The sequence below is a fragment of the Streptomyces sp. NPDC002055 genome, assembly GCF_040296705.1.
GTDB lineage: Bacteria > Actinomycetota > Actinomycetes > Streptomycetales > Streptomycetaceae > Streptomyces.
On sequence record NZ_JBEOXS010000043.1, the window covers coordinates 1 to 56,437 of the forward strand.

The 56,437-nt window shown below is 70.0% G+C and carries 55 protein-coding genes and 2 pseudogenes (1 of these 57 cut by a window edge); 38 read left to right on the top strand and 19 right to left on the bottom strand.

What is annotated here, in order from left to right:
• Positions 1-139: 139 nt before the first annotated feature.
• Positions 140-598, bottom strand: coding sequence for an ATP-binding protein (locus tag ABT112_RS24280; RefSeq protein WP_351512882.1), 459 nt, complete (start codon positions 596-598; stop codon positions 140-142).
• 159 nt (positions 599-757) lie between these two features.
• Between ABT112_RS24280 and ABT112_RS24285 the strand changes: the two genes are divergently transcribed.
• Together ABT112_RS24285 and ABT112_RS24290 are read left to right on the top strand one after the other, a co-directional pair.
• The gene (locus ABT112_RS24285; protein WP_351512884.1) at positions 758-1,390 is read left to right on the top strand and encodes a TetR/AcrR family transcriptional regulator; all 633 of its coding nucleotides are present in this window, start codon (positions 758-760) and stop codon (positions 1,388-1,390) included.
• Between the two features lie 217 nt (positions 1,391-1,607).
• Positions 1,608-2,444: an SGNH/GDSL hydrolase family protein gene (locus ABT112_RS24290; protein ID WP_351512886.1), complete on the top strand. Its 837-nt coding sequence runs from the start codon at positions 1,608-1,610 to the stop codon at positions 2,442-2,444.
• Between the two features lie 82 nt (positions 2,445-2,526).
• On the opposite strand, the gene ABT112_RS24295 is transcribed toward ABT112_RS24290, so the two are convergent.
• On the bottom strand, positions 2,527-3,249 hold the full coding sequence (locus tag ABT112_RS24295; protein WP_351512888.1) for a recombination directionality factor: 723 nt from the start codon (positions 3,247-3,249) through the stop codon (positions 2,527-2,529).
• A 354-nt stretch (positions 3,250-3,603) separates the two neighbouring features.
• Between ABT112_RS24295 and ABT112_RS24300 the strand changes: the two genes are divergently transcribed.
• The 10 genes from ABT112_RS24300 (at position 3,604) to ABT112_RS24345 (ending at position 11,006) form a co-directional block, all read left to right on the top strand.
• Entirely contained in the window at positions 3,604-3,816 is a 213-nt protein-coding gene (locus ABT112_RS24300; RefSeq protein ID WP_351512890.1) for a hypothetical protein, read from the top strand.
• A 70-nt stretch (positions 3,817-3,886) separates the two neighbouring features.
• Positions 3,887-4,264 (top strand): effector-associated constant component EACC1, encoded by a 378-nt coding sequence (locus ABT112_RS24305; protein WP_351512892.1) that lies wholly within the window; start codon positions 3,887-3,889, stop codon positions 4,262-4,264.
• Positions 4,257-5,801, top strand: coding sequence for a caspase, EACC1-associated type (locus ABT112_RS24310; protein ID WP_351512894.1), 1,545 nt, complete (start codon positions 4,257-4,259; stop codon positions 5,799-5,801). The genes ABT112_RS24305 and ABT112_RS24310 overlap by 8 nt, the downstream gene beginning before the upstream one ends.
• Positions 5,802-5,834: 33 nt before the next feature.
• Positions 5,835-6,122: a hypothetical protein gene (locus ABT112_RS24315; RefSeq protein WP_351512896.1), complete on the top strand. Its 288-nt coding sequence runs from the start codon at positions 5,835-5,837 to the stop codon at positions 6,120-6,122.
• A gap of 11 nt (positions 6,123-6,133) precedes the next feature.
• A complete protein-coding gene (locus ABT112_RS24320) occupies positions 6,134-6,577 on the top strand; it encodes a hypothetical protein (RefSeq protein WP_351512898.1) in 444 nt (147 codons plus the stop codon).
• 440 nt (positions 6,578-7,017) lie between these two features.
• Positions 7,018-7,338, top strand: coding sequence for a helicase associated domain-containing protein (locus tag ABT112_RS24325; RefSeq protein WP_351512900.1), 321 nt, complete (start codon positions 7,018-7,020; stop codon positions 7,336-7,338).
• A gap of 698 nt (positions 7,339-8,036) precedes the next feature.
• Positions 8,037-8,624, top strand: a complete 588-nt coding sequence (locus ABT112_RS24330) for a DUF6262 family protein (protein WP_351512902.1) — start codon at positions 8,037-8,039, stop codon at positions 8,622-8,624.
• A gap of 340 nt (positions 8,625-8,964) precedes the next feature.
• Positions 8,965-9,303 carry a PadR family transcriptional regulator gene (locus ABT112_RS24335; protein ID WP_351512903.1) on the top strand — a complete coding sequence of 113 codons (339 nt, stop codon included), beginning with the start codon at positions 8,965-8,967 and terminating at the stop codon, positions 9,301-9,303.
• A complete protein-coding gene (locus ABT112_RS24340) occupies positions 9,300-10,244 on the top strand; it encodes an HAAS signaling domain-containing protein (protein ID WP_351512905.1) in 945 nt (314 codons plus the stop codon). Before ABT112_RS24335 ends, ABT112_RS24340 begins: the two co-directional genes overlap by 4 nt.
• Before the next feature lie 81 nt (positions 10,245-10,325).
• Complete coding sequence (locus ABT112_RS24345; protein ID WP_351512907.1) at positions 10,326-11,006, top strand: DUF5655 domain-containing protein; 681 nt, start codon at positions 10,326-10,328, stop codon at positions 11,004-11,006.
• Positions 11,007-11,103: 97 nt separating this feature from the next.
• On the opposite strand, the gene ABT112_RS24350 is transcribed toward ABT112_RS24345, so the two are convergent.
• A complete protein-coding gene (locus ABT112_RS24350) occupies positions 11,104-11,850 on the bottom strand; it encodes a DNA-methyltransferase (RefSeq protein WP_351512908.1) in 747 nt (248 codons plus the stop codon).
• A 573-nt stretch (positions 11,851-12,423) separates the two neighbouring features.
• Between ABT112_RS24350 and ABT112_RS24355 the strand changes: the two genes are divergently transcribed.
• The 7 genes from ABT112_RS24355 to ABT112_RS24385 all read left to right on the top strand — a co-directional run bounded on the left by ABT112_RS24355 (position 12,424) and on the right by ABT112_RS24385 (position 19,649).
• Complete coding sequence (locus tag ABT112_RS24355) at positions 12,424-13,575, top strand: C40 family peptidase (protein ID WP_351512910.1); 1,152 nt, start codon at positions 12,424-12,426, stop codon at positions 13,573-13,575.
• A gap of 86 nt (positions 13,576-13,661) precedes the next feature.
• The gene (locus ABT112_RS24360) at positions 13,662-13,970 is read left to right on the top strand and encodes a DUF6112 family protein (protein WP_351512912.1); all 309 of its coding nucleotides are present in this window, start codon (positions 13,662-13,664) and stop codon (positions 13,968-13,970) included.
• Positions 13,970-14,644 (top strand): hypothetical protein, encoded by a 675-nt coding sequence (locus ABT112_RS24365; RefSeq protein WP_351512914.1) that lies wholly within the window; start codon positions 13,970-13,972, stop codon positions 14,642-14,644. Before ABT112_RS24360 ends, ABT112_RS24365 begins: the two co-directional genes overlap by 1 nt.
• Positions 14,645-14,669: 25 nt before the next feature.
• Positions 14,670-15,974, top strand: coding sequence for an SCO6881 family protein (locus ABT112_RS24370; RefSeq protein ID WP_351512916.1), 1,305 nt, complete (start codon positions 14,670-14,672; stop codon positions 15,972-15,974).
• 141 nt (positions 15,975-16,115) lie between these two features.
• Positions 16,116-17,588, top strand: coding sequence for an SCO6880 family protein (locus ABT112_RS24375; protein ID WP_351512918.1), 1,473 nt, complete (start codon positions 16,116-16,118; stop codon positions 17,586-17,588).
• A gap of 34 nt (positions 17,589-17,622) precedes the next feature.
• Complete coding sequence (locus ABT112_RS24380) at positions 17,623-18,075, top strand: DUF6238 family protein (RefSeq protein ID WP_351512920.1); 453 nt, start codon at positions 17,623-17,625, stop codon at positions 18,073-18,075.
• Positions 18,076-18,101: 26 nt separating this feature from the next.
• Entirely contained in the window at positions 18,102-19,649 is a 1,548-nt protein-coding gene (locus ABT112_RS24385) for a putative type IV secretion/conjugal transfer ATPase (protein ID WP_351512922.1), read from the top strand.
• 261 nt (positions 19,650-19,910) lie between these two features.
• On the opposite strand, the gene ABT112_RS24390 is transcribed toward ABT112_RS24385, so the two are convergent.
• Positions 19,911-23,333 (bottom strand): tetratricopeptide repeat protein, encoded by a 3,423-nt coding sequence (locus tag ABT112_RS24390; RefSeq protein WP_351512924.1) that lies wholly within the window; start codon positions 23,331-23,333, stop codon positions 19,911-19,913.
• A gap of 90 nt (positions 23,334-23,423) precedes the next feature.
• Entirely contained in the window at positions 23,424-23,753 is a 330-nt protein-coding gene (locus ABT112_RS24395; protein ID WP_351512926.1) for a trypco2 family protein, read from the bottom strand.
• Between the two features lie 513 nt (positions 23,754-24,266).
• Here ABT112_RS24395 and ABT112_RS24400 point away from each other — a divergent pair.
• The 6 genes from ABT112_RS24400 to ABT112_RS24425 all read left to right on the top strand — a co-directional run bounded on the left by ABT112_RS24400 (position 24,267) and on the right by ABT112_RS24425 (position 29,982).
• A complete protein-coding gene (locus ABT112_RS24400) occupies positions 24,267-25,040 on the top strand; it encodes a hypothetical protein (RefSeq protein ID WP_351512928.1) in 774 nt (257 codons plus the stop codon).
• Between the two features lie 115 nt (positions 25,041-25,155).
• A complete protein-coding gene (locus tag ABT112_RS24405) occupies positions 25,156-26,937 on the top strand; it encodes a type IV secretory system conjugative DNA transfer family protein (RefSeq protein ID WP_351512930.1) in 1,782 nt (593 codons plus the stop codon).
• Positions 26,934-27,170 (top strand): hypothetical protein, encoded by a 237-nt coding sequence (locus ABT112_RS24410; protein ID WP_351512932.1) that lies wholly within the window; start codon positions 26,934-26,936, stop codon positions 27,168-27,170. Before ABT112_RS24405 ends, ABT112_RS24410 begins: the two co-directional genes overlap by 4 nt.
• The gene (locus ABT112_RS24415; protein WP_351512934.1) at positions 27,167-28,954 is read left to right on the top strand and encodes a DnaB-like helicase N-terminal domain-containing protein; all 1,788 of its coding nucleotides are present in this window, start codon (positions 27,167-27,169) and stop codon (positions 28,952-28,954) included. Before ABT112_RS24410 ends, ABT112_RS24415 begins: the two co-directional genes overlap by 4 nt.
• 1 nt (position 28,955) lies before the next feature.
• Positions 28,956-29,078: a hypothetical protein gene (locus tag ABT112_RS24420; protein ID WP_351512936.1), complete on the top strand. Its 123-nt coding sequence runs from the start codon at positions 28,956-28,958 to the stop codon at positions 29,076-29,078.
• Between the two features lie 355 nt (positions 29,079-29,433).
• On the top strand, positions 29,434-29,982 hold the full coding sequence (locus ABT112_RS24425) for a GNAT family N-acetyltransferase (protein WP_351512938.1): 549 nt from the start codon (positions 29,434-29,436) through the stop codon (positions 29,980-29,982).
• Between the two features lie 290 nt (positions 29,983-30,272).
• Here the strand turns inward: ABT112_RS24425 and ABT112_RS24430 are convergent, their stop codons facing one another.
• From ABT112_RS24430 to ABT112_RS24440, 3 genes are all read right to left on the bottom strand, one after another.
• Positions 30,273-31,508, bottom strand: a complete 1,236-nt coding sequence (locus tag ABT112_RS24430) for a serine hydrolase domain-containing protein (RefSeq protein WP_351512940.1) — start codon at positions 31,506-31,508, stop codon at positions 30,273-30,275.
• 148 nt (positions 31,509-31,656) lie between these two features.
• Positions 31,657-32,046 (bottom strand): DUF1048 domain-containing protein, encoded by a 390-nt coding sequence (locus ABT112_RS24435; protein ID WP_351512942.1) that lies wholly within the window; start codon positions 32,044-32,046, stop codon positions 31,657-31,659.
• A 2-nt stretch (positions 32,047-32,048) separates the two neighbouring features.
• Positions 32,049-32,378: a PadR family transcriptional regulator gene (locus ABT112_RS24440; protein ID WP_351512944.1), complete on the bottom strand. Its 330-nt coding sequence runs from the start codon at positions 32,376-32,378 to the stop codon at positions 32,049-32,051.
• Positions 32,379-32,909: 531 nt separating this feature from the next.
• Here ABT112_RS24440 and ABT112_RS24445 point away from each other — a divergent pair.
• Positions 32,910-33,473: pseudogene (locus ABT112_RS24445) on the top strand (arsenic resistance protein); the annotation flags it as partial.
• Positions 33,466-33,878 (top strand): annotated as a pseudogene (locus ABT112_RS24450) (arsenate reductase ArsC). The pseudogenes ABT112_RS24445 and ABT112_RS24450, both read left to right, overlap by 8 nt.
• A 90-nt stretch (positions 33,879-33,968) precedes the next feature.
• Here the strand turns inward: ABT112_RS24450 and ABT112_RS24455 are convergent.
• Positions 33,969-35,231, bottom strand: coding sequence for an MFS transporter (locus ABT112_RS24455; protein WP_351512945.1), 1,263 nt, complete (start codon positions 35,229-35,231; stop codon positions 33,969-33,971).
• Positions 35,228-36,382: a PLP-dependent cysteine synthase family protein gene (locus tag ABT112_RS24460; RefSeq protein WP_351512947.1), complete on the bottom strand. Its 1,155-nt coding sequence runs from the start codon at positions 36,380-36,382 to the stop codon at positions 35,228-35,230. The genes ABT112_RS24455 and ABT112_RS24460 overlap by 4 nt, the downstream gene beginning before the upstream one ends.
• 1,670 nt (positions 36,383-38,052) lie before the next feature.
• Here ABT112_RS24460 and ABT112_RS24465 point away from each other — a divergent pair.
• Positions 38,053-38,496 (top strand): hypothetical protein, encoded by a 444-nt coding sequence (locus ABT112_RS24465; protein WP_351512949.1) that lies wholly within the window; start codon positions 38,053-38,055, stop codon positions 38,494-38,496.
• Between the two features lie 459 nt (positions 38,497-38,955).
• Positions 38,956-39,189, top strand: coding sequence for a hypothetical protein (locus ABT112_RS24470; protein ID WP_351512951.1), 234 nt, complete (start codon positions 38,956-38,958; stop codon positions 39,187-39,189).
• Here the strand turns inward: ABT112_RS24470 and ABT112_RS24475 are convergent.
• Positions 39,173-39,805 carry a LysE family transporter gene (locus ABT112_RS24475; protein WP_351512953.1) on the bottom strand — a complete coding sequence of 211 codons (633 nt, stop codon included), beginning with the start codon at positions 39,803-39,805 and terminating at the stop codon, positions 39,173-39,175. The two genes, ABT112_RS24470 and ABT112_RS24475, sit on opposite strands and share 17 nt — an antisense overlap.
• A 642-nt stretch (positions 39,806-40,447) precedes the next feature.
• On the opposite strand from ABT112_RS24475, the gene ABT112_RS24480 reads away from it, so the two are divergent.
• The 6 genes from ABT112_RS24480 to ABT112_RS24505 all read left to right on the top strand — a co-directional run bounded on the left by ABT112_RS24480 (position 40,448) and on the right by ABT112_RS24505 (position 45,040).
• Positions 40,448-41,059, top strand: coding sequence for a DUF4913 domain-containing protein (locus ABT112_RS24480; RefSeq protein ID WP_351512955.1), 612 nt, complete (start codon positions 40,448-40,450; stop codon positions 41,057-41,059).
• Positions 41,056-41,835 (top strand): glycosyl hydrolase, encoded by a 780-nt coding sequence (locus tag ABT112_RS24485; RefSeq protein WP_351512957.1) that lies wholly within the window; start codon positions 41,056-41,058, stop codon positions 41,833-41,835. Before ABT112_RS24480 ends, ABT112_RS24485 begins: the two co-directional genes overlap by 4 nt.
• Positions 41,832-42,308: a hypothetical protein gene (locus ABT112_RS24490; RefSeq protein WP_351512959.1), complete on the top strand. Its 477-nt coding sequence runs from the start codon at positions 41,832-41,834 to the stop codon at positions 42,306-42,308. The genes ABT112_RS24485 and ABT112_RS24490 overlap by 4 nt, the downstream gene beginning before the upstream one ends.
• The gene (locus ABT112_RS24495; protein WP_351512961.1) at positions 42,305-42,973 is read left to right on the top strand and encodes a hypothetical protein; all 669 of its coding nucleotides are present in this window, start codon (positions 42,305-42,307) and stop codon (positions 42,971-42,973) included. The genes ABT112_RS24490 and ABT112_RS24495 overlap by 4 nt, the downstream gene beginning before the upstream one ends.
• 167 nt (positions 42,974-43,140) lie before the next feature.
• Positions 43,141-43,986, top strand: coding sequence for a winged helix-turn-helix transcriptional regulator (locus ABT112_RS24500; RefSeq protein WP_351512963.1), 846 nt, complete (start codon positions 43,141-43,143; stop codon positions 43,984-43,986).
• Between the two features lie 115 nt (positions 43,987-44,101).
• Positions 44,102-45,040, top strand: coding sequence for an SPDY domain-containing protein (locus ABT112_RS24505; protein ID WP_351512965.1), 939 nt, complete (start codon positions 44,102-44,104; stop codon positions 45,038-45,040).
• Between the two features lie 81 nt (positions 45,041-45,121).
• Here the strand turns inward: ABT112_RS24505 and ABT112_RS24510 are convergent, their stop codons facing one another.
• From ABT112_RS24510 to ABT112_RS24520, 3 genes are all read right to left on the bottom strand, one after another.
• On the bottom strand, positions 45,122-45,874 hold the full coding sequence (locus ABT112_RS24510) for a tyrosine-type recombinase/integrase (RefSeq protein WP_351512967.1): 753 nt from the start codon (positions 45,872-45,874) through the stop codon (positions 45,122-45,124).
• Positions 45,875-46,554: 680 nt separating this feature from the next.
• Positions 46,555-49,635 carry a tetratricopeptide repeat protein gene (locus ABT112_RS24515; protein ID WP_502975431.1) on the bottom strand — a complete coding sequence of 1,027 codons (3,081 nt, stop codon included), beginning with the start codon at positions 49,633-49,635 and terminating at the stop codon, positions 46,555-46,557.
• A 297-nt stretch (positions 49,636-49,932) separates the two neighbouring features.
• On the bottom strand, positions 49,933-50,307 hold the full coding sequence (locus ABT112_RS24520; protein WP_502975430.1) for a hypothetical protein: 375 nt from the start codon (positions 50,305-50,307) through the stop codon (positions 49,933-49,935).
• A gap of 620 nt (positions 50,308-50,927) precedes the next feature.
• On the opposite strand from ABT112_RS24520, the gene ABT112_RS24525 reads away from it, so the two are divergent.
• A complete protein-coding gene (locus tag ABT112_RS24525) occupies positions 50,928-51,467 on the top strand; it encodes a GNAT family N-acetyltransferase (protein WP_351512973.1) in 540 nt (179 codons plus the stop codon).
• Positions 51,468-51,897: 430 nt separating this feature from the next.
• Here the strand turns inward: ABT112_RS24525 and ABT112_RS24530 are convergent, their stop codons facing one another.
• A complete protein-coding gene (locus tag ABT112_RS24530) occupies positions 51,898-52,164 on the bottom strand; it encodes a hypothetical protein (RefSeq protein WP_351512975.1) in 267 nt (88 codons plus the stop codon).
• Between the two features lie 93 nt (positions 52,165-52,257).
• Here ABT112_RS24530 and ABT112_RS24535 point away from each other — a divergent pair.
• A protein-coding gene (locus tag ABT112_RS24535; protein ID WP_351512977.1) for an IS5 family transposase occupies positions 52,258-53,132 on the top strand; the annotation gives its coding sequence in 2 pieces (ribosomal slippage) (positions 52,258-52,648 and positions 52,648-53,132; 876 coding nt in all).
• Between the two features lie 49 nt (positions 53,133-53,181).
• Here the strand turns inward: ABT112_RS24535 and ABT112_RS24540 are convergent.
• A complete protein-coding gene (locus ABT112_RS24540) occupies positions 53,182-53,946 on the bottom strand; it encodes a GNAT family N-acetyltransferase (protein ID WP_351512993.1) in 765 nt (254 codons plus the stop codon).
• Between the two features lie 138 nt (positions 53,947-54,084).
• Positions 54,085-55,068: an IS481 family transposase gene (locus ABT112_RS24545; protein ID WP_351512979.1), complete on the bottom strand. Its 984-nt coding sequence runs from the start codon at positions 55,066-55,068 to the stop codon at positions 54,085-54,087.
• A 351-nt stretch (positions 55,069-55,419) separates the two neighbouring features.
• On the opposite strand from ABT112_RS24545, the gene ABT112_RS24550 reads away from it, so the two are divergent.
• Positions 55,420-55,629 (top strand): hypothetical protein, encoded by a 210-nt coding sequence (locus ABT112_RS24550; RefSeq protein ID WP_351512981.1) that lies wholly within the window; start codon positions 55,420-55,422, stop codon positions 55,627-55,629.
• A 197-nt stretch (positions 55,630-55,826) separates the two neighbouring features.
• Here ABT112_RS24550 and ABT112_RS24560 read toward each other — a convergent pair whose 3' ends face one another.
• Positions 55,827-56,231 (bottom strand): hypothetical protein, encoded by a 405-nt coding sequence (locus ABT112_RS24560; protein ID WP_351512982.1) that lies wholly within the window; start codon positions 56,229-56,231, stop codon positions 55,827-55,829.
• 80 nt (positions 56,232-56,311) lie between these two features.
• Positions 56,312-56,437: the 3' end of a relaxase/mobilization nuclease domain-containing protein gene (locus ABT112_RS24565; protein WP_351512984.1), read on the bottom strand. Its footprint extends 1,638 nt past the window's final position; only the last 126 of its 1,764 coding nucleotides appear in the window; the start codon falls outside the window, past its right edge — the gene reads right to left on this strand; it ends in the stop codon at positions 56,312-56,314.

The following is a 56,437-nucleotide window of genomic DNA, read 5'->3' on the forward strand; positions in this document are numbered from 1 at the left end:
GCCGGGGAGCGCGGAGCGGCGGCCGGGGCGGGTGCCCCGCCGCCGCATCGCGGTGGGCGGGCGGCCGGGGCGGTTGCCGGGGTGGGGCGAACCCTGCGGCCGGGCCGGTGGGACGGGGGCCGTCCGGGAGCGGGCGGGGTCAGCCCAGCTCGAACCAGACGGACTTGCCGCGCGCGGTCTGCTCCACGCCCCAGTTGTGGGAGAGCAGATGGACGAGCTCCAGCCCGCGGCCGTTCTCGTCGTCCGGTGCGGCGGAGCGCAGCAGCGGCGGACGGGTACTGCTGTCCGTCACATGGCAGCGCAGGATGTTCCGGTGTTCGACGCGGAGGTGCAGCGGCCCGCCGGCGTGCAGCAGTGCGTTGCCCACCAATTCGCTGACCAGGAGCTCCGCGGTGTGGGTGTGGTGTTCGAGGTCCCAGTCGGCGAGGATCCCGCGGACCGCGACGCGGGCCCGGCGGCAGGCGGCCGGGCTGGAGGGAAGTTGCCAGGGGCCCGCGGTGCGGCTGTCCGGGCTCGGATTGCCGACCAGCCAGGGCGGACCCTCGGGTATGTGCGGGAGGGCATCCTCCGGGTGCCCGGGGTGTTGCGCGTGGTGCATGGGCTCTCTCCACTACGGCAAGGGGCGGCCGGCTCCCTGAGGTGCCGGCCCGGCGGCGACCGACCGGCCGATCCCCCGTCTCCGGAGAAATCGATCATTTGACGCTCGACTGCCGCGCAAAACCCTAATTCGGCTTTACCGGGAAGTAAAGTGGCATTCATGATCGTTCGCCCCACCGACGAGAGCATGCTCGCCGCGGCTTCCGCGGTATTCGCCGACATCGGGTTCCACACGGCCACGATGGAGGACATCGCCACCCGCGCGGGGACGACCAAGCCCACCCTGTATTCCCATTTCGGCAGCAAGGACGACCTCTACCGGCACTGCGGCGAGCGCGCCGCCGAAACACTCGGCCGGCGGCTCTCCCAGGCCTATACGTCGGCCGAGCCGACGCTGGAGCAGCAGGTCCGCGCGGGCACCCTGACCCTCTTCGGGTACGCCACCGAGCACGCGGCCGAGTTCCGGCTGCTCTTCGGCGCCGACCCGGTGGGGACGATCACGGTGTCCCGGAAGCGCCTGATGGACGCGGCCGCACAGGAGATCGCCGGACGCATCCGGGATTTCACCGACCGTCACGGCAGCCGGAGATGGGGAGCGAGCGCGGAATTGTGCGCGACGCTGATCGTCGGCCTGACGGTCGAGGGCGCCCGGTACGCATTGATGACGGATTCCCTGGATGTGGCGTCCGGTGCGGAATTCGCGAGCGCTTTCACCGTGGCCGCCCTCCGGAACATCGATTCCGGCCCGGCCGAGGAAATCGACGCCCGGCATCCGGGACCGGAATCCTCGTGAGGACGCGCCGCCGGGCACAGGCCGCCGGCCTCGGCATTCTCCGGCGCGTTTCCGCGAGTTGACACGATTCCGCGTGCGCGCGGCGCGGGCCGGGCCCCCGCCGCCGTGTGTCGCCCTGAGCGGAGCCTCCTCGGCCCCGCGCAGGGCCCGCGGCCGCCGGCCGGGAACCGGTCCCGGTGCCATACGGCGTACATGACGGGAGTAGGATCCTTCCGCCATGCAGATCAATGCCCCATACACCAGTCTTGTCGCTCTGGGTGACTCCTTCACCGAGGGCATGTCGGACGCCCTGCCGGACGGCACGTTCCGCGGCTGGGCCGACCTCCTCGCCGCGCGGCTGGCCGCGCGTACGCCCGGCTTCCGGTACGCCAACCTCGCGGTCCGCGGCAAGCTCATCGGGCAGATCGTCGACGAGCAGGTGGAGCCGGCGGCACTGATGGGAGCCGACGTGATCACCCTCGTCGGCGGGCTCAACGACACGCTGCGCCCGAAGTGCGACATCGGCCTGGTCTGCGCCCGGCTGGAGGAGGCCGTGACCCGGCTCGCGCCGAGCTGCCGGCAGCTCGTCCTGATGCGCAGCCCCGCCCGGCGCGGCCCGGTGGCCACCCGGTTCCGGCCGCGGATGGAGCAACTGTTCGCCTTCATCGACGACGTGGCGGCGCGCCACGGCGCCCGGGTGGTGGATCTGTACGGGGCGGCCGCGCTGGGCGACCCGCGGCTGTGGGCCGACGACCGGCTGCATCTGAACGCCGAGGGGCACCGGCGGGTGGCCGAGGCCGTCTGGCAGGCCCTGGGGCACCCGGCGGAGGAGGACTGGACGGTGCCGCCGCCGGCGGCTCCTCCGGCCGGCTGGTTCGTCCGGCGGGCGGGCGACGCCCGGTTCGCCCGCGAGCACCTCGTGCCCTGGATCGGACGGCGGCTGACCGGCCGGTCGTCCGGGGACGGCCGGACAGGCGCCCAGTTTAGCGCTGAGCTTGGCAAAGCCTTCTGGGCCACCCCTGCGAACCACACAAACCCTGGCCCTGTGACGGACTGGCGACGGGTGTGGCCTTGACCCGATGCCCTGCCCGGCTGCCATGCACCGCCGATTAAACGCGGGCCTCACCTGCAGGACACCTGCAGCCGACGGACCGGCGTCACGCCGCGAGTCGTACGGCATCCTGGGCGAGGACCTGCGTCCTGCAGACCTCAACGACCGGCCGCCTGTAGCTCACGGCGAGCCCAGAGCGTGTGATGAACTCCACCAGTTCACATCGCAGCACACCCAAGGCCGGAACAGCCGCCAGATCCAGGGCAGCAGCCAACGCGGGTAGCTCGGCAGCGAGTTCCCACGAGGTCGACACGAAAGAGAACACACCCAGCTCGGGAAGATCCGCCAGCCGGAAGCCGATTCGGACTTCCGGTATCGGCCCACGACCTGCCTGGGCTGCCGCCTTGCGGTCTGCCAGGCTCGTCGGACAACCACACAGCGATCCACGTGCGGTCGCGGGTTCCAAAAACCGGGATCCGTCGCAGAGATGGAAAGTATCACCAGGTCCGCGCATCGCCATCCGAAGCGAAAGGGCCTCCCTGCCCAGCAGGACAGGAACGCGATCGCAGCGCGTCAGGACCTCAACGACATGTTCGTCGCCGGTGTCCAACAGCTGCGGCGCGCCCCCATAGAACCCACCCAGGGCGTCAGCGATCGCATGGTCCTCCGTCGTGATGCGCCACGCCGACACCGCAGTAGGCCTTCCACCTCGCTGTCGCACCACATGGAAGCGGCCCACGGGATGGGCTGCGGATGCACGCGGCAGATCTGCCGCATCGTCTTCGAGCTTCTGAGCCCGGCTGGGGCCATGATGCGAGTGGGGAGCCATGATCTTCCTCCGGCGGCGAGATGTTCAGGGGCTCCGAGGATCCAAAGCACTCGCCGCTTGACCTAACCGGAATTCACGTGTAGGTAAATTCCAGCCCGCACATCATCAGGTCCGATCAAGGTCTGATCAGTTCCACCAACACCGCAACGTCTACGGCGACCTAGGTGTATTGATCACGAGCGTTGTTAACAGCTGGCTCGGTTCGCGAATGTCCTCGATACCCTGCCCCACCGCCGCTCCTCCCCTCAGATCCCCCAGACCACGCTCGAGTGGACAGGCACGACTTTCGGTCGGCCCGTAGGGCAGTTCTGTGAAAGGCCCCCGCACGGGCAGGAGCGGTGGTAGGACTGTCAAATGGCTACCTACCGCACCAAAGACGGTCACACCGTGGGCCTCGGCAGCACCGTGTGGTCCATCAACGGGCAAGGTCCCTTCACCCTCGCCAGACCTGATTCCGCCCCGCCCGGGTGGGTCTGCGCGGTGAGCAGCGACGGCGAAGACATCCGCCTGCACGATCCCAAGGACATCCCGCTGTACTACAACCGGGACCGGCGGGTGGAGGTCTGAGGATCTGAGGACACGCACGCCCTACGGAGACCGAGCCGGACCCGAGCAGACCATCGACCTGGAGACCTTGATGAGCGATCCGATCTCTGCGCAGCATTCCGACGCCGCCGAGGCGCCGTTCGCCTGTGCGGTGACAGTCTCCGAGCCGGCCGGCGTCGGTCCGCTGTTCCGCCGCCTCAGCACGATCCCGGACGCGACCGTCAACCGGCACCGCTCCGGCCCGGAGGACGGCAGGCTGGGCGTCGCCGAGACGCTGCACCTGCTCGTGCCGTCCGCGGCAGTGCTCACCGTCGTGATCCGCACCCTGCCAGCGTTCATCAGATCCAGACGATCGTCCATGAGCGTAACGATCACCCGGGGCGATCGATCCGTGACCTTCGACGGCAAGAACCTTCCAGACCCCGAGAAGGCCATCGAGATCACCGACCGCCTGCTCGGCGATGACTGACCTGGCGAACCGGGACTACTCCCGGTCACGGGCGGTCCTCATGGGCACCTGGGACTACCGGGACTTCCACAACGTCCCCGCAGTCGAACGCAGTTACCACCGGATGCGGGAACTGCTGCAGGACCCGGTGTGCGGCTCGTGGCCTGACGATTCCATCAAGCTGCTCAACAACCGCCCCACCCTCGGCACGACCCACGTCGAACTCATCGAGACGTTCCTTCAAGCCACCGATGTCGCGCTCTTCTACTACGTCGGACACGGGATCTACGACCACCGCGAGCGGCTGTGTCTCTCCGTGGGCGACACCCGAACCGATGCCAACTTCACGGCCGCCACGGGCTTGTCGTTCGAGGCGGTGCGGGACGCGTTCCGGGCCAGCAGAGCCGCGGTCAAGATCGCGGTGCTCGACTGCTGCTACGCGGGACTCGCCACGGAGGAATACGGTCGCCTCTCTGCCACCCGCCTGCCTCCGGTGTCCGGCGCCTATGTACTGATGAGCAGCAGCGCCATCGAGGCCTCCTGGCACGAGAAGGAAGACGTCATCGATGCCCAGACGTACTTCACCAAGGCCCTCGTCCGGACGGTGCAGGAGGGCATCCCTGGCGGACCGGCCGGTCTCACCTTCGACCACATCTTCGGCGTGGTCGCCGACCAACTGGTCGAGGACGGCAGCCCCGAGCCGGGCCGCCGCATCGAGGATCACGCTGCCGGCTGGGTGTTCGCCCGCAACAACGCCCCCGACGCCCCGCCCGAACCCGGCGTCGACCCGGATACCGTCTTCCACGAGGCGTACCGCCGTGAGACCAAGGAGGGAGTCGAGCGGCTGCCGGTGATCGCCGCGATGTACCGTGCGGCGGCCGACGCCGGACACGCCCCCTCGATGAACAGGCTCGGGCAGATCGCCGAAGGCCGGGTCCAGGCGAGGATGCAGGGTGTCGAGCCAGGACCTGTCGACAGGGCGAAGCTCCTGGAGGCCACGCAGTGGTACTCGAAGGCCTCGGAAGCCGGCGACCCGGTCGGTCCGCTGCACCTCGGACAGCTCTACGAGGAGCAGTACAACGACGCGGACCAGGCCGTGTACTGGTACGACCTCGCCGCGCGCCGGGGCAACGGCGCGGCCCAGGAGCGGCTGACCGGACTCCGGCAACGTATCCGACTCGGGATCGACACGCCCCGCGAGTCCGCGGACGCGAGGAGTGAGGAGGAGGAGCCGGAGCCCGCGCGCCCGGCGGCCGCGGCGCCCACTCTCTCCGGTCTCGCCGCCGAGGTGTTACGACAACGATGGCTGGCCGACTGGGACGGCAGCGAGCCGCTGGCGATCGCCCAGTGCCTCGATCTCCTCCTCGACGCCTGCGGCGGACCCCACGGTGAGTGGGCCACCCTCGACGAAACGGAACAAGAGCGCGTCCTCGCCGACTTCCTCGCCCTGCTGCCACCCAGGGCGAACCTCGCGCACGCGGCGCGCGACTACTACAAGGCCGTCGGCCCGGGGAAGCTCCGCGACCATGCTGCCGGACTCCTTCGCGCGGCGAGGTGACCCGAACCGTAACCCAGGACTAGGAAGGGCGACGTGACGATTCCCGAAGTCAGTACGGAACTCCGGCAGTCCCTCGAACGCCACCGGTTCTCGCTTCGGCCGCAGCCGGACCCGCGCCCCGGCGAGGAGATCGTCAGCGTCGTCCTCGAAGATGGCGGGGATACGTTCCACGCCGGACGGGTGGACCACTACCTGGGACTGTGGTCGGCCTTCGCCGTCGTACGGAACACCGGACTCTTCCGACTTGACGAGGTGGGCAGACACGAGTCGTTCGAGGACGCCGTGCTCGACGTCCTCATGAGTTTCACCCACGTCGAGTAGGAGGCGAAGGTATGCCTGTCGAACCACGGTTCCGCGACCAGACCCGATGCCTCGTCCTCAAGGACCGCAGGGCGAAGGCGCTCAACGACGCCCTCACACCGGACGACAGAATCGCCTTCAACGACTTCCTCGTCTCCGTGGCCGCCGTGCTCCTCGCACCGCGACTGGGCGACCGGTGCAGAATCGACGACCTCGCGGCGTTCACCGACGAGGTCGCGGCCCGGCACCGCAGCGAGCGGCGACCGGTCAACGAATTCGTCATGGAGGAGATCCTCCGCGAGATCTACGGACTCCCACTGCTCTTCCGGACGTTCCCAGTGCCTCCCCCGGCGGTGTCCGGGGCCGGCGCGGCGATCCTGCGGTACCTGACCAATACAGACGCCGGCGTCGCCGCTGGCATCGACCGCATCCTCGACACGGCCGCGGACCTCCACGAACGCCGCACCCGGCCCTGACCCCGACCGCCCTCCGACAGGCCAACGACTTCTTCGCGCTCATGTACTGCTGGGCTTGCGTCGGCTTCGCGTCGGTCCCGCTGATGGCGCCTTCGGCAGGGGTAGTGGGCCGACTTCCAGGAGGGCGCTGAGGGACTTGCCGGGGAGCAGCGAGCTCAAGGTGCACCGTCTTTACCACGCCCACCCGCCCAGGCTGGCGAGCCGGATACACCCGGCCAATTCTCGGCACTGAGCCGTGGCTCGATCCGGTAGCGCGCACCAACCCAGACGACGCGCTTGCGGCCAGGGGACGGGCAGGTCTGGCAGGGAGCGCGACGGGCGGTGAGGGCGTCGAGGAGCGGGGCGAGGCCGTCGAGGCCTCGGGGGTCGGCGGCGGCCGGCGGCCCGCCGACGGTGAGGACGAGGGCCAGGAGGACGAGGACGGAAAGGGCGCTGCTGCAGTGCCGCTGCTGCGGTTCTCCCTCCCGCGCAACCCCGACGTCATCGCCGCGTTCCTGCGCACCCGGGTGCTGCGGCCGGACTCCGAGGTGTGGCTGTCCGGGCTCAACGCGCTGCGCAAGTGGGTGGCGTCCGAGGGGCATGCGCAGGTGCCGATGGACGTGGTCGTGCCGATCCGGACGACCGAGAGCAACGGCGGCGACGGCAACGGCGGCACCTTCGCGCTGGGGGCGTGGGGCAGCGAGCAGCGACGGGCGTTCCGCGCCGGGACGCTGAAGGCGTGGCGGGCCGAGCTCCTGGGCGAGCTGGGCATGGTCTGGTAGGTCGCGGACTCCCGCTTCTACAAGAACCTCTCGGCGGCGAAGGCATACTTCGCGGTGCACCGGACCCTGGCCGCGCCGAAGGACGCGGTGCATGGAACTCACGGCACAGCTCCTTGACGGGACCTCTCCCGCAGGCAGCTGATCGCTGGTGTGGCCGTGCGTGAGGATCCCGGACTGGCCACCGACACGAAGCCGGCGTCTCGACGTCTCGGACACGGCCCGCACGCTCCACGAGCGGGAAACCCAAGCCGACGACCCGGGCCACGCTCCTTTGAAACTCCCCACTTCGTTGAACACTAGAGCGAGTGATGCGAGGAGCATCCCTGGCCGTTTTCAAGAACCCCATCACTGGAGAGCGAAACGTTCGTCCTGTCCGGCGCGGATCTCCTCTACTGGCGGCGCAAGCGCGAGCAGTGGCAGCTGCTGGCCGAAGGCGCCCCCGACGACGCCACCGCCGACTACCTCCACCGCTACTTCGAACCCACCGCTCGCGCCATCGACGGCCTGGAAAGGGCCCTGTCCGGCCTCGGCCTCCTCGACGATGCCCTCGCCCTGGACCTACGCAAACCGCAGGACTACTTCCACCGCGTGTGGTCCACCGCCTTCCGCGCCGCCGACCTCGTCGACGTCGCACAGGACGACGGCGAGTACAGCGATACGTGCACAACCGAGGACACCGACCCCGAACAGGACGTCGCATGAACACCGCCAGGGTCCTCAAGCCTCGCACCGCCGCGGCCCTGGCCGCCCGCCGCCGCAAGACCGAAACCGCCCTCCAGCGCGTCCGCGAGGCCATCACCCGCCTCAGGCGCGAGAAGGCCCAGGTCAGCGTCGCCGCCGTCGCCCGCCGCGCGGACGTCTCCCGCACCTTCCTCTACGACAACTCCGAGGCCAGGATCACGGTTGCCACAGCCATGGCCGAAGCCGGCGAACGCCGGTCTCGGATGCTCGCCGAGCAGGACGACGAGCGCGAGGCGACCTGGCGCGAACGCGCGCTGAACGCCGAGGACGCCCTCAAGGCCGCCCGGACCGAGATCCTCTCCCAGCGCACCTGCATCAGTGAACTCCTCGGCCAGATCAGGGACTTGCAGGCCGAGTGGTCCGAAGAGGCCATTCATCGGATCACCACCGAGAACGCCACGCTCAAGCAGCGAGTCCGTCAGCTGACAGCCGACAGCCGTACGCTCGACGAGCGGCTCAAGGCCGCCCGCTCCAACCTCCGGTTCCAGGACCGCCGCGTCGCCGACCTCGAAGCCCGCCTCGCCGATCCGCCCGGTCGAACCTGACCTGTGTCCGGGAACAGGTGGCGCATGGCGAGATCGCCATGCGTATCAGCGGTCGGCCCGCGATCGTGCGCCCGAAGCCGAGGCCGGAGTAGGAACGAAACACCGGCGTAGCTGCTCACAGCACGGTGATGTCGAGGGCGGCCGCGGTCTGGCCCCGGTCCTCAAGCCACGTCCGCGAGTTCGCGAAAGCTGAAGGGTTCTCAGCGGGAACCCGAGGGTCCGATGCCCTGATGCTAGGGGGCAGGACCGTGGGTTCGTGGTGAAGTCGCGGGGTGTCAGTCTCCAGCGGCCAATTCTGTGGGGGTTACATTAGTGTGCGACACACAGTATCGTGTTGTGTGTGGGCACCGATGAACTGATCCTCAGCCAGGCCCAGGAGCTGCGCCGCGGCACGGTCGTCCTGGCCTGCCTGGCGCTCCTGGAGGAGCCGCAGTACGGCTACGCGCTCCTGGAAACGCTCGGCAATGCCGGTATCACCGTCGACGGCAACACTCTCTATCCGCTGCTGCGCCGCTTGGAGAAGCAGGGGTTGCTCATCAGTGAGTGGAATACCGACGAGTCCAGACCGCGCAAGTTCTACCGGGTCAGCCCCGAGGGTGCTCGGGTCCGCACCGGACTGCTACGCGAGTGGCAGGAACTCGGCGCCGCAATATCACGACTGACCAAGGGGGACCGTTGAGTAAGTTGCATGCGTCCGACAGCACCAGCACGCTGACCGACCGTTACGTGGCGGAGGTCGTCCGGCGCATCCCGGCCGAGCAACGCGGCGACGTGGCCGACGAGCTGCGCGCCACGATCGCCGACACCGTCGAGGCCCGCGGCCCGGCCGACCCGGAGGCCGCCGAGCGCGAGGTGCTCACCGAGATGGGTGACCCGATCCGGCTCGCCGCCCGGTACGCGGACCGGCCGCTCGCGCTGATCGGGCCCGGGCTCTACCCGACGTACGTACGACTCCTCACGGTCCTGCTGTCCACCGTGCTGCCGGTCGTCACCGCCGTGACCATGGCGCTCGACGTCCTGGACGGCCAGGAGGTCGGCGAGGTGATCGCCGGAGCCGTCGCTGTGGTGCTCTCCACCGGCGCCCAGATGATCGCCTGGCTCACCGTCGTGTTCGCCCTGATCGAGCGGGCCGGCGCCGTCGGCGGAACCTGGACGCCTGACAACCTGCCCGACCGCCGCGTGCCGAAGAAGCGCGGCGCAGCGGCCTACGCCGCGGTGGCGTGGCACGCGCTGCTGATTGCCCTGATCGTCTGGCAACACACCGCGCAGCCGTACCGGACCGACGGCGGTATACGCCTCGACGTGCTCGACCCGCGCCTGTGGTCGGGCTGGATCTGGCCGATCCTAGCCGGGCTCGTCGGCCTCGTGACGCTCGACGCGATCCGGGCGGTGCGGGTGTGGACGCGTTCGCTGGCGGCCTTGAGCGCCGTCGCCGAGGCGGCCTTCGCGCTGCCGCTGGCGTGGGTGCTGTATCGGCAGGAGCTCTTCAACCCGGCCTTCCTGTCCGACATCAACGGTGGCTGGCAGACTCCGGACTCCTTCTACACCGTGGCGGTGGTGGGGGTCCTGGCGGTGGGCGCGGGCGAGGTGTTGAAGCGGCTCCACGAGGCGCGGGACTGAGTCCACGGCGGCCCGAGACCACTCGGACGAGCTACAGCAACGGCCCCAACTTCCCGTCGCAAGAAGGGCTCCGACAGTGGGGTGCTGTCGCAGGCCGTCTCCTACCTGTCCTGGCTGGAGTCGGCGCACCACGAGTTCGAGGCGCTTGTCCGGCGGGTGCTGGGCGCGGAGGCGGCCGAGTCGATCACCTGGCGTCGCCCGCGAATGGTCTGCATGGCGGCCAGCTTCTCCCATCACGACCGCGTGGCGGTGCAGCGGCTGCCCGAGCGGATCGACCTGGTGCGCTACCGGATCTTCGAGGGCGGCCTGCTGAGCCTGTTGCTCGTCGACTCCTCGCCCGGCTTCCCGACCGCCGCTTCGTCTCGGCGAAGCCGAGAGACGGTGGTCGGCAGCGCGTCAGCGGCATCGGTGACTCCTCCGCCGGCGGGTACCGGCCTCGTTCCGGAGTGCCTACGGGACCTGTACGCGGAGTTGGAGGACGCTCTGACGGCGTGGGGCGAGGTCGAGGTGGCGCCTCTGCGGCACTACATCGCCTACCGGCGGCTGGTGAATGTGGCATCGGTGATCTTCCGTCCGAAGCACGGGGTGATCCTGGTCTATCTCAGACTCGACCCGGACACCGTCACGCTGGAGGAGGGCTTCACCCGGGACATGCGCGGCATCGGGCACCTCGGGACCGGAGACTTGGAGGTGCGCCTCGCCTCGGCGGCCGGTCTGGAGAAGGCGGCGCCACTGATCAGGCGGGCGTTCGAGGCGGCCTGACACAATGAGAAGGGCGGCTGAGGCATCGGTTACTCGATGCTCCAGCCGCCCTTTTGCCGTCTGTGGCCCGCTGAACCTGGGCTCTCTGGTCTCATGGTCACGCCTCCGGTCCGGCCAAGGTGAAGTCGTCCTGCGTCAGCTCGGCGTGGAGGCGCTGCTCGGCTACGTCGGCGTAGTGCGAGGAGAGCTCGACGCCGACGAAGTGCCGGCCTTCGCGCAGGGCGGCGACGCCGGTCGATCCGCTGCCGGTGAAGGGGTCGAGGACGGTGCCGCCTTCGGGGCAGATCTGGACGAGCTGCTGCATGATCTCGACCGGCTTCTGGGTGATGTGCACCCGGTCCTTCCGCGGCTGGGAGGCGACGTAGTGGCCGGGCAGGTACAGGTCCCGGTCCTTGCCCAGGCTGCCCTTCACACCCCAGGTGATGAACTCCGACGACTGCTTGAACCCACCCTTGCGCGGGCGGCTGGCGGGCTTGATCCACGGGATCGTCCCGCTCCAGGTCCAGCCCGCCATCTGCAGTGCGTCGGACGTGGTCGGGCCCTGGCGCCAGTCGGAGAAGACCATGACGACCGCGTGCTCGGCCGAGGCACGGTACGCCTCCGTCAGCAGTTCGGTCAGCCAGGCTCGGTAGGAGCGCTGATCGCGGTTCTCGCCGGGGAAGTTGGCGAGGTCGTGGGAGGAGTTGCTGGTGACGTACTTAGCTCGCGCGGTACGGCCGGTGCGGTCCGAGCTGGTGCGTCCGCCGGAGTTGTACGGCGGATCAGTGATCACCGCCTGGACGCTCTCGTCCGGGAGGGACTTGAGCACGGTGAGGGCGTCGCCTCGGTGCAGCGTGTAGCTCATGTGCAGGGCCTCTTTCTGGGCATGGCGGGGCCGGGGGGCCGCTCCGGACGGCGTTCAACGACGCTCGTCGGGGTGGGTGGTGCCGGATGTTAGGCGTGATTTCCGGCCGGACCTAACGAGCTGAGCCTCGCTCCGTGAGGGGTCCGGGGGTCGCTTGGTGCGGCCGGAATCCCGGTCTACTGTCTCGTTCTGTCACCGGGCAGAAGCCTCGCTTCACCCCCGTTGACCTGTGCTTATCCGTGTTGTCTCGTCCAAGCGAGCTGTACGGGAGGCGCGTTTCCCCTCGTTCCCCACGCCGTCAGGAGAGCCGGTGTACTGCCTGAGATTACGAGCGCGGCCGGCTGCCGCGCGTGACCTGAGACCGGCGTCCGGGAGCTACCAACTCCTCTGACCCGGGCCCCCCGCCAGGCGGATCACATCGGCGCGGTGCCGACGGCTTTGCACGAGACGTCGGCACCGCGTCTCCTGCGAATACCGAGGAGCCGCTGCGATGCAGCATGCCGTAATACCCCCTCGCCCCGGCCCACCGTCGGCACCCGGCTGGCGCCGCCGCCGCGGTGAACGGCGGCGGCGATGAAGAAGACGACCGGAGCCGTGGTCGGCCTCTGCGCAACCGGTCCGCTGCTGCTTGCTGTTCCCGTCATTGCCTTTGGCGCCGAGACCGCTTCAGCCTCCTGCTCCACCAGCAGCGCACAGCCGGTGAGTACGGCAGCCGTCGCCACTCAGGTGAAGGCCATCCTGGACGGCAGCGACAAGAACTCGGTCCACGTGCCGACGCTGGACGATCCGACCGAGCAGGTCCCCAACGCCAAGACGATCCAGGCCACCGGCGTCGCGATGAACATTCCGGCCCGGGGGCAGGTCGTGGCCCTGGCGACCGCCCTGCAGGAGAGTGGCCTGCGGAACTTGACGTACGGCGACCGTGATTCGCTGGGTCTGTTCCAGCAGCGTCCGTCGCAGGGCTGGGGCACGGCGAACGAGATCCTCGACCCGATACATACCTCGACCACGTTCTACGAGGGGCTGCAGAAGGTCTCGGGCTGGCAGTCCCTGTCCATCGCGCAGGCCGCTCAAGCGGTGCAGCGGTCGGGCTTCCCAGAGGCGTACGCCAAGTGGGAGCCCCTGGCCGCCGCGCTGCTGAAGGCCATCGAGCCCGTGCCAGCAAAGGCCGGTGACACATCGTTGAGCCCGTCGCCATCCGGCCCGACCCGCGCCGACACCGTCAGCCGTTCGCCCGGTACCGCGGGCAGCTGTGCGGCCGATGGGGACGGGACCGGCTTCGGCACCATTCCACCCGGCACGGTGCCGGCCGGGTACAAGATCCCCGCCGCTGCTCCGCCGAAGGTCCGGACGGCGATCCGGTGGGCACTCGGCCAGCTCGGCACTCCGTATCAGTGGGGCGGGACCTGCACTGCTCCGCACAGCAAGGTGCCGATGCGTCGATGTGACTGCTCGTCCCTGACGCAGCAGTCGTACAAGGCCGCCGGGGTCGCCCTGTCTCGGACGACGTACACGCAGGTCAAGGAAGGCAAGCCGGTCTCGGTCGGTTCGCTGGAGCCGGGCGACCTGGTGTTCACCGAGGGCGCCGCGTCCCGTCCGGAACACGTGGGCATGGTCATCGGCCGGGGTCTGGTCGTCCACGCCCCGCACACCGGCGATGTGGTCCGCATCGCGACCCTCGCGTCCTGGAAGCCGCAGATTCTCGCGGCCCGCCGAGTCGTCTGACCGGCACTTCTCCCCCTCCCCCTCTCTCGCACGGCCGCTTCACCCTCGTGGGCTTTGTCGTGCACTAATTCGCACTGGAGTTCGTCATGTATCTCGCCGACCAGGTCATCCAGCTCGCCTACGACCCTGGGATCAAGCCGAACGAGGGCGGGCTGCCCGGCCTGTCCGTCCTCAAGCAGGTGATGGGCTCCATCAACCTCTACGGCATCATCGCCGCGGTCGGCTCGCTCGCTGTCAGCGCGGGCGTGTGGGCCTGGGGGCACCACTCGGGCGGACACCAAGCCGAGGCCAACGGCAAGAAGGGCGTGCTGGTGAGCGCCGGCGCGGCGCTGTTGTTGGGTGCCGCGAACGGTGTGGTGGCGTTCTTCAGCGGGCTGGGAGCGCAGGTTCACTGATGTCTTCCCGCCCGACGAACCCCGGCGGCGCATCTCACGTGCGCCGCCGGGTGCTGCTCGGCACCGCTGTCCTGGTGGTGCTTGTCGCCCTCGCCGGCCTGGCCGCGTACCTCACCCGCGATGGCAGGAGCCCTTCCAAAGCCCCTGCTGTCCAAGCGAGTTCGCCTGCAGCCTCCTCGACCGCCTCGTCCGCACCACGCACTCGCCCTCGAGCCCTCGCGGTTCCTCCGAGGACCCACGACCCGATCGTGTTCGGGGAGGCCGCCGCGGCAGCGCTGTGGTCCTACGACACCCGCGCGTACTCGCGGACGGAGCTGCGGACCGCTCTGCGCGCGTGGCTGACCACCGAGGACAAGTACGCCGATCTGGGGTCGGTCGACAAGGTCGTCCCCTCGGCCGTGCTGTGGAAGGAGATGGCCGCCAACCGCCAGTTCGCCACCGCCAAGGTGCACGAGGGGCACTTCCCGGACTCCTTCACCCGTGCTCTTCAGTCCGATCCCGGGGCGATCACCCAGGCGTACATCTACGCCGTCACAGTCTCCGGCAAGCAGTCGATCGCCTGGAAGGGCTGTCACGCCGGCGGTGCGGAGAGCCGTACCACCACCCTCGCGGTCCAGTGCCGTCCCCACCAGCCCTGCGCCTTGGTCGGCGTCATGCCGTCCGTCGCGCCCTGACCCGTTCAAGGAAGGAGGTGCCACCATGGCAGTCTGCGACTTGCCGCTGATGGACAAGGTGTGCGGCGCCGTCGACTTCGCCGCCAACCCCGCAGGAGCCGTCACCGACGGCATCGGGGCATGGATCGCGAAATCGGCGGGTGAACTGGCCGCCAGTGCGGCGGACCTCGCCGCCACGGCCGTCAACGAGACGACCGCCATCGACCTCCACGCCGGGTGGTTCCGGGACAACTATGAACTGCTGCTGCCTATCGGGCTCGCGCTGACCGTCGGCACGTTCTGCCTCCAGTTGATGTTCGCGGCCTGGCGGCGAGACGAACGCGCCTTGGCGCAGGCCGCGATCGGCACCATGACCGGCGTCCTGTTCAGCTTCAGCGCCATCGCCTTCACCACCGTCGCCGTCACCGTGGTCGACGCCTTGTCGAACGGCCTTCTCCAGGCGGCCAACACCTCGGTCGACGACGCGATCCGCCGCGTGATCAAGGTCAACGAACTGGGGGCGATGTACGGCCTCGGCTGGGGCGTCCCCAGCCTGGTCGCACTCGGCTGCGCGATCGGCGCGTTCCTGTACTGGGGCGTGATGGTTGCCCGCAAGGTCGGCGTCCTGGTCCTGGTCGCGCTCGCCGTCTTCGCCGGCGCCGGGGGCGGCTGGGAGGTCGCCAAGCGATGGCGGCGTGGCTGGATCGAGGCCACCGCCACCCTGGTCGTCTCGAAACTCCTGATGACCGTGGTGTTCCTCATTGGCGTCTCGGCGATGGGCAAGTCGGATGCCCACGACGGCATGGCCGCACTGTCCGACGCGCTGGCCGGAATCGTCGTGATGGTGCTGGTGCTGCTGTGCCCGTATGCCACGTACAAGTTCGTGCACTGGGCCAGCGACGGTGGCGGTCACGACGATCTGCACCGCACCGGTGTCGCCGGCATGGCGGTCGCTGCGGGGGCCGCGAAGACCGCGGGCAGCCTGGCGATGCAGGCCGGCACCGGCACCCCCGCCCCGCAGGGGCCGAATCAGGTTCCCGGCGCCGGTGCCGATGGCGTCGCCTCCGGCATCAACCCCTCCGGCGGCAACCTCAGCAAGGAGGGCATCGACGCCGGTCCGCCCAGGCAGCAGACCCGGTTCCGGTACGGCGAGGATCCGAACGCGTCGGGCGACAAGGGCCGGTCCCTGATTCAGCGACCCGGCATCCCACCGCTCATCACGCGCCCCCACGAAGACGAAGCAGGGCCTGCCGGAGTACCCGTCAGCGTCGCTGGCGCGTCGGCTCCGGGCGCCAGCGTGACCTACGTGGGCACCGGCGATCCGGCCTCACCGCCGCCTTCGGGCACCTGACCGATCACATTCGGGGGCGGGCTGCACACCCAGCCCGCCCCCCCTCTCGCGACCGACCGACCACCAGAGGAGCCTCGCCATGGCCTCCAGAAGAGTGCCGCGCGCCCCGCCCTCCGCCCGCTCCCACCGTCTGGAACCCTCATGTCCGGCAAACACCAAGCCGAAGCCACCACGGCCACCGTGAAGTTCCCCCACCGCAGCAGGCGCGGCATCCTGCTCGGCCTGACCGCCCCGCAACTGATCGTCGCGAGCCTGACCGGCCTTCTTCTGCTCGCCGTGGTCCTCACCCGCGGCGTGGTCGGCGCTCTCGAACTCATCCCCCTGTGGGCCGCCATCGCCCTCCTCGTCTTCGTTCGCCACCGCGGCCGCGCCCTGGCCGACTGGGTTCCGATCGTCACCCGGTACGTCCTGCGCCGGATGCGAGGGCAGCTCGTCTGGCTCACCCGGCCCTCCCGCCGACCGTCTCGCGAAGGGCTCCTCCACCTGCCCGGCACCGCGGCCAGCCTGCGCGTGGTCACCGCTCCCGACCGCCGATACGGTGCGGTTCACGACCCCCATGCCGGCACGCTGACCGCCGTGGTCAAGGTCTCTTCCCGCGCCTTCGCACTGCTCGACCCGGGCACCCAGCAGGCGAACGTGGGCGGCTGGGGACGCGCGCTGGCCGCGCTCGCCCGGACCGGGCAGGTTGCCCGCATCCAGGTGATCGAGCGCACTGTCCCGGACTCCGGCGACGCCCTGCGTCGGTATTGGGAGGAGCACGGCCGGCCTCATGCTCCCGTGGCCGGCGCGGTCTACAGCGAGCTGGTCCAGAGCGCTGGCCCGGCCGCAGCGCCGCACGAGGCGTACGTGGCGGTGTCGCTGGACATCAAGGCGGCTCGACGGCTGATCAACCAGGCCGGAGGCGGTCTGACCGGGGCGTTCAGCGTGCTGGGGCAGCTGACCTCCACGTTCGATCAGGCCGCTCGGACTGCCGGTCTCCACCCCACCGGGTGGCTCAGCGCCCGTGAGATCGCGGCTGTCGTGCGGACGGCGTACGACCCGAAGTCCTCCGCGGCGCTGGACCGTTGGTCCACCGTCGGTCGTCCCGAGGCCGAGCCCGCCGCTGCCGGCCCCGTTGTGGTCGTCGAGAAGTCGGACCACATCACGACCGATACGGCCGTCCACGCCACGTACTGGGTGGAGAACTGGCCCAGGACCGAGACCAGCGCGGGCTTTCTGCATCAGCTCCTGTTCACCGGTGGGGTCCGGCGGACGCTGTCACTCTCCTACGAGCCGAAGGGGCTGGACGCCGCCCTGCGTGACGTCCAACGCAAGAAGGCCAGCGTGATCGCCGATGCCGCCGAACGGGCCCGGCGCGGCCAGGTCGACTCCGAAGCGGACTCGATCGAGTACCAGGACATCAAGTCGCGGGAACGTCAGCTCATCGCGGGCCATGCGGATGTCGCCCTGACCGGCCTGCTGACCGTCTCGGCCGATTCCGAGGAAGCACTCCGTTCCGCCTGCGCAGTCGTGGAGACCGCCGCAGTCGGCGCCCAGCTCGACCTCCGGCCGCTCACCTGGCAGCAGGCCGAAGCGTTCACCGCCGCCGCCATGCCGCTCGCTCTCGCCGCTTGATCCCGGCCGTCCCTCCCTCTGAGAGAACCTCCTCATGTCCTGCACCACCAGCCCGACCGCGGAGGACTTCGTGCCCTTCGCTACCGCCGCGCTCGACTTCCATCGCGCGCTCAACCTTCCGACCGGCCCTCTCGTCACCACTCGCGCTGAGCTGGACGCTCTGCACTCCCACCTCGTCTCGCTGCACGGGCTGCTCGACGCCCATGCCGTTCGTGTCGGGCAGCTCGTCCCGGCCGAAGGCGACCCGCTCCGCGCCGCCCGCACCCGAATCTGGCAGGCCGCCGACCACCTCCACGCCGCATACCACGCGGCACCCCGGCCGGCCGCCGGCGAAGTCCCGGATCGCGAGGCATGCAAGGCCGGCCTGCCCGAAGGGGCGCCGGAGCTGACCATCTGCCAGCGCCATCAGCGCACCGCCCACCTGGTGCGCCGCCGCACCACCCCGGCCGACCTGCACGCACCGTTCACCGGCCACGTCCGCCGCTGACCGCCTTCCGTTCTGGAGAAACGTTCATGCCCCGCACCCGCGCCAGTGCCTCCCCCCTGTTCGTCCCCCGCAAGGCACCGCGCACCGGGCGGAGGGCCGCCCGCGCCGGTTTCGCCGAGGCCCGCCGCAAGGCCCGCCTCGCCGTCACACCGCCCAAGCGCCGTACCGAGGGAGCCTTCGATCCGGAGCTGCGGCCGACATACCCGCCGTCCGGACGCCCCGGCCCCTCCTCGGCCCGGGGCGGCACGCTCAACCTGCCTGCCCACCGGATGACCACCGCCACGGCCTCCGGCGCCTACCCCTTCGTGGCGGAAGGGGGCCTGGGCGCCGAAGGGGTCTTCATCGGCAGGGACGTGCATGCAGAGGCCGCGTTCTGCTTCGACCCGTTCTCGCTGTACGGGCGGGTCGAAGGCTTCACGAACCCGAACGCGGTCCTCGCCGGGATTATCGGCATGGGGAAGTCGGCGTTGGCGAAGTCCATCGCCACCAGGTCGATCGCCCACGGCTACCGGATCTACGTCCCGTCTGATCCCAAGGGCGAATGGACGGGCGTGGCCCAGGCACTCGGTGGCCACACCATCGCGCTGGGGCCGGGGCTGCCGGGCAGGTTGAACCCCTTGGACGCCCCGGCCCGGCCCGCCTCCATCAGCGATGACGACTGGGCGACCGAAGTCCGAAAGCGCCGCCTGCTGCTCCTGGCCGGCCTGGCTCGCACCGTGCTCAAGCGCGATCTCCAGCCGATGGAGCACACCGCCCTGGACCTCGCCCTCGACCTGGTCGTCACCGAGGCAGCCGCCAGCGGCACGGTGCCGCTGCTCGGCGACATCGCGCACGCCCTCGGCTCACCCGAACGCCTCGACCGAGCCCTCGGCAACCAGACCGGACACCTGGGGCCGGCCGCTCAGGACCTCGCGCACGCCCTGCGCCGGCTGGTGCACGGCGACTTGAGCGGCATGTTCGACGCCCCGAGCACCGTGGAATTCGACCCGACCACGCCGATGCTGTCCATCGACCTCTCCCGCCTCGGCGGCGGTGGCGACGACACCGCTCTGGTCCTCGCGATGACCTGCGCAAGCGCGTGGATGGAGTCCGCCCTCGCCGACCCCGACGGCGGCCGACGCTGGGTGATCTACGACGAGGCGTGGCGGCTGATGCGGCACGCCGGCCTGCTGGAACGGATGCAGAGCCAGTGGAAACTCTCCCGCGGCCTCGGCATCGCGAACCTGATGATCATCCACCGGCTGTCGGACCTGCTTTCGGCGGGCGACGCCGGCTCGCGCGGCCGGGTACTGGCCGAGGGCCTCCTGGCCGACTGCTCCACCCGCATCATCTACCGCCAGGAGCCCGACCAGCTCACCGCCGCCGCTTCGCTGCTCGGCCTGACCGGAGTCGAAACCCAGGCCGTGTCCGCCCTGACCAAGGGCAGGGGCCTGTGGAAAGTCGCGGGCCGCAGCTTCATCACACAGCACATCCTGCACCCGGCCGAGCGCGAGCTGTTCGACACGGACGCCCGTATGACAAAGGCCGTGGGTTCACCCTTTCCGAAGGGCGCTCGAAACCCAACTCACGGGTGAAGCGTCCATAACGGTACGCGGGCGGACCCAGGTTCGTCCGTGCCCGCCGAACTGGCGGCTGCCTACGGTCGCCCAGTAGAAATTGACAGGCGGGGCTTCGAAGGGACTATGGCCGTGCAGGCGGCGTCAAGCCCCGGAACATGTCGGACAAGTAGTGGTCTTCGGCCTGCTTCTACCAATGAGCAACGGCCGGTGGCGTACACGGTCAGCAATCGGCTGGACACCTCTCCTGTTCAGCCAGGCTCTGCTACCGATTGGGAACTACTGCGGAAGGGCTTCGAGCCAGGTTGCGACCTCCAGGGACTGCTTCAAGTCGGACTGGAACCGCTTAGGGTATGCCTCGGCGAGCCTGCGGCGGATCCGGATGGCTTCCTGGATCGCGGCCAAGGCTTCATCCCGCCGTCCCACCTCACCCAACCGGACCGAGAGGGTGTTGAGGGAGGTGGCCAGGTTGGGCAGATAGGCGTCCGGATTCGCCTCGGCGAGCTCCCGGCGAATGCGGATGGCTTCCTGAATCACAGCCAAGGCTTCCTCCCACCGCCCCACCTCACCCAACCCGTTGGACAGGGTATTGAGGGAAATGGCGAGGTCGGGGAAGTGTGCGTCCGGATTCGCCTCGGCGAGCGTGCGGTAGTGGCTGACAGCTTCCTGGACCGCGGCCAGGGCTTCCTCCTGTTGCCCCACTTTCCCCAATCGGACGGCGAGGTTGTTGAGGTACATGGCGAGGTTGGGCAGATAGGCGTCCGGATTCGCCTCGGCGAGCTCCCGGCGAATGCGGATGGCTTCCTGAATCACAGCCAAGGCTTCCTCCCACCGCCCCACCTCACCCAACCCGTTGGACAGAGTGTTGAGGGAGGTGGCGAGGTTGGGCAGGTAGGCGTCCGGGTTCGCCTCGGCGAGCGTGCGGTAGTGGCTGGCGGCTTCCTGGACCGCGGCCAGGGCTTCCTCCCGCCGGCCCACCTCATCCAACCGGTTGGACAGGGTGTTGAGGGACATTGCGAGGTCAGGCAGGTAGGCATCCGAGTCCGCCTCGGCGAGCGCCCGGCTGATGCGGATGGCTTCCTGAATCACGGCCAAGGCTTCCTCCCGCCTCCCCACCTCACCCAACCGGACCGAGAGGGTGTTGAGGGACATGGCGAACCTAGGCAGGTGGGCCGGTTTCGCCTGCGCCAGCACGTGGTAGTGGCCGGCGGCTTCCTGGACCGCGGCCAGGGCTTCATCCCGCCTCCCCGCCTCACCCAACCGCAAGGAGAGATTACTGAGGGACATGGCGAGGTCGGGCAGGTAGGCGTCCGAGTCCGCCTCGGCGAGCGCCCGGCTGATGCGGATGGCTTCCTGAATCGCGGCCAAGGCTTCATCCCGCCGGCCCACCTCACCCAACAGGCTGGAGAGGTTGTTGACGGAGGTAGCGAGGTTGGGCAGGTAGGTGTCCGGGTTCGCCTGCGTGAGCGTGCGGTAGTGGCCGACGGCTTCCTGGACCGCGGCCAGGGCTTCCTCCCACCGCCCCGCCTCTCTCAACCGGACGGAGAGGTCGTTGATGGCCATGGCGAAGTTGGGCAGGTAGGTGCCAGGGTCCGCCTGCGCGAGCTCCCGATGGCGGCCGGCGATGGTCCGGGCGAGGCGGACGGCGGTGCCGGCGAGGCGCCGGCTGGAGCGGGGGAACCGAGCGCGGAGTCCGTCAAGGTCGTCGGGGGTGGTGGTGAGGTCGGTGGTGAGGGTGTCGAGGGCGGCGATGAGAGGGGCGGGGTGGCCGCTCTTGACGGCTGTGGTGATGATCTGGTCGGTAAGCCGGGGGTGGTGGCGTAGGCACAGGTCGGTCAGGCGAGTGTCGAGCCGGTGGCCGAAAACCCGGTGGGCGGCGGCGCGGCTGTAGACCGTCAGCAGCTGTTCCTTCTGGGCGTCGTCGGCGCCGTCCAGGAGATGGTCGGCGAGGTCGGGGTCGGTGTCCAGGACGCGCCCGATGTGACGTTCGGCGAGGCGGTCGGGCTGCAGCGCTCCCCACGGCCGGTCCGGGGCGGTGGCCGGGTAGAGATCGCCGATCCAGGCGGTGACCGCGTCGCGGCGGTCACGGGTCTGGTCGGCCAGGGACGGCAGGCGGCGCCAGGTGTCGTCGGCCTGGCGGCGGTCCGGTGCGCCGGTCAGGTGAGCGGCGGCCAGCGCCCCTTCCAGCGTGCCCAGGGACAGATGAGGTGTGAGACCGCGGGCGATAGCGCTACGGTGCCAGTAGCGGTGTTCGTGGCCCAGCAGCCGGTCCTCCACTTCCCATGCCTCCTGACCCGCCGCACCGCCCGCGCCTGGGCCGGCCGATACGGGCGTGGTGGTGTCGAGGAGATCGGCCAGGGCGGTCATGTGGAGGGTCAGGGCGTTGCCGTACCCGTCCTGCTCCAGCCGTGGCAGGGGCAGCGTGGCTGCTGCTGCCTGCCAGTCGTACTCGGCCAGGCCGTGGACATCGGGCAGAGCCGCGGCCAGGGCGCGGGCGGCGACCCGGTAGGACTCGGGCCGGTGGGCCGGGTCTGCTTCCAGCGGGGGCAGCAGGTAGGCGGGGGCGGTGTCGAGGTAGTCCTGGGCAAGGCTGGTGGCGGTCTTTGCCCTGGTCCACCAGTCGCCGTCGGTGCGGGCCAGCAGCAGGATCTTCAGTGCGGTGGTGCCCGGATGGTCGGCGGCGGCCTCGGTCAGTGCGGTGAGCTGCGCGGTACGGTTCTCTGCGTAGTCGAGCAAAATCAGCAGGGGCTTGGAGGCGTGCCGCACTTCTCGCAGTTCGGCGGCGGTGGCGTCGGCCCTCGGCCACAGGACGGCCCACCGGTCGGTCGCCAGCAGCTGGGCGAGGTGGTGGGCGAGACGGGTCTTGCCCTGCCCGCCGGCCCCGTGCAGCAGCCAGGCCCCGAACCCGCCCGACACGCACCACGCCTGCAGGCGTTCCAGCAGATCCTCGCGGCCGTGGAAGGGGACCGTCTGCCGCCCGGACTGCAGCAGGGCCGCCGGTGACCTGAGCCCGCCCGGCGGTGCGGTGACCGCAGGGTCGGCCAGGTCCTGGAACTCCACGCCCTCCAGACCGGCCGGGGCGGCGCCATGTTCGGCCAGCGCGGCGCGGAACGCGGGGTCGTGGTGGAGGACGTACGCGGGCACGACGTTCAGCTGCCCGTGGGCGGAGTGCGCACGGTCGGAGGCCACCACACCGGCCAGCAGACGATCGCAGAACATCGCGGCCCCCGACAGGCCGCCCCACGGCGAGGTACCGGGAAGCGACCACTGCGGAGGGTGCTGGAGCAGGTCCATCACATACTGGTTCCCGGCGAATCCGCTGCCCGGATTCACCCGCCCCTCCAATTGGGTGGCCTCCACCGCCCGACCGGCCGCCGGATCGTCCCCCGAGCGCTGGGCCACATCCGGCACGCCCCAGGTCTCGCATCCCGTGCCGGGCCGGTCCGTCACCATGCGGCCCCAGCGCACCGCGCCCACCGGCGCCCGCCAGTGCGGGTCGTCGTCGACAAGGACCAGCGCGGCGTCATCACGCCCGCCCGGCGTCCCGCACCACACCACCACCCCGCCCAGCGCGCTGTCCCCGCCGGGGCGGAACACCTCAACCCGCTCACCACTGCGGGCCGCAACATGCGCGGAGGTCAGCACCAGCCGCCCGCCCACCGCATACCCCGAACCCGGATACCCCGATCGGGACACCCCCACCAGACGCGCCCGCTCCACCCGACCCCCAAGCCCTACCGACAATCACCCGCCCCGACCGGGGACGGCGCTACCCGGCGGCGCCCTTCCCGCTCAGTCAGCGATACGCCCCGACGTGTCCCCAGGACCTACCGGCCGACCGGGCGCACCGCCCACCAGCAGGTCACCGCCGTGCACATTCCTGGGCGTCAACGTGAATGCCACCCGGTGCGTACGGCCACGTGACACCCCGGCCTCGGTCTCCGCACCCACAGCCCACAGCCTGAACCCGGCCTTCGCCTTCGCATCCGCCCGCAACTCGACCTCGAACTCCATATTCACCGGCCCCACCGCGAACACCACATCCGGATGGCTCCCGCCCACCGCCGCCGCGATCAACTCGTCCCGCATCGCCGTCACCGCTTCCACCAGCGGAATATCCACCACACCCACCCCGATCCGACACTCCGTCACATCACCACTTAAACCGTAAGACCAGCACCCCACACCCCGCAGCCGAACCCGCCAAACCCGCACCACAGACAGCCACCACCAAGCCTGCTGCCAGGCCTGGGTCAAACGGCGCACCACCAGTAGAGCGGCCACGTGCCGCTCGGCCCGCCAACGGGTCCGCGGCCGACAACCGCGGGGCCCTACCCGCTTCGCCCTCTGCACCCCGACGCCGACCCCGATGGCCCCAGGCCGTTCCCGCTGACGCTCGTAGCACCGAATTGCGGCGCGGCCAAACCGGCCGATCCCTGGATCCTCATCTCACCGCGGCCGGACAGCGCACGGTCCCAGCACGCCTGCCAGGAGCTTCGGCCGCACGCCTCTTCGCTGCCTTCGTCCCCGGTCGCTGACCGCCTCCCGCCTCGGAGAACCTCATGTCCCGCACCAGCAGAACCATCCCGGCCCTCGACCGCCCCTGTCTCCGAGCCAGCACCGGATGGATCAGCCATGCCCACCCCCGATCACGATTCGCTTCCCAATGTCGCAGTCGGCCGCCACCCCGACTACGGCATCGTCGCCGTGAACCCCAAGCACCTCGCAGCCAGCGCATGGATGCTGAAGGGATTCGGCTTCCACCCCGTCCCCGACCACCCGACGCTCTTCGCACTGGCCGATCAACAGCGTGATGGACAGGGGCGCGTCTCCCGGGCCGTCGCGCTGCTGCGCAAGGCCGGCTACCAGGTCGACGTGGATACCGCGTTCGACCCCTCACTGGCCCCCGAAGCGGCTCCTGCCCGTGACCGGCCCACGCGCATAGAACCCGACGTCGCGTTCGCCGAGCATCCGCAGCTCGGCATCGTCGCAGCCACCGATGACCGCACCTCCGCGCTCGGCGGTCGACTCATCCTGGAAGAACACGGCTGGCGGCATGACCCGACCCTGGACATCTACATGCTGCCCATCACCATCGACCGCAGCGAGGCCCTGGGGAAGGTCGCCAATGCCACGCTGTTGATGCACCGATCCGATCTCCAGATCGCGGTCCAGCCCGCCCTCGCCCAGGACGTAGCAGCGCGCCGCCGACCTGCACCCGCAACGGCCTCGAGCCACGGGCGAGACCAGGGCTTCACCACCCGCACATCCCCCATCAGCACCGCCGCACTCGCCGTCAGCCCGGCCCGTGCCGACCTCCCGGGCACGGCGCCAGCTCCCGCGCCCGCCACCTCTGCTGCGGCGACCCGGCCGGTAGACCCACGCATCGCGTTCTCCCGCACCCGATAGCCCCCCGACTGCCCACTCCCTTCCTGGAGAGGAGGCGCCTCGATGTCCAGCAGAAGAGCGCCGCGCTCCCCGCCCCCGTCCTCCGCCTGCGCTCACTTTCTCAGGACCCACCACCATGCCCGCACCGCGTACCAGCGCGCCCTCGACCACCACAGGGTCGGACGCGCTCCTCTACCTCCTCTTCGGCATCCTCGGCCTCGCGCTCGCCTTCGGTTCGCTTGCCTGGCTCACCGGCAACATCATCAACTCTGCGCTCGGCAGCGGGCCTTGGGCCCCGTTTGGGGCCACCGACGCGCTGCTTCGCCCCGAGGCGCTGTGGCCGCACCTGGGCCCGACAGCCCTGCTGGTCGGCGCGCGGATCGTCCCCGGCCTGCTGTCCGTCTGCCTCACCGTCCTCGGCCTGGTGCTGTGGATGCGGCTGCGCGGCGGCGCGCAGAACGGCCTCGCCGGGAAGTCCGACCTCGCCCCGCTGCTGGACAAGCAGATCACCGCCAAGGCCAGGAGCCTGCGGCCGTCCCTCCGCGGCCGGGAGTGCAAAGAGGTTGCTGCCGCTGACCGCGGCGTCCTGCTCGGCACCCTCTCCCGGGGGCGGGCCAAGGTCCGCGCCTCCTGGGAGGACGTGATCGTCGCGATCATGGCTCCGCGTAGCGGTAAGACCTCCGCACTGGCCATCCCCGCGATTCTCGCGGCGCCCGGCCCGGTCCTGCTGACCTCGAACAAGGCGGCGAACGATGCCTTCACCGTGACGGTGGACGCTCGCGCCGAGGTCGGCACGATCTGGACCCTCGACCCCCAGCAGATCGCCCACCACCCGCGCGAGATGTGGTGGGACATCCTGGCCGACGCCCGCGACCTGGCCGGGGCAAAGCGGCTGGCCGGGCACTTCGCCACGGCGAGCGTGGACGAGTCGAACGGCACCGACTTCTGGTCCACCGCCGCGTCCAACACGTTGGGCGCGTTGTTCCTGGCTGCTGCCAGCCACCGGCGGCCGATCACCGACGTCTCGGCCTGGCTCGCCTCGCCCGCGGACCGCACCCCGGTGGACCTGCTCACCGAGGCCGGCCACGAAGCGGTCGCCGCCCAGCTCCAGGGAACCGTCTCCGGCGCGACCGAGACCCGCGACGGCATCTTCGAGACCGCGCGGCAGTACGCGAGCTGCCTGCTCGACCCGGAGGTCGTTGCCTGGGTCACCCCCAGCCCGGACCTTCCCGAGTTCAAGCCCGCTCGCTTCGCCTCCTCCTGCGACACGCTGTACCTGCTCAGCAAGGACGGCGGCGGCAGCGCGAGCGCGATCATCGCCGCTGCGGCCGACGCCGTGATGCGCGCCGCGGTGATCGTCGCCGAGCGCTCCGGCGGACGGCTCGACCCGCCCGCCCTGTGCGTGCTCGACGAGGCCGCCAACGTCTGCCGGATCTCCGATCTCCCGGACCTCTACAGCCACTTGGGCTCCCGGGGCGTGATCCCGATGACGATCCTGCAGTCCTACCGTCAGGGGCAGCGGTGCTGGGGCGATGCCGGGATGGACGCGCTCTGGTCCGCCGCCACCATCAAGATCGTCGGTTCCGGTGTCGATGACGCCGACTTCGCCGACCGCATCAGCAGGCAGGCCGGTGACCACGAGGTCCAGACCACCTCGGTGTCGATGAGCGGGGGCGGCAAGTCCACGACGGTGAGCATGCGTACCGAGCGGATTCTGCCGCCCGATGTGATCCGTGCCCTCCCCAAGGGCATGGCGCTGCTCCTGGCCACCGGCATCCGGGTTGCCATGCTCAATCTGAAGCCCTGGTACAAGGAGCGCTCCGCCAAGGTGATCGGTCCGGCCTCGGTCCGCGCGACGAAGGCCATCACCGAGCGGGCCCAGGCCAAGACCCGTGACGACTTCGGGCAGGCGGCATGACTGCCCTCCCGTCCCCGGCGCGCTCCGAGCACCTCGCGCAGTCACCGGCCGTGCGCCGCGACGGCCGGTGGTGGCTGGTCGCCAAGTCCGGCTCCATCGCCATCACGGACCCAGTGTTCACCGGCCAGCTGAACCGCTTCGCCACCGCGATGGCGGCGGCCGACCAGGCGGTCGCCGGTCTCCGCCTCCAGCAGGACCAGCCTCCGGCTCCCCCTGGCAGGAGGCGGCGATGAGCCCGCTGCTGGAAGCCGAGCAGGCGGTGCTCGGCGCGGTCCTGCTCGACCCCGGGCAGCTTCGACAACTCGGCTGGCTCGCCCCGGAGCATTTCCACCGCCCCGTGCACCAAGCCTTGTTCACGGCGATGCGCAAGCTCCACGCCGACCGCCACCCGGCATCGGCGGCCGAGACCTCCGTACCGCTGTCGTGGGTGACCGACACGGTGGCGGAGGCGGGACGGCACGTCCGAGGGTTGACCGCGTCGCACGCTCACACCCTGATCTCCGCGTGTCCGCGCCCCGGGCATGCTCCCGTGTACGGGCGCATGGTGCTGGAGGGCGCGATCCACCGCAGCGTCACCGCGCACGCGATCCGCCTGCATCAGGCTGCCCGCGCGGACGCCCTGCAAGGAGAGGTCGAGGGAGCACTGCGCTACGCGGACGTGCTACGCGATGTGCTCACCGAACTCGCACGACGGTGGGGCACCGAACCACGCCCGGTCGCCCCTGGCACCCCGTCGGCCCCCAGTCCGGCCGCCGCCCCGCCACCCGGTTGGGCAAAGGGCGCCGAGGAGGAGCAGCTCCTTCTCGGCGTCCTGGCCGAGCGGCCGAGGAACATGGACGAGGTGGTGGGCTGGCTGCGGCCGGCCGACTTCGCCGACCCCGCCCGCGGGGAGGTCTATCGGTGTCTCGGCGCACTGCATCACCGGGGCGAGCCCATCGATCGGATCACCCTGCTCTGGGAGGCCCAGCGACGCGGCCTGCTGGCCGACGGCACGCTGTCCAGCGACCGGCTCGCCGCCATTTGTGACGGTGTGGGTCCTGGCAGTGCCGAATGGCTGGGCGAGCAGGTGGTGCGCTCCTCCGTCACCCGCACCGCGGCAGCCTCCGCGCGTGCCATCCGGGCTCTGGCGGAGGATGAGGCTCTGGCCCCCGGGCGGCTCATCAATCACGCCCTGCACGCGCTCGGTCCGCTCGACGAAGTGCGCACTCGCTGGCAGGCCGCGAACGGCCGTCCCGCTCCGACGCCCCCGGCCCCTTTGCCGAACGGGCCCCCTCTGCGCAGGTGCACGCCGCTCTCGCCCGCAGCACGCCACGCCCGGTCGCGCCGCCGGTGCCCCGGCCTGGCTCTGCGCCCAGGGCGGCCGCCGTGCGACCACCCTCTCGCGGCCACGGCTGAACCCTCCCCCTGCACTTGCCCGTCCCTCTTCATTGGATTCACCGTGACCAACACCCCTGTCTCCGACGCCCTGGCTCTGCGTGCCACGGCCTCAGCCTTCGATGCCCAGCGCGGCAAGCTGCCAATACCCGGCAACCCCCACCGCTCGCCGGACAGCGTCGTCGTCGCCAGGCAGATCTCCGAACTCGGCCAAATGATGACCGACTTGGGCGACGAGATCCTCCTCCGCGCTGCCAGCCAGGACCGGGAAGCCCACACTGCGCGGGTCATCACCAGCTTCGCTGCCGCTGTCGGCCCTGTCGGCGAGGCGGCTTCCGCTCTCGGGTCAGTGGCCCGTCAGCTCTCCTTCCTGGAACAGACCGAGCACCTCCACGACCGGCCCGACGCCCGGGAGGCGCGAGAAGTGGCCACACTGGTGATAGGGAACGCGCTCGGCATGGCGGACAGGGCCCTACGCGAAGCCGCCGACTCCCTTCACGCCGCGCCGGCGACGGTTTCGCCGCCCTCCGTGCGGCTTCGGGCCGCCCGCAGCCGTTCAACGTCCGCAGCTCCCTCTCCCGCCCCGCCTCCCGCTGCTACCCCGGCAGCAGTTCCCCTGGACCGGATCGCTCGGAGCCGGTGACATGGAGACCACCATCGCGCGCCCTCCGCTGATCGGCGCACTCTGCTCGGAGTACGGCGGACTGGACCTCGGAGTCCTGGCCGGCTTCGGCGGCACTCTGGCCTGGCACGCAGAGGTCAATTGAACCGCCCGGACGCGGACGCGTACTTCGCCAAGGTCATCCGTGACGCGACTCCCTCGTTTCGGACAGGCCGAGCCGATGCGATGTGTTCTTCGACTTCCTGGAGCTGCGGCACCGGGCTGAGCTCCACCGGTCGACGAGGCGGCTGGTGGAGTGCCCGCTCGACCGCCCTGTTCCAGCTCACCACCGAACTGCCCGCCGCGATCCTCACCCGCACCCTCGGCATCGACATCACTCGCCATCAAATGGCAGCAAGCTGCAGCCGGAAACTGGGGCGTCTACTTAGCCGAGATCAGCCGCCGAAACTCAAAAGCCTGACCTGTACCCGATGTCAGACCCCGCTGACATGCTGCTTCTCATGACAAAGCCCGAAAGCATGTCGGACCTCGCCCAGATCACCAGCGCCCACGAGGTCACTCCCGAACTCCGACGCCAGCTGATCGACTGCTGGATCGCGGTCACCAACTCGGGCGGCGCCGCAGGATTCCCCTTCCCACCCGTCCAAGTCAACGACGTCGCGCCAGTCACGGACAAGCTCCTCGGCCGTCTCCACCCGCAACACAGCCGACTCATCACCGCCAGATTCGACGACCTTCTTGCCGGATGGGTTGTCCTCAACCGCGACCCCTACAGGCTCGTCGGGCACTGGGGCACGGTCAACCACCTTCAGACCCACCCAGAATTCCGCGGACGCGGCGTCGGCTCCGCCCTCATGCGTGAGCTGCGGAAGGTAGCCCGCGGCGAACTGGGGCTCGAACAGCTCCATCTCGCTGCCCGGGGAGAAGAGGGGCTGGAGGACTTCTACAGCCGACTCGGATGGCGCGAAGTCGGTCGCTGGCCCGGGGCTCTCCGCCTCGCGCCCGACGACACCCGGGACGAGGTCCTCATGCTCCTCGATTTCCTCTGAGCGCTGCGGCATTCCGGGAGTTCCAATACCTGACTCCACTACATTACATGCACATCGCACGCACATCGAAGATGCCTGGACAACCGCCCATCAGCGCGCCGAGACTCGGCGGAAAGGACTGAGTCCGACGCCGAGATCACCCACGTCCAGACGACCGCCGGGACGCCAGCCGCCCGGCTGGCCGTCGCCTGGCCGCCGTCCACGCGGCCCGGGGCGAGTCGATCCGGCCCCTGCGGCTGGAGGATGTGGACTTTCCCCAGGACCGCATCACCATCACGTGGCGGGCGGTTTCAGTCGTCGATTGCCTGGTAGAGGGTGGTCCAGAAGTCGTGCATGGCCCGTGCGGAGTCCGGGGTGGACATGCCGGTCTGGGTGAGGAGGATGCCGACCAGCTGGTTTTCCGGATCGGCGTAGGTGGTGGTGCCTGCTCCGCCGTCCCAGCCGAACTGGCCGACGGGCGCGTAGTCGCCGCGGTGGGTGCGTACGGCCATGCCGAAGCCCCAGCCGCCGTGCTGCCCCGTGCCGTGTGCCAGATGAACGACGTTCCGCGCCCAGGCTTCTCGGGCGGACAGTTGCTCGGGGGTGAGCCGGTTGGTGGTCATCAGTTCGACGGCGGGCCGGGACAAGATGCGCTTGCTGCCGTGCGTTCCGTGGTTGAGCAGCATCCGGAAGTAGGCGTGGTAGTCGTCGGCGGTCGAGTCGAGTCCGCCACCGCTGGACGCGAACGCCGGAGGCGTGCTGTGGTGCCCGCCTTCGGCGGGGTCCTCCACGGTGAACTCGCCGGTCTCCGGGTCGGGCGCATACAAAGGAGGCAACCGGTGAATCTTGTCGGCGGGCACGTGGAACCCGGTGTCCTTCATCCCCAGCGGCTCGAAGACGCGCTCGCGAAGGAACCTCTCGAAGGGCTGGCCGGTGACCCTGGCCACCAGGACCCCGAGCACGTCGTCGCTGACGTTGTACAGCCACCGCTCGCCGGGCTGGTACATCAGCGGCAGAGTGCCCAGGCGGCGCATCCACTCGTCCGGGTCCACCGCCGGGAGCAGCCATCCGTTCTCGCCGTAGACCTCCCGCTCGAAGTAGGCGCCCATCATCGGGGAGCCCATGGCCGTCGTGTCCAGCCCGAGCCCGCAGGTGGAGGTGAGCAGGTCCCGTACGGTGATCGGACGCCGCGCCGCAACGGTGTCGTCCAGCGGGCTGTCGGGCCGCTTGAGTACCTGCCGTCCGGCCAGTTCCGGCAGCCACGCGTCTATCGGGTCGTCAAGCCGCAGCCGGCACTCGTCCAACAGGACCATCGTCGCGGCGACCGCAACCGGCTTGGTCGTCGAGGCCATGCGGAAGATGGTGTCCCGCCGCATCAATGGGCCGCCGTCGTGGCGCATCGTGCCGATCGCTTCGACATGGGTTTCCTCGCCCCGGCCGACCAGGGCGACGAGTCCGGGAATCTTCTTGGACTCCACGTGCGCTTCCAGTACCTCGCGCAGGCGGCGCAGTCCTGCTGTGGAGAAGCCGTTGTTGCCGTTTCCCATCATGAATCTCCTTGCACGCAGTGGTTGGTCTCGACGGTGCCGCGGCTATGCGGCGGGAGGCGGCCGCGGGGGAGGACCGCGCGGCCGCGTGGTGCAGACAGGCAATGAGGGTGTGGCGATCGGCGCCCGAGAAGGCGCTGCGGTGTGATCAGGCCGTGGTGTCTTCGGTCCCGGCCTTCATGCCGGCTGCGCGCTCGATGTCCTCGGTCAACTGCTTGCGGGCGCTGGCGGGAACGTAGCCACCCTCCGAGTAGTTCTGGGCGAACTCGTCGGCGAACTCCACCGGGTCGTCCCCGACGATGCTGCGGATCGGTGTGCCGTCTGCCGCGGCCTGCTCGAACAGGTCGGCCAGGTCCTCGAACATCGCGGCGTTGCTGTCACCGTCGGTCGGCACGAAGTGCATCAGGTATCGCTCGATCGCCTTGATGGCCGTGCGGTGGCTCTCAGGCAGCTCCTTGACGCGTCCCTTGTATGCCCGCCAGCGCTTCTTGGGCCCAATCACCTTCATGAGGAATCCGTTCTTCTCGTCACCGGACATGGCTAGTTGCCCCTTTCGCGGAGCTGTTCCAGTCGTTCCGAGAGGAAGCGCCACGTCCTCCAGAACTCTTCGAGGTACTCACGCCCCTGAGCGTTCAGGGAGTGCACCTTGCGCGGCGGCCCCTTCTCGGAGGGCACCTTCTCCACGTCGACCAGGCCGCGCTTTTCCATCCTCAGAAGCAGCGCGTAGACGGTGCCTTCGGCGATGTCGGGGAAACCTTGCTCCCGCAGCCATGCAGTGATCTCGTAGCCGTAGGCGGGCCGGCCGGACAGGGACGCGAGGATGAGGCCATCCAGGGTGCCCTTGAGCATCTCCGTCAGCAGCTTGGCCATGGGGCACCTCCTTCCCGGGGTATTCAGTGTTGCTGAGTACTGGTACACAGTAACGCTGACTACCAGTACTTAGCAAGAAGGAATAGTGGACTGGTCGGGCGTACTACCCTCGCCCGCCTCCCTCGCTCGACGCACCTGACCCGGTCTGCCGCCTGTCGGACAACGACGACAGGGGCCGCAGGCGTCCAAGGAACCGGTGCCATCCGGGCCTCGGGGCCTGCAACTCCTCGTCGCCGTCAGCGAACTCCAACGCGGCCGCCAGCGAAACCGACCTACGACGCGCTGCGCGCCGCCGAGGCCAAGGGCAGCAAGGGCGGGCAGCGCCCCGCCGTCCCCGCGAGGAACGACAGCATGCACGCCCGTACCTGGAGGGCCGATCCATCGCCGCGCTCGCCCGCGACCTACGGCGCACCGGAGACTGGGCGACGGGGCCCCTGGACGACGCTGCAGGAGGGCTCGACAGCATCTGCCGCGGGTCGCTACACGAATCACGAATAGTGCATGGATCGAATACTGCCTCTTCACCAGTAACAGACCACGCTCGATGTGTCGGTGTGGGAGATCGCCCGCTCCGTCCTCATCTTCCTCGGCGTCCCGCTGCTGGCCGGGTTCCTCACCCGCCGCCTGGGCGAGAAGGCCAGGGGGCGCACCTGGTACGAGGCGAAGCTGATCCCCCGCATCGGCCCGTTCGCCCTGTACGGGCTGCTGTTCACGATCGTCGTACTGTTCGCCCTCCAGGCAGACGCCATCACCTCCAAGCCCTTGGACGTCGCCCGGATCGCGCTGCCGCTGCTGGTGTACTTCGCCGTGATGTGGGCCGGTTCCATGGCCGCCGGCCGCGCGGTCGGCCTGGACTACCCGAAGTCGACGACGCTGGCGTTCACCGCCGCGGGCAACAACTTCGAACTCGCCGTCGCCATCGCCACCTTCGGCGCCACTTCCGGCCAGGCCCTCGCGGGAGTCGTCGGCCCGCTCATCGAGGTGCCGGTCCTGATCGACCTGGTCTACGTCGCCCTGGCCGCCCGCCGCTTCTTCCCCCAGCCCGCACCGACGATCGGACCGGCCGCCTCCCCGGAAGGTTCCGCCCGTGTCTGAGCCCAAGCCGTCCGTGCTGTTCGTGTGCGTCCACAACGCCGGCCGCTCGCAGATGGCCGCTGCATTCCTCACCCACCTCTCCGAGGGCCGGTCGAAGTCCGCTCCGCCGGATCCGAACCGGCCGCCGCCGTGAACCCCGCCGCCGTTCAGGCGATGGCGGAGGCCGGAATCGACATGTCCGCCGAGACGCCGAAGGTGCTGACCGCGGAAGCGGTGAGAGCGTCCGACGTGGTGATCACCATGGGCTGCGGCGGCACCTGCCCCGTCTGCCCCGGCAAGACATACCTGGACTGGAAGCTCGACGACCCAGCAGGCCAGGGTATCGACGCCGTACGCCCCATTCGCGACGAGATCCAACGGCGCATCCGTGGCCTCCTGGAAGACCTCAACATCCAGCCTCGATAGCAGGGCTGTGACCTGCGGAGATGCCTCAACCGTCGGGCGCGGGCCGACAGGATGGTCCGGTGGCCCGCGCCCGGATGGTGGGTATGCAGGTCAGGCGAGAGCGGGTCCCGCCGCTGGTGTGGTGAGCCGTCCGGTGCGCGCCAGGGCGAGGACCGCGCTCGCGCATGCCCCGCCGGTCAGGGTCAGTACTGTCCACACCAGCCACAGCGCATGGTTGCGCTGGGCGAAATCCCACAGGGCACCGGTGGCCAGGTTGCCCAGGGTGATGCCGATGCCGGAGACGGTGTTGTAGAGACCGTAGTGGGTGGCGACGAGGCGGTCGCCGGACAGGGAGACGACGGTGTCCATCTCGAAGGGGTAGACGATCGCGCTGCCGGCCGACAGGGCGACCACCGCCGCGGCCAGGGCGGCCAGCGCCATCGCTCCCGGGGCGGCGTTGCCGCTTGCGGAGGTGAGAGCGAGCGGGGTGAACGCCAGGCCCATCAGGGCGAGGCCGCGTACGAGGGCCTGATGACCGCTCCAGCGGGCTTTCGCCCAGCCGGTCAGCCGCAGCTGTCCGGCGACGGCCACCGCGGCGGAGAGGACGAACAGCAGGCTGGTGGCCTTCGTGCCCGCTCTCCCGAACGCGTCCTCGGCGGCCAGGGGCAGGGCGAGGTAGACCTGGAAGGCCAGCACGTAGGAGCCGATCATCGCGAGGGAGAACAGCAGGAACGGCCGGTTGGCGACGACCTCCCGCCACTGTGCCAGCACCCCGCTCTCGCGTCCGGCGCTGTCGGCGGGCCGTCGGGCGGGCAGGGACCGAGCCTGCAGTACGGTCAGCGCGGCGAAGATGCCAGCGGCGACCAGGCAGACCAGGCGGAAGTCGGCGGCCAGCAACGCCAGGCCGACGAGGGGGCCGGCCAGCATGCCGGCCTGGTAGTAGACGTTGAACGTCGCGAACGCCTCTACTCGCCGTTCGCCCGCCTCGGCGGCGAGGTAGGCGCGTACGGCCGGGTTGAACAGGGCGCCGGCGAATCCGGTGGCCGCCGAGGCGATGACAAGGACGGGCAGGCTGTCCACGATGCCGAGCAGGGCGAATCCGGCGGTCCGCAGCAGGCATCCGGCCATGATGGGTGCCTTGTAGCCGAAGCGGTCGGCGATCGTGCCGCCGATGAGGAACATGCCCTGCTGGGAGAAGTTGCGCACGCCCAGAACCAGGCCGACCGCCCACGCGGCCAGGCCGAGTTCACCGGCGAGGTGGGCGGCGAGGTAGGGCATGAGCATGTAGAAGGCGAGGTTGATGGCGAACTGGTTGGCCATCAACAGCCGCACCGCGGGCGGGAAGCTGAGCGTCGAGGTCCACAAGCGCTTCACCGGGCCGCTCCCGTCATGCTCGCTGTGCCCGCGCCGACGGTTCGCGCGTCGGGTGACGGGTCCAGGACGGTTGCGCACTTCGTCCACCGCGTGACGGTCCGCTCGTCGGGGTGGGCGATCTGGTCCGGGTCGTCGGCCGGCTCGCATCCCAGCAGCTGGTGCTCCTGGCACCAGGCGTCGTCGAAGACGGTGCCGGCGTAGCGGTGCGGGCCGTCGGGGAAGACGGCGGCGATCCGGGCTTCGGCCGGCAGGGTGGCGGACAGGTGGCGAGCGACGAGGGCGACCGCGCCCACGCTCCATCCGCCGCTCGCGTAGCGGGAGCGGGCCAGGGCGCGTGCGGACCAGACCGCTTCGCCGGCGGCGACCCAGTGGACCTCGTCGAACAGGGTGTAGTCGACGTTTCGCGGGTAGATGCTGCTGCCCAGCCCCCGCATCAGCCGGGGTGCCGCCTGCTGGCCGAAGATGGTGGAGCCTGTCGTGTCGACGCCCACTACCTTCAGGGAGGGGAAGAAGCCGCGCAGGATCGAGGCGACGCCGGCCGAGTGGCCGCCGGTGCCGACGCTGACGACCAGGGCGTCGATCCGGCCCAGCTGGGCGACCAGTTCGCGGGCCAGGCCCGCGTAGGCGCTCACGTTGTCGGGGTTGTGGTATTGGTCCGGGCACCACGCATCCGGGTACGCCGACAGCAGTTCGGCAACGCGGTCGCGGCGGGCCTGCTGCCAGCCGCCGACCGGGTGCGGCTCCGTGACGGTCTGCACGTCCACGCCGTAGGCGGTGAGCAGGCCCGACACCAGGGGTTCCATGCCGGGGTCGGTGACGACGGTGACCGGGTGGCCGTAGACGATTCCCGCCAGGGCCAGGCCCAGCCCCAGGGTGCCGGAGGTCGATTCCACAATCCGTGCTCCGGGCTGCAGGTCGCCGCGCTCGCGGGCGCGTTCCACCATGTGCAGGGCGGTGCGGTCCTTGATGCCGCCGGGGTTGTGGCCTTCGAGTTTGGCCCAGAATCCGCGCCCGGCGACGGTAAAGGGCTCGCCGACCCACAACACAGGGGTGTCACCGACCAGGGAGGCCGGGGTGTGGGCGCGTCGGGTGGCGCCGGTCAGCAACTGGGCGGGCGCCAGGGTGAAAGAGGGCATGAGGGATGAGTTCATCGCACAGGTCTCCTGCCGGCCGCCGCAGCGCCTGATCACAACCAGGGTGGCGGGGCCGGGGTATGTCGAGGCTGAACCGTTGAATGGCGATGGCGCCGCTCGGCGCGCGACCTGATCGCGACCGGCGGCGGGGCCCGCTCAGGTCCGCCAGACTCCCAGCGTGGCGCGCGTACAGCTGTGCTCCGACGGGGGCCCGCTGCCTTCGGCGCCACACGGTGCCCGGCCCTCTGCCGGTCGCCACCAGGCGCCCCCCACAGCCCCGAGGAGCCAGTCGTCGGCGGTGGGGAGTGCGGGCGGATCCGTCCGGGGGCCTGCCGCCGCCGGCTCGTCCACCCCGGTGCATCCCGCTTCGCCGCCGCGGTCGCACACTCCCGCAGTGGCGTCCACGACGTCCGGAGGGGCGGAATGCGCGTGGAGGACGCCGGGCATGACGGCAGTCAGCGAGTCGGTGCGCGGCAGCCCGGTGGTTTGCGGGCCATGGGCGCAGCCAAGCAGGTGCAGCAGCCCGGCCAACACCGTGACCAGCACCAGCCGGCACAGAACAGGCCGGGGCACACGAAGACCCGCCCACCTCAACACAGGGCGAAGAGTACTCGATCAGTTGCATAAAGTGCTTGTTAGCGGGTGGTGGGGCGGGCTTGTGTACGACGGGCGGGTGACCAGCACCCGCCACGGGAACGCGCGCACCGGGCGTGGGTTTGCAGTGCTGGCTCCGCGTCAGCCGACCGTGATGAGGCTCCTTGAATATGGCTCTGTCCGCAGTTCCGTGAATCCCCAGGTCAGGGTCGGAAACGAGGGATCGTTTCAGCAGCGTGTTTCCTGCCGTGGAGAGCAAGACGGTTGAGACTGTGCTGTTTCCCGGGATCGATGTGCGAGTAGAGCGCGTCAGCGACTCCTCCGCCGTCCTGATGGTGAAAGCGGTGTCCATCGGTCGGCCGGGCCGGTGCCCGGACTGCCGGAAGCAGGCCAGACGCGTGCACAACACGTATCAACGAACCTTGGACGAGAAGCTGTTGGGCAACCGTCAGGTTATGGTGCGGCTCCGGGTACGGCGGTGAGGCGGTCCGGTGTCACGGTCACTCCCGCACTATGCCGCCCAGAGCTTGCCCCGTAGGCCTCTTCGCCGGATTGCACGTGCCCACGTGCCTACATGACGATCAGGCTCGACCCGCGGAAGAGCTGCCAGGACCCCGGGCCCCGAGTACGCCCGCGGCCTCCCGGACGCCGACCCCCGCTCGGAGTCGTACGTCATCGAGCTGCTGCCCGAGCTGACCCGCGGCCGCGGCATCAGCGCGGTGTACCGCTACTCCCAGGATCTCGACTCCGCGCCGATCCTCTGGCTGATCGCCGGACCGTAGCCGTGACCGGCGCGGGTGACGTTCTCCGCAGACGTTCGGCGCCCGCTGCCCCTGCCCTGTTCCTCGGCACACAATCCCCCATACCATCTCAGTACCCACCAACGTGCGGGGGAAGGACGGGGAATGCAGGCTTCGGAGTTAGCCGCAGCAGCGGTGCAAGTGCTGACCGGAGGTGCGCCGGTCTCGGCCGAGCAGAGGTCAGCAGTACACGAACTGGTCTGGGGCCGACTTGGGAGAAGCACTCTGGGGGCCTCCGCATTAGCCCGCCTGCACGAGCAGCCCGGCGAGGGATCAGCGAGCATTGTCGGCTCCGTGCTCGCCGACGAATTGCGGGCGGACCCGGACTTCGCTGAGCTGCTGCTCAGAGTCCTCCGTCCGCTTCCCACCCCACCGGCGCACACCACCACTCCCCAGGGCGCTGCCACGGGCCCCCCACCACTGTTTCCGCCCCCCATTCCGACTGCCGCTCCAGCCCCCGTCGCCCCAGATGCGGCCGAGGTGAGGAAGGTATTGCTTCTGGGGTTCCCACAGGTGCTCCTGGCCTACGTCGTCATCTCCATTGCAGCGCAGTTGGACTGGAGGGCGGCAAGGGTCCTGCAGGTCGTCATCCTGCTCGCTTCAGCCGGCCTGGCAGCCTACGGGGTCTGGCGCGGCAGCCGGCTTCTCCTGCGCCGCACACGCAGCCCGCTGCTCATTGCCGGAACAGTGCTCAACGTGCTTCTGCTGATCAGGTTGTTTCTTTGGCTGGTGGGCTGAGCTCTCCGCCAAACACTGCGGCCCGTGGTGTGCCGCACCAACCCCAGGGCATCGTAGTGCCGGAGCATCCGGGTGCTCACCCCAGGGTGGGGCACGCGTCGCCGGGACCTGCCGCTGATCGCATCCTGCCCCTGGCTTCCCACCAGCCCGCGCCACCACGGCCGGACCAGGCTGGCTGTCACCCGGACGGTTCCCCGCTCCGGAAGCCCGGCAGGAGAGCCGTGCTCCGCCTGGGCCGGGTGTGAGGACCCCTGCGAGGAAGGCTTGGGCCCTCAGCGTGCTTCCCCGGGGGACGGGCGGTGCACGCCTGTCCCGGACAACGACCCCGGCCGCGGCGGGGACACGGGCCGCCGCGCCGCTGCCCCAGGATCCTGCCCGGTGCTATTGCCCGGGGCGGCCCCGGCGCGGGATCCTGGGGAGGGACGTCTCGGCGTCCTAACCGGTCGGGAGGCGCTGCCGATGCCGAATCAGCGGCCCCGTGGATACCGGCCGCGGTGGCGGCCCCGCGCCCGCACGCGCGAGCTGCTGACGGCCGTGGACCGGATCCTTGCGCGCTGCGCCGCGCAGCTGCCGCTCACCAAGCAGACGGTGGAACTGCTGGGGATGGCCCGCCGCTCGGGCCGCATCCCCTGGGGCGCACTCGATCTCCTCGGCGTTCACACACAGCGGGACTTGGTCATGGCGCTGAGGTGAGAAGGCGAGCGGCGAGTGCGGCGATCAGGGCACTGGAAGCCAGAGCGGTGACGAGCCGGCCTCGACTGCCGGTCAGTGTGCGGCCGAGCAGTGCTCCGCCACCGGCGAGAAGCAACTGCCAGCTGGCGGATGCTGCGAAGGCCGCGAGGACGAACACGGCCTGTTCCAGGCGGTCTGGAGCCGCTGTGCTATGGCTGCCGAGCACGAGCGCCGCGAAGTAGATCACGGTCATGGGGTTCATCATTGTGATCCCCAGCAGCCCCATGTAGGCACGTGCGGGAGTGAGGGGGACCTCGTCGGTCCGGGCTGTCGCCTGTCGAGTGCGGTACTGGCTGATCGCCGTGACGCCGCTGCGGGCCGCCAGTGCGATGAGCACCAAGGCTGAGACCCACCGCAGGGGAACCATGACCGGTTCGATTGCAGGGACGAGCGCGGAGCCTCCAAGCGCGGCGATCAGCGCATAGAGGCCGTCGGCGGTTGCGACACCCAGTGCGGCACAAACACCGATCTTCAGAGACGTCCGGGCTGTCAGAGCCACCAGATATGTCGCCACAGCTCCCACGGGCACAGCGATGCCGTAGCCGGCGAGGAGGCCCGCGACCAGGGCGGCGATCACGAGTGTACGAGCGTCGGCCTTCGCAGTCGGCCAGGCTGCTGCCGGACTCGCACCGGTCGGACGGTGGAGGGCAGCGGCAGAAGGGCGATAGTGGTGGTCATGGGCAGATCTTGGGGGCATCGCGACTGCCCGAACAACTCATTTTCGAGAGTGACATCGAGCCTCGGCCTCCGCCGAGTCGGTCGGGGTCTGGCAGCCCGGGCAGATCACCCCGGTCGGACGGCCCTCCTGCCACTGGAACGCGGCCGAACTCCGGGTCGCGGCCGAGGACGGCGGTCAGTTCGTCGCGGACCTCGTGATCTGCATGACCGGCACCATGACCGAGCCGGGCATCATCCTGTACGGCGAGGACCACCTCCGCAGGGTGCTCCGGACCGGCCAGGCCGAGAGCCTCGGGGCGATCGAGCAGCTGCCGGTGGGCACGCGCTGCGTGCCCACCGTGGGAGGGCACTCACCGCGCTCGACATCGGCTTTGTTCACCAACAGTCCGCATGGGCCGTGCAGTTGTTGGCACCGCCGTTCCCGCGTTGCCCGCGCTGCACGACCGTGTAGCGCCTCTACCGGGTTTTCCCGGCCGGGCCAAACCGCGGTTTCTCCGCATCCTCTGGGGCATGTCGCCGTCTCACAGATGGAGCAGGCCCCATGTCCGACACCAGCCCGACCATCCCTGACCTCGATCCCGAGCCGTTCCGCGTCCCCGACGGGGACCTTGATGACCTCGCCAGCACCCTCGCCAAGACCATGGCCGAGGTCAGGCAGCACGGCGTCATCCTCGACCGCCTCGGCTCCGAACCGGCACCCGAACCCGCTGCCAGCCGACCGCCGGACGACGCTCCGGCAGCCGAGGCGGCGGACCCCGGGCAGGCAGACGGCCCCGCTTCGGTGTTCATTCTCGCCTTGGGCGGGGAGACGTATGCTGCCGAACTTGCCGCCCTCAGCGACTGGGTGAACCACCTCTTCCTCCCGGTCTACGGCCGGGAGATCAGCACGAGCCGTCCGTGGTGCGCGCAGTGGCACGAACACCCCGAGGCCGTCGCCCGGCTCCACGCGCTCTGGCTCGCCTGGCAGCAGTTCACCGACACGGAGGCCGGCCTGTCCGGTCCGTCGACCTGGCACCGCGACCACCTGGACCAGACGCTGGCGCACCTGCGTGCGCCCGACGGGCCCTTCGCTGCCTGTACGACGAGCGCGAAGCGCCCCAACCATCGCGTGCTGGCCACCCCGGCACCCGAGCAGACGGTGGTGACGGCGTGAGCGATGTCTTCGACTTCGCCCTCGACGCTCTCTCTCCGGCCGACGACGCCTCCGAGGAGGCGATGGACACGTTCTGGGCCGGTGACCTGACGGTGCTGGCCCAGCACCACACCGCGCCCAACGGCTCCCACAGTTTCGTCCTCGCCCACGACCGGTCGGTCACGTGGGGGGTACCCGGCGAGCCGCAGCTCGTTACGATCGCGGTCGCACGAGATCTCAGCCGGTCCACGTTCACGTTCGAGACGAGCTACCACGCCACGGCGTCCTTCGCCCAGAGCTGGCTCGTAGAACGTGGCTGCCCGCCCGAGCGGATTGCTCTTGGCGGTGGTGACTACGTCAAGCCCGCCGACGGCCTCACGGTCCAGGTGGAGCAGCAGATCCGGCAGTCGGGCACGCGCTACGAGGTCCTCGACACCTGCGCCTCGGACTACGACCCGAGCGAGACGTGGACGCTGGCCCGGGCCTCCCGCGCCTCTCAGGCACCGGTTCGGGTCTTCCACGAGGAGTGGGACCACGACGCCGCCACGTACACGATGCGCGAGGGCGCCTTCGCCGATGTCGGTGCCGCCCAGACCTGGCTGGAGGAGCGCAGTGGTCCGTTGCCCGAGCCACCGGAGTACAGCGATCACGACGGCGCCGTCGTCCGGGCCCGCATCGCCCGCATTGCGCTCGCCCGGTCGGCCGGTGCCTCCGGGATGCCGAAGGCCGGCCTCGACGCGCCCCGCACGGCCCCGGCGGAACCGGTCCAGCGTCCGGTACAGGGGAGGCTGCTGTGAGCCGCGCCCGCTTCGCCTTCGCTGCGCACCCCGACGCCATCGCTGACCTGCGAGAACTTCCCGACGATATACGTGACTTGGCTCTGCTGGAGCTTCAGAACCTGGTTGATGGGAGTAACGACTGCCTGCCGTTGAAGGGCCGTCTTGCCGGCTTCCACAAGGTCTACGTCGATCCCTCCGTCGCCTACCGGATGATCATCCAGTTCCGCGCGGCCCCGCCGACCTCGGACCACAAGCGCGAGATCTACCTCGTCGCCGCCGGCAGCCGGAAGGACTACGCGGTCTATCGCTCGGCCCACCTGCGCACCGGTCCCCGACAGGACGTCGAAATCGACTCCGCCACCGAGGCCCGCGTGCAGGCCGCCCGGTCCCGCTCGCCACTCGCCGTAGACCAGCCGACAGCGGGCCCGGCAACTCCTCCAGCAGCGGCATCGCCCCCGGCTGCTGCTCCCCGAAAGGTTCCCCAGCGATGACCACCGACCGCACCCCGCTGACCCGTACCGAGCTGGCGGACCTTCTCACCGATGCCGCGCAGAGCGTCTCCGGCATCCTCACCGCCGAGTACCCGACGGCCGCTGGCCGCTCCTACCTACACCCCGTGCTGGGTGCACTGTCCACCGGGCCCCGGGTGGTCGGCGAGCTGAACGACCGGCTCGAAGGATTGGTGTCCGCCGAGCCGCGCCCGGCCACCCCGGCGGGCCTGTTCGCCCTGGCCTCCTACGCCTCCGCGCTGGGGTGGCTCACCGAGTCCTTCGCCGAGCTGACCGCCTCGGTCGACGCGATCTGCACTCGCGCGGGCATCCCCACCGAGCCCAGCAACCCGGTCGTCGCCGCGTCCGATGGCGCCGAGCGGGACGACGAGTTCGACTTCGCGTTCAGCGCGCTGGAGCTGGCGGCGATCCGCACCGCGGCTGAGGCCGCCGGCCTCGCGCCGGACGACTACGTCAAGGTCCTGTCCCAGTCGCTGCTGGCCGCCTCCCGGATCACCGACGCCTGCATGGAGATCTCCAGCGGCCTGCTCGAAGACGCCGCGTACATCCGCGGCGCGGCGTCCGATCACGTCTGGATCGGTGACGGCCCGGACAGCCTGCCCACCCTGGTGCGTTCGCTGCTTGCCCGGATGGATGCTGCCGAATGAACCCCTGCAACGCCTCACCGCGAGCTAGTGCATCAGGGCTGGCGCGACCGCAGCATCCGCATCAGCAACCCCGCCTCGGCAGGGTGCTGCAGACGCTCCGCGCGAGCACGCCGCCCCCCGGCCCCAGCGAATAGCTGAAAACCCTTCCCCATAAGGGAGTTCGCCCCATGTCCACCCCCATGCTGTCCTCTGCCGCATCCATCGGTTCGGTCGATGCTCAGCGCGTCGAGGACGCACTCTCCCTGATAGCACCGAAGTGGACGACCTGGTCGGCGCAGACCCTGGCGCAGCAGGGCCATCCCATGCGTGTGCACGAGGTCGCCGCCGGGCTCCCCTTCATCAGCGAGCAGCTCGTCACCAAGCGGCTGGCCGCGATGTACGTTGACGAGCTGGTCACTCGCGTCGGCGACCGCCACGGGGCTCCGTACCAGCTCAGCGCACTCGGTGAGTCGCTGGCTCCGGTGCACCGCGCTGTGTCGGACTGGTCCCTGGCCAACCTGTCGCTCGGCGAAGTGGCCGGAGCGGAACGGGTCGAGGACGCCGTGCGGCGTCTGCATCTTCGGCATTCGACCGCCGTGATCCAGCTCCTCGACTCGGGCGGCCCGATGCGACTCGTCCACACCGCGGAGGAGGCCGGTCTGGGCAACGCCCTCACCCGGGACCGACTCAAGCGACTTCAGGCCGACGGCTTGGTTGCCCGCACAGGCCCACGCTACGGCGCTCCCTACGTCCTGACCGATGCCGGGCGTGCGCTGGGCCCCGTCTACTCGGCCGTCTCCCACTGGAGCAACCCCACCGCCGCACGGAGGAACTCGTCGACTCCGATGCCCGTCGCAGCGGCGGCCACACGGCCCCATGCCAGCGACCCGCTGGGGTCGGACAGCGGCCGGACCGCGGCGGCCCTGCGCCGGAGCGCTACCGCGCCGAGTGCCCTCTTCAGCCATGCCCCGCAGCCGCAACCGCGGGTGCCGGCGGCCGTGACCGCCCAGTCAGCCCCGGGTCTGGGTCGGTGACCGTCGTGACGCTGAGAGCCAGCCGCCTCTCCTCATTGACCGGCGCCCGCGTGCAGTCCAGCAGTCTGTTCCGCTGCACGCGGGCGCGTTCTCCCCCACGCCCCGGAGCTTCGACATGCACACCCCTGATGACCCGCACCTCTACGAGGAGGTGCTGGTCAGTCCCATGTACTTGGCCGGTTCCAACGGGATCGGCGACGCCGGCTTCGCGCCCGTCGCCCACTGGCCGCACCACTACCTCGACGATGGGCCGTGTCAGCTCCTCGTCACCTCGCCCGACCAGCGGATCAGGGTCGGCTGGTTCGGCGATGACTTCGAGCTGTGGAGGATCAGCGCGGCCACGGAGGCCGCCTCAGCAACGCGCTGGACGGCCACCTTCAACCACGTCACCCCGGCCGAGATCGTCGCCGGCCTCACCACTGCCCTGGCCCACGACTACGCCGAGGCCGACGCCTACGACAGCAACGGACGCTTCCTGGCGAACCCGTCGATCTACTGGGCAGACGCCGTTCGGCCGCTGACCGACGCCGGCTGGAAGCGCGGCGTCCCCACCACGCCCGGCACGGTCGAGATCGTCGCCCCCGACGGCCAGGCCGGCGCCGTAATCGACAGGCGCAGCTACGGCCCGGATGACGAGACCGTCACCCTGTGGGCCGGTCCACCGGGCTGGGGCACGCGCGCGGAGGCTGTCTTCACAGCCCGCGCCCCGTCCCACTTGATCGCCGCGACGGCAGACGCCATGGCCGATTCGGCCCCGGTGATCCGTGAGCGGCATCAAATCCATCGCGAGATGGAGCACCTGGTCACGCTCACTCCAGTCGGCTCGGCCTCACCCCAGACCTCTCGGGCACCTACCCCACTCGACGTGCGGCGCACCGCTGTCACCCAGGCCGTCCACCGCGCCGCACGCGCCCCGCGGACTGCCGCGGAACTCCGCGTCATGGCCGCCCGCAGTCGCACCGCGACTTCGACACGGACCGGGTCGCCCAACCTCCCGCACGCGACCATGGCCAGGACACGGCTCAGCCCGTCGGCTCCTCGCCGCAGCCGCTGACTCCCGCCCCGGACCGGGGTATGACCGAGATACGCGTCATAGGGGCAATGGGATGACCTTGAAGTCCTGATGCCCTCGGACTCACCTGTGACGGCGGGCGGCGGGGTCGCGTTCGGCGACGTGCCGGGCGACCGCGTCGACGCCGGGGCGGGCGTACCGCTCCAGTGAGCGGACCGAAGCGTGGCGGGAGCGGGCCAGGAGCATCGGGGTGGAGGTGCCGCCCTCGGCGTCGTGGGTGAGCGCGGAATGGCGGAGTCGGTGGAGTGTCCAGCCGTCGAGGTCCTCGATGTCCTCGGGTGAGGCGAGGGGGTTGGCCAGCAGCCGGGTGTTCTCCTCGAAGATCTCCTCAGCCCGCCGATACGACAGCCTCGCCCGCCCGGTCTCCGGGCACACGTCCAGCGTCGGCGTCCCGGCCGGTGCCTTGCGGCCGGTGAGGAACAGCGGGCCACGGGCGCGGCCAGCGATGAGGCGGGGCAGCAGCTGGGCTGTGCCGGACTGCCAGTGAATTCGCCCGCGCTTGTCACCTGGGTGCAGGGCCTCAACATTCAGGCACAGCACCTCATCCGCCCGCGCGGCGGACTCGTAGAGCATCTTCCAGCACGTCTTCTCGCGCAGCGCGACGTCCAGGCGCCACAGGGCGGCGATCTGGTTCTCTGCCAGGGCCTTGGTGCGGTCCGGCGGTGCCGGCCGCCGCTCGATGCCGATCGTCGGGTCGCCTTCGATCCAGCCCTGGCGCTGCCACCAGCCGATCGCCTTGCGCGCGATGGACAGCTCCCGGTTGACGGTGTCGGCGTCCATCTCGTCCGCCCGCGCCGCCGCCAACTCGGCCAGCACCTGCAGCAGCGCCGGGTCGTAGATCGCGGCTGCCGGGAAGAGGGGCGGCTTCGCGCCGCGGCGGGCTGGTCCAGTCGGCGCGGGTTCGCCGGCGAGTATCCATCCCCACGTCGTCAGCGAGATCCGGTAGATCCGCGCGGGGACTTCGCGATGTCCGCGACGGTGAGGTACCGCTCGACCGCCGCGGTGTACGACGACGGCGGGGCCGACAGGGGCACCACCCGAGCACGCGGCAACCGCAACGAGCCCCCGCCCCCGAGTTCGGTCACTGGTTCGATCGTCACGCCCGCCCCGCCCTTCCGGCACTGCCACAGTAGATGCGTACACCTCACCCCGGCGGGCGGAACACTCCGCCGCAGGTCGCGATGATCACGGTAGAGGCTCCGCCGCAGTAAATCCGGTATCTACTGCGACAAGCTGAGAGGTAGCCCGCAGGAGTCAAAATCATGTGACACCAAACTGCAGTCTCTGCGCGGTTCCTGCTCGTCGCACAGACCTTCTCGCAGCCGGCCGCTTGCAGGGGCTGCTGCGCTTCGGGGTGTTGATCGTGAGTGCTGACCCTTGCCACGCCGATTTTCACGCCCGGACGGTACCGGAAACAGGGATGCGCGTGACATAGGCGAGTACACGGGAATCGTTACAGGCGCGACCTGGTGGAACGTCATGTAGATCTTTGTGTCTCACGAACGATCATTTTCGTTTCGCGCTTGCAGAAGGTAACGAAGAGATCGCGATAGCCACCCTTTACTCCATCGCACCGCCTCCTCCGGTTTTTCTAGGTTCCCCGCCTCGCCCCGCCAGTGGGCGAGGTTGTCTCGGGTGGTCAGAGTGTCGGGGTGGTCGGGACCCAGCACCCGCTCCACGTCCGGCAGCAGCTCCGCGAGCGCGGCGGCCGCACCGGCCGGGTCCCCCGCCTCGCCCCGGCAATCTGCGAGATTGCCTCGGGTGGTCAGAGTGTCGGGGTGGTCGGGACCCAGCACCCGCTCGCGGTCCAGCAGCAGTTCAGCCAGTGCGACGGCCGCACCGGCCGCGTCCCCCGCCTCGCCCCGCCAGTGGGCAAGGTTGGCTCGGATGGTCAGGGTAAGGGGGTGGTCGGGGCCCTGCACCCGCTCCACGTCCGGCAGCAGCTCCGCGAGCGCGACAGCGGCACCGGCCGCGTCCCCCGCCTCGCCCCGCCAGCAGGCGAGGTTGCCTCGGATGGTCAGGGTTTCCGGGTGGTCGGGGCCCTGCACCCGCTCCACGTCCGGCAGCAGCTCCGCGAGCGCGACAGCGGCACCGACCGCATCCCCCGCCTCGCCCCGGCAACCTGCGAGATTGCCTCGGATGGTCAGGGTTTCCGGGTGGTCGCGGCCCAGCACCCGCTCCACGTCCGGCAGCAGCTCCGCGAGCGCGGCAGCGGCACCTGCTGGATCCCTCGCTGCCCTCCGCCAGTGGGCGATGTCTCTTCGCTTGGTCAGGGTTTCGGGGTGGTCGGGGCCATGCACCCGCTCCACGTCCGGCAGCAGCTCGGCATACGCGGCAGCGGCACCGGCCGCGTCCCCCGCCATCCCCCGCGAGCGGGCGAGATTGCCTCGGATGGTCAGGGTTTCCGGGTGGTCGCGGCCCAGCACCCGCTCCACGTCCGGCAGCAGCTCCGCGAGCGCGGCAGCGGCACCGGCCGCGTCCCCCGCCACCCCCCGCCAGCGGGCGAAGTTGCCCCGGCCAATGAGAGTGCTCGGGTGGCCGGAACCATTGACTCGTTCCAGGTCGGGCAGCAGCTCCGCGAACGCGGCCGCCGCACCCGCTGGATCCCCCGCCATCCCTCGCCAGTAGGCGAGGTTGCCCTGATTGATCAAGGCGAGGGGGTGGTCTGAACCTTTCAGCCGCTCCAGGTCCGGCACTAGTGCGGCGGTGGCAGTAGCCGCACCCGCTGGATCCCCCGTCATTCCCCGCCATCGGGCAAGGCCCATCCGGGCACTCAGGGTAAGGGGGTGGTCCGGGCCCTTCACTTGCTCCAGGTCGGGCAGCAGCTGCTCGGTCGCGGCGGCCGCACCCGCTGGGTCCCCGGCCATCCCCCGCCAGCCGATCAGGCGGCTTCGGGTGGTCAGAGTGTCGTCATGGTCGGGGCCCTGCACTCGCTCCACGTCCGGCAGCAGTTCAGCCAGTGCGGCGGCCGCACCGGCCGGGTCCCCCGCCGAACCCCGCCAGCCGGCGAGGTCTCTCCGGGTGGTCAGAGTGTCGGGGTGGTCGGGGCCCTGCACTCGCTCCACGTCCGACAGCAGTTCAGCCAGCGCGGCGGCCGCTCCTGCCGAGTCCCCCGCCGAACCCCGCCAGCCGGCGAGCTCCCTCCGGACGGTCAGAGCATCAGGGTGGCCTGGGGCTAAAATTCTGTGTGCGGTAACTGCGAGACTTCGGTAGTGGTCGACGGCGGCTGAGGCATGTCCGCCCTCGCCGAGACTTCTGCCGGTGCGCAGGAGCACCGGGTGAGCGCCGGTTTCCCACAGGACGTGTTGAGCGTGGCCGGCAAGAGATGCGGTGTTGGCGCGCAGCGCCTGGGCAAGGTTGAAGTCGAGTTCGATGTCAGGCCAGGCATCCAGCAGGGCGTCGGCGGCGGTGCGGGCGAGTTCCTTGTACTGGTCGGCCGGAAGGCGCTCGCGGACGGTGCGTTGGATGAGCTGGTGGACGCGGACGGCGTGGTGGGGTGTATCGGGGGCGTGGTCGATCAGGCTGAGCCGGTGCAGGGCCCGCAGGGCCCGCACGGCATCCCGGGGGGAGGCAGGGGCTGGTTCCGTTGCGGTGTCCGGGCCGGTCCGGGTGCGGTGTGCAGCCAGGTGGGTGAGGGCGGGAGAGCTGGTCAGCACATCGTGGGGGATGCCGTTGGCGTCCAGCATCGCGGCGAGTTGGAGCATGGGGCGGGCCAGGCCGGCGGGCCGCAGGGTGTCGGCGCGGTCGATGGACAGCGACCAGGCGGCGGCAAGTGGGCGGGCCTGGCTGTCGGGCAGGCGATCGGGGGAGGTGTCGGCGAGTGTGGTGGTGCGGTCGGCCAGCAGGGCGCGGTAGGTGGCGATGTCGTCGCCGGAGTCGATGAGGTAGGCGACGGCCTGGGCGAGGGCCAGGGGCAGGTGTCCGAGATCGTCGGCCAGGCCGGTGAGATGGTCTGCGGGTTCGACCCGTCCGTGCGCGGCCAGGGATGTGGTGAGGTAGGTGAGGGCTTCGTCGTCGGTGAACAGGCCGACCTCGACCGTGTGGCGGCCGCCTGCGGCGAGGGCCGCGTCGCGGCGGCGGGTGGTGACCAGGGTGCGACCGTGGGGGCTGGCGGGCGGCCACAGGCCGTGCAGGTCGGCCGGGTCGGTGACGTCGTCCAGGACGATCAGCCACCGGCACGGCCTGGCTGCCGACTTGGGGGTGATCCAGGCCAGGAAGGACTCGGCGGCCTTCTCCGGATCACTGGGATCGGCCCGGCACAAGTCGACTCCGGCCTGCGCGTACCTGCTCACGATGGCCTCCCGGGTGCTGGCAACAATCCAGACCAGGATGTCCAGGCCGCCGGCCCGGCTGCCGTCTTCCCATGCGGTGTGGGCGTAGTCGGCGGCGAGCTGGGTCTTGCCCACCCCGCCCATGCCGGTCAGGACCTGGCCCAGCACCGCGGTGCTGCCGCCGTCGACCGTCGCCCGCAGCCGTTCCGCCTCGGCGCGGTGCTGGAAGGACCGTGCCTGGGGAGGGATGACCCCGATTTGGTGCGGCCACGAGGCCGGCTCCCGGGGCGCGCCGTGCTGCACCATGGTCAGCTGCTCAACGCTCACCTGGTGGATGTAGCCGGTGTTGGCAAGACCGCCCTGGGACGCGGCCGCATCCCCGGTCCCGGATATCCGTACCGGAGCGGCGGGGGCGCCGTCGGTTCCCGGTACTGGTCCGCGGTAGCCGCTCACCGCTGTGGCCCCCGATACGGCCGCAGCGTTCCCAGTATCTGTCACCGCGACATCAGCGTGGGCGGCGTCGATGGGGCCGTGCTGGCGCTTGTCTCCTGCCGTCACGCGACCGATCCCCCGCCTTCTGTGTTCTGACCGGGCCGGGCGCTGTCAGCTGTAGTCGATGCCGGTGCTGGCACGGCTGCCGGATCCGTGCGCGGTGGCGTCCCCGGTTTGCTCGGCCTTCGCCGACCCGGTTCCCGCGCCGCCGGGGCGGCGCACACCGGTGTGAGCCGTGCCGCCGTCAGTTCCGTCAGCCTTCCCGGTGCCGACAGCCAGGTCCGCCGGTCCCGGAGCCGGGACCGGGGCGGGCGGCCGTTGCAGTAGCGCCCAGAACAGGGCGGCGATGCCGGTGGCGGCCTGCACCGAGGCGCCGACCAGCTGGCCGGTATCAGGGCTGTCCAGCAGCCAGACCAACGGTGTCGACACGACACCGGCCGCCGCAGCCACAATGACCGTGATCTTCCAAACTTGCGACACGCCCATCCCTCCCCGTCCGTCCTCGACAGACCGTCACCACACAGCGTCGCGTGCCGCCTTCACTGATAGCAAGCACGCATCCGCCACCACCGGTTTCGGTGGCCTTCCCTCGCGGACTGTCCTGTGACTTCGGATGCTGCGGATTGAAGCAATACGTTGCGGGGGATCTTGCGGGTTGAAGAGTTACCTTGCGGCGAGGGGTGGGGTTAGGCAGACGTGGTCCACGCGTTAGAGGTCCTGCCCGGCGGTTCTGCCGGACCGCCGGCGACCGGGTTCGAGATCGCGTACGTCGCCCCGGACGGGACGGAGTTACGGCGCCCGCTGCCGGAGGTGTGGGCCGTGCCGTTCGAGCATGCTCTCCCCGTACGCACCTTCGCCTCGTACCGCCGGCAGCGCAACCTGCCGGGCCTCTTCCACGGCCACCTCAATCCGGTCCTTCTCCGGGACCGCGAACCCCAGTACGTGAAGTGGGAAGGCACCATCTGGCACAGCACACGCACCGACGATCAGATGAAGGAAGAGGTCGCACGACGGCGCAAACGACTACAGACGGGGCCGCGCTCCTTCGAGGCCAGGAGGCGGTTGGGACACCCAGTGCCGCCAAAACCGCCTGAGAGAATCCGGGAATGCCGACAGCTAGCCTCTTTCAGCAGTACACGAACCCCAGCCAGGTCACCAAGCAAGTTAAGCGCGCGCTCACCGAGTGCTGGGTTGAGGTCACCAACGCTGGGGGCGCAGCAGGCTTTCCCTTCCCCCCGATCGACGAGACACAAGCGGCTCCGGCCGTCGACAGGATCGTGAACGCGCTCTCCTTGAACACCAGCCGTCTACTCACTGCCACGGCTGACGGTGAACTCATTGGCTGGCTCAATGTTCGCCGTGACCCCTTCGAGCTGATAGCGCACTGGGGAACGCTCCATCACGTTCAAACCAGACCGATGCACCGGGGGCGAGGTTTCGGAGCCGCCCTGATGAATGAGGTTCGCAGGATCGCCCGCGACGAGATGGGGCTCGAACAGCTCCACCTTGCAGCACGAGGCGAGTCGGGGCTCGAAGCGTTCTACGGAAGCCTCGGTTGGAAGGAGGTCGGCCGCTGGCCCGGTGCCCTCCGATTCGCAAGCGGGGATGACCGCGACGAGGTCCTCATGCATCTCGCTCCGCTCTAATGCAAGGTAGGTCTGCACACCCTCGGCACACGATGCGAAGAGTTACTCGTCGTCCCGCTGTTCACCCGCACCGGCGACGCAGCCTTTCGCTGCACCGGACACGGACGGCGGACGATACTGCTGGATGGCCATCAGGCCTCTTCCGGACGGCGGGGCCGTAGTGACGCCCTGACCCGCCCCGGTCAGCGGCAGACCTTCGAATCGCCCAAGCCGAGAGCCGCACGTTCCGGCAGACGCTCGGCCACGTGATCGAAGCGCGTGAAGCCGACACGACCGCGGACCGGGCCCGGCAGTCCGGCTGGCCCAGGCCGCTGCCGCCCGCTCCGGGCGCTCCCCATCCGCCCTGGGCCAGCCGCCCGAACAGCCCGCTCCTTCGGCCGCTGTCGGCCCGTCGGCGGCCGGACGGGGGCCGCACCGCTGAGCGGTCCGGTCAGGCGAGGTCCTCGTCGCGGTGGGCATCCCCGATGCGGGAGTCCACCGCGCGGGCCAGCTCCTCCACCGTCAACTCGACGCGACGCCCCTCCGCGATCCGGTCCTCCACCACCACGTCCTCGTCCCGCCGCCCGTCGGACTGCGTACCGACGGCCCACTGGCCGTCGGCGACCATCGCGATGTCGCCCACCGTCCACGGCCGCCCGGCGGCAAGGATCTTGCGCTCCAGCCCGGCTCCGTCCCAGTGTCCGCTCGGCTCCGCCACTCCTGCTCCCCCTTCGGTTCCGTGCGGCCCGTTGCCGCAACCGGGTTAGGGCCTGTATCGAAAGTGGATCTTGAGGTGAGATGATCTTGTTCTGTGGCACGCGGAGATTTGACGGATACACAGTGGGCCCGCCTGGAGTCGTTGTTGCCCAGGGGCAGGAAGCCGGGTCGTCCGCCGATATGGACCAGGCGGCAGCTGATCGACGGCATACGGTTTCGTACCCGCACTGGCGTCCCGTGGCGGGATGTGCCGGAGCGGTACGGGCCCTGGGCCCGGGTATACGACCTGTTCCGCCGCTGGCAGCGTGACGGCACCTGGCAGCGGATCTTCGCCGAGTTGCAGGCCCAGGCCGACGCCAGGGAGCTCATCACCTGGGACCTCAACATCGACTCCACCGCGTGCCGGGCCCACCAGCACGCCGCCGGGGCGAGGAAAAGGGGGACCTGCAGGCCGAGCCGCCCGGCGGTGTCACCGTCGAGCCGGACGATCACGGGCTCGGTCGCTCACGTGGCGGCCTGACGACCAAGCTGAACCTTGCCGTTGAGCAGGGGCAAAAGCCCATGTCCATCGTGATCACGGCCGGGCAGCGTGGCGACTCCCCGCAGTTCGAGCCCGTTTTGAAGAAGGTCCGCGTCGCCCGCCTGGGTTCGGGGCGCCCGCGGACCCGGCCCGACCGGGTCCGCGCCGACAAGGCTTACGCGTCCCGCAAGAACCGCGCCTACCTGCGCCGACGCGGTATCCGCTGCACCATCCCGGACAAGGCCGACCAGACCCGCAACCGCAGGGAGCTCGGCTCGTATGGTGGCCGACCACCCAAGTTCGACACCGAAGACTACAAGGCTCGGCACGCCGTCGAGTGCGGCATTAACCGCCTCAAAAGGCACCGCGCCGTGGCTACGCGCTACGACAAGCTCGCAGTCCGCTACGAAGCGACTGTCCTCGTAGCGGCCATCAACGAGTGGCTGTGACCAGCGCCGTTGTGAAGAGCGGGCAGACGGCTTGTGAGGTTCGGGTGGTTCAGAGGTTGATGGTGTGTTCGGTGAACTGACCGCAGGAGCGGAAACCCAGGCGGCGGTAGACGGGCTCGCCGTCGGCGGACGCCTGCAAGACCGCGATGCGGTGGTCTCGGTCGCGGGCCGTGCGGAGTGCGGCCCGCGTGATGGCACCTCCGTAGCCCCGTCGGCGGTGGGCGGCCAGAGTGCAGATGTTGTAAATCCCGGCCACCCCCGCGTGATGAAACACTTCGGCCGAACAGACCGGACGACCCTCCACATAGCCGACCAGGTACCGGGCCGGACAGTGCGCGGCCAGGGCCTGCGGGACTGCCTGGGCGAAGAAGCGGCGGACTGTGTCAGCGGGCGGGGTCCAGTTCGCAGCGAGAACCGTGGCGTAGTCGGCGAACTGTTTGGGCGTGGCCACCGTCTGGATGTCCAGTCCTCGGGTGGCGGGCAGTGGCAGGGTGTCGTCCAGCTCGGCCCACATGGCCGTCTCGCGTTCGGACGCCGGCAGCCCAGCTGCCGTCAGGCGGGCGGTGAGGTCCGGTGGTGTCGAGGAAGGCCCCACCCACCAGGAGAAACGGCGGCCGGTGTGAGACAGCGTCCGAGCGGTCTCGGTGATACGTGCCGGCGCGGTGGCGGTAGTGAAGCGAGCCGCGGCAACGATATTGAACGTGTCGTCGTCCAGGCAGCTGTCGGCGACCAGGAGGTCGCCAGTCTCCGTGACGGTCGCACCGGTCATGCTCCGATGTAGGTGACAGGCATGTTCCGCCAGGTTCCGTTCCATCCTGTCTATCAGGTCGGCTTCATCGAGAAAATGGGCATTCATGGCGAATGACCCAAGCATGACGAGACGAAGGGCGCACGTGATTTTGGGTTGTCCGTCGACGGCGTTGCGCTGCGCGCATCACATTCGATACACGCCCTAGGTGTATTGACCCGGAGCGTTGTTGACGCGGCTGATGGGCGGGTGTCCGTCGAGTGCGGTGTGGCAGCGGTGGTGGTTGTAGGTGTGGAGGAAGTCTGCCAGGGCCTGGGTCCGCTCGGTGTTCGTCTGGTAGGGCCGCTGGTAGGCCCATTCGTCCAGCAGGGTGCGGTTGAACCGTTCGACCTTGCCGTTGGTCTGCGGCCGGTAGGGCCGGATCTTCTTGTGGGTGATGCCGGCCGCGGCCAGCGTCTGGGTGAACGCCTTGGACTTGTAGCAGGAGCCGTTGTCGGTCAGGACGCGTTCGACGGTGATGCCGTGGGCGGCGAAGAAGGCGTTCGCCCGTTGCCAGAAGCCGGCGGCGGTTTCCTTGCGCTCGTCGGCCAGGACCTCGCTGTAGGCCAGGCGGGAGTGGTCGTCGACGGCGGAGTGGATGTAGCTGTAGCCGATGACCGGTCTGCAGCTCTTGCGCTGGTCGGTGGTGGCCTGGCGGTTGCGGTCGCCGGTTTGTCTGCCGACCGTGCGCCAGCCGCCGCCGTCGGGGATGTTGCCCAGCTTCTTGATGTCGACGTGGACCATCTCGCCCGGCCGCTGACGTTCGTAGCGGCGGACAGGTGCTCCTGTCGGCCGGTCCAGCCAGGCCAGGCGGTGCAGGCCATGGCGTGTGAGGATGCGGTGCACGGTGGAGGCCGGCAGGCCCAGGATCGGGCCGATGCGGGCCGGTCCCAGCTTGCGGGTCTGCCGCAGTTCACGCACGCGGGCTTCGGTCTGTGACGCGGTGCGGTGCGGGGTGGTGCGGGGCCGGCTGGAACGGTCCGCCAGGCCTGCCTCACCCTCCGCCCGCCACCGCCGCACCCACTTGTGGGCCGTAGGACGGGAGACACCCAGTTCGGCGGCCACGTGCGCGACGGGACGCCCCGAACAGACACGTTGGACCAGCAGCCACCTGCCATGAACAGTCAGCCGGGCATTACGGTGGGACACGAAGACCTCCGTTGCGGTGAGCCTAGACACCTCCACCACACCGGAGGTCTTCGCCATAGATCAAACCGAGCAAGCTGTTAACAACGCTCGTGATCAATACACCCCCTAGGGCGCTGCAACCGGTGCGGCTGGCCCACGCGAAACCACGACACGGTCAATCCGCAGGCCACGGTCACCCCGGCTGGGTAACAGTCGACGGATCGCGCTCCGGCAGCAGCGCCGGATGAGTCCGGACAGCTACGCGGCGGACGCCTTGGCCCGCCCGGCCTCGACGGTCGGACATCCCGTTGGGGCCCTTCCTGGCCTGAGATGATCAGCAGGACCGTACGACTGAACGCAGGGGTGAAGAACATGATTAATCTGGTGCTGCTCGGCGTCGTGGTGCTCGCCGTCGGCGGGTGTGCATGTGTGGTGTGGGCGGAGCGCGGCGGCCCCCGCTGGGTCCGCCGCGTGGCGACCATGACGCTCGCCGTGAGCGAGCTGGTGCATCGCTCCGAGAAGCGCCGACGCCGACGCCAGCGCCTGAGCATGACGCCGACCAACAACAGCGGTCGTGACTAGGAACGGTGCGACCGAGGTCCCGCCCGGCAGCCCTTGGCGCACCGGGCGCATGCTGCTCATTGGTGATGCGGCGCAGGCGGCCTCACCAGCGACCGAGCAAGGGGCCTCGATAACACTGTAGGACGCCGTCGTCCTCGCCAAGTCCCTTCGGGACACACCCGATCTGGACAGCGTGCTCTCCCTATTCGCAACGAGCCCTAGTCCAGGTAGGTGCCGGCGAAGGCCCCGTCGAACCCGAGCGCAGCAAGGCCCTCTTCGAGGCTGGGGTAGGTCCTCCGGTCCGGGACGGCGATCAGGGCGTCGAAGTCGGCGCGGCTGATCTCGGGTTCGAGCCACTGGTTGTTGCAGCGGCAGACGATCCAGACGTTGCGGCCGTGGTTGATGAGCAGCCAGTCGCGCCGGGCGCGGCAGGCCGAGCACCGTACGGGGATCCCGCGCAGGGCCAGCTCGGCCGGGTGGCTGAGGCAGCGCGTCGCGCCGGGACCGCTGGGCTGATGCATCTCGTATTCGAGTTGCATCAGGGGGTCGGTGCCGGCCGGGAGGGTGGGCAGCACGGGCTCCGGCTCTGCGGTGCGGTCGGTGGTTCTGAGCACGAGCGTCATCTCCCGATTGAGTCCTTCTGATTCATCCGTAACAGCCGGGCAACCGGCTGTCCAGTGGCTTCTTGGTGACCGGTCAGTGGTCAGCGGCGCGGTGGTCGGGTGCGCGGGTCGGAGCCGGGGCGCGCTGCCGCCGTGGGGGCCGTCCGGTTGCTGGTGCGGTCGTTGGTCGAGGCCGTGGGCTGACGGGTGCCGGCCTGCGGCTGAGT

Excerpts from the sequence above, each read along its gene's own strand:
- ABT112_RS24295 (WP_351512888.1), bottom strand. The coding sequence starts at position 3,249 with ATGGCTCCCCACTCGCATCATGGCCCCAGCCGGGCTCAGAAGCTCGAA.
- ABT112_RS24310 (WP_351512894.1), top strand. The coding sequence starts at position 4,257 with ATGACTGACCTGGCGAACCGGGACTACTCCCGGTCACGGGCGGTCCTC.
- ABT112_RS24320 (WP_351512898.1), top strand. The coding sequence starts at position 6,134 with ATGCCTGTCGAACCACGGTTCCGCGACCAGACCCGATGCCTCGTCCTC.
- ABT112_RS24505 (WP_351512965.1), top strand. The coding sequence starts at position 44,102 with ATGCACACCCCTGATGACCCGCACCTCTACGAGGAGGTGCTGGTCAGT.
- ABT112_RS24285 (WP_351512884.1), top strand. The coding sequence starts at position 758 with ATGATCGTTCGCCCCACCGACGAGAGCATGCTCGCCGCGGCTTCCGCG.
- ABT112_RS24355 (WP_351512910.1), top strand. The coding sequence starts at position 12,424 with ATGAAGAAGACGACCGGAGCCGTGGTCGGCCTCTGCGCAACCGGTCCG.
- ABT112_RS24365 (WP_351512914.1), top strand. The coding sequence starts at position 13,970 with ATGTCTTCCCGCCCGACGAACCCCGGCGGCGCATCTCACGTGCGCCGC.
- ABT112_RS24430 (WP_351512940.1), bottom strand. The coding sequence starts at position 31,508 with ATGGGAAACGGCAACAACGGCTTCTCCACAGCAGGACTGCGCCGCCTG.
- ABT112_RS24410 (WP_351512932.1), top strand. The coding sequence starts at position 26,934 with ATGACTGCCCTCCCGTCCCCGGCGCGCTCCGAGCACCTCGCGCAGTCA.
- ABT112_RS24495 (WP_351512961.1), top strand. The coding sequence starts at position 42,305 with ATGACCACCGACCGCACCCCGCTGACCCGTACCGAGCTGGCGGACCTT.
- ABT112_RS24480 (WP_351512955.1), top strand. The coding sequence starts at position 40,448 with ATGTCCGACACCAGCCCGACCATCCCTGACCTCGATCCCGAGCCGTTC.
- ABT112_RS24370 (WP_351512916.1), top strand. The coding sequence starts at position 14,670 with ATGGCAGTCTGCGACTTGCCGCTGATGGACAAGGTGTGCGGCGCCGTC.
- ABT112_RS24525 (WP_351512973.1), top strand. The coding sequence starts at position 50,928 with ATGCCGACAGCTAGCCTCTTTCAGCAGTACACGAACCCCAGCCAGGTC.
- ABT112_RS24350 (WP_351512908.1), bottom strand. The coding sequence starts at position 11,850 with ATGAGCTACACGCTGCACCGAGGCGACGCCCTCACCGTGCTCAAGTCC.
- ABT112_RS24515 (WP_502975431.1), bottom strand. The coding sequence starts at position 49,635 with ATGGTGCAGCACGGCGCGCCCCGGGAGCCGGCCTCGTGGCCGCACCAA.
- ABT112_RS24330 (WP_351512902.1), top strand. The coding sequence starts at position 8,037 with ATGAACACCGCCAGGGTCCTCAAGCCTCGCACCGCCGCGGCCCTGGCC.
- ABT112_RS24560 (WP_351512982.1), bottom strand. The coding sequence starts at position 56,231 with ATGACGCTCGTGCTCAGAACCACCGACCGCACCGCAGAGCCGGAGCCC.
- ABT112_RS24405 (WP_351512930.1), top strand. The coding sequence starts at position 25,156 with ATGCCCGCACCGCGTACCAGCGCGCCCTCGACCACCACAGGGTCGGAC.
- ABT112_RS24470 (WP_351512951.1), top strand. The coding sequence starts at position 38,956 with ATGCCGAATCAGCGGCCCCGTGGATACCGGCCGCGGTGGCGGCCCCGC.
- ABT112_RS24550 (WP_351512981.1), top strand. The coding sequence starts at position 55,420 with ATGATTAATCTGGTGCTGCTCGGCGTCGTGGTGCTCGCCGTCGGCGGG.
- ABT112_RS24420 (WP_351512936.1), top strand. The coding sequence starts at position 28,956 with ATGGAGACCACCATCGCGCGCCCTCCGCTGATCGGCGCACTCTGCTCG.
- ABT112_RS24425 (WP_351512938.1), top strand. The coding sequence starts at position 29,434 with ATGACAAAGCCCGAAAGCATGTCGGACCTCGCCCAGATCACCAGCGCC.
- ABT112_RS24540 (WP_351512993.1), bottom strand. The coding sequence starts at position 53,946 with ATGGAACGGAACCTGGCGGAACATGCCTGTCACCTACATCGGAGCATG.
- ABT112_RS24520 (WP_502975430.1), bottom strand. The coding sequence starts at position 50,307 with ATGGGCGTGTCGCAAGTTTGGAAGATCACGGTCATTGTGGCTGCGGCG.
- ABT112_RS24305 (WP_351512892.1), top strand. The coding sequence starts at position 3,887 with ATGAGCGATCCGATCTCTGCGCAGCATTCCGACGCCGCCGAGGCGCCG.
- ABT112_RS24360 (WP_351512912.1), top strand. The coding sequence starts at position 13,662 with ATGTATCTCGCCGACCAGGTCATCCAGCTCGCCTACGACCCTGGGATC.
- ABT112_RS24500 (WP_351512963.1), top strand. The coding sequence starts at position 43,141 with ATGTCCACCCCCATGCTGTCCTCTGCCGCATCCATCGGTTCGGTCGAT.
- ABT112_RS24385 (WP_351512922.1), top strand. The coding sequence starts at position 18,102 with ATGCCCCGCACCCGCGCCAGTGCCTCCCCCCTGTTCGTCCCCCGCAAG.
- ABT112_RS24435 (WP_351512942.1), bottom strand. The coding sequence starts at position 32,046 with ATGTCCGGTGACGAGAAGAACGGATTCCTCATGAAGGTGATTGGGCCC.
- ABT112_RS24300 (WP_351512890.1), top strand. The coding sequence starts at position 3,604 with ATGGCTACCTACCGCACCAAAGACGGTCACACCGTGGGCCTCGGCAGC.
- ABT112_RS24400 (WP_351512928.1), top strand. The coding sequence starts at position 24,267 with ATGCCCACCCCCGATCACGATTCGCTTCCCAATGTCGCAGTCGGCCGC.
- ABT112_RS24380 (WP_351512920.1), top strand. The coding sequence starts at position 17,623 with ATGTCCTGCACCACCAGCCCGACCGCGGAGGACTTCGTGCCCTTCGCT.
- ABT112_RS24290 (WP_351512886.1), top strand. The coding sequence starts at position 1,608 with ATGCAGATCAATGCCCCATACACCAGTCTTGTCGCTCTGGGTGACTCC.
- ABT112_RS24440 (WP_351512944.1), bottom strand. The coding sequence starts at position 32,378 with ATGGCCAAGCTGCTGACGGAGATGCTCAAGGGCACCCTGGATGGCCTC.
- ABT112_RS24375 (WP_351512918.1), top strand. The coding sequence starts at position 16,116 with ATGTCCGGCAAACACCAAGCCGAAGCCACCACGGCCACCGTGAAGTTC.
- ABT112_RS24460 (WP_351512947.1), bottom strand. The coding sequence starts at position 36,382 with ATGAACTCATCCCTCATGCCCTCTTTCACCCTGGCGCCCGCCCAGTTG.
- ABT112_RS24415 (WP_351512934.1), top strand. The coding sequence starts at position 27,167 with ATGAGCCCGCTGCTGGAAGCCGAGCAGGCGGTGCTCGGCGCGGTCCTG.
- ABT112_RS24280 (WP_351512882.1), bottom strand. The coding sequence starts at position 598 with ATGCACCACGCGCAACACCCCGGGCACCCGGAGGATGCCCTCCCGCAC.